The organism is Synechococcus sp. BO 8801, assembly GCF_002252675.1.
In the GTDB taxonomy this organism is placed as follows: Bacteria; Cyanobacteriota; Cyanobacteriia; order PCC-6307; family Cyanobiaceae; genus Cyanobium.
Window position 1 is genome coordinate 1 of sequence record NZ_NQKY01000007.1, and the last position, 51,437, is coordinate 51,437.

General features: G+C 69.0%; 68 protein-coding genes (1 of these 68 running past the window's edge). 29 read left to right on the forward strand and 39 right to left on the reverse strand.

Annotation, left to right across the window (positions count from 1 at the left end; translation table 11 throughout):
• The 3 genes from CJZ86_RS16960 to CJZ86_RS06895 form a co-directional block, all read left to right on the forward strand.
• On the forward strand, positions 1-422 hold a 422-nt coding region (locus tag CJZ86_RS16960), incomplete at its 5' end, for a hypothetical protein (RefSeq protein WP_198960098.1).
• A complete protein-coding gene (locus CJZ86_RS06890) occupies positions 419-928 on the forward strand; it encodes a hypothetical protein (RefSeq protein WP_094585215.1) in 510 nt (169 codons plus the stop codon). The genes CJZ86_RS16960 and CJZ86_RS06890, both read left to right, overlap by 4 nt.
• Positions 929-993: 65 nt before the next feature.
• The gene (locus CJZ86_RS06895; RefSeq protein ID WP_094585216.1) at positions 994-2,370 is read left to right on the forward strand and encodes a hypothetical protein; all 1,377 of its coding nucleotides are present in this window, start codon (positions 994-996) and stop codon (positions 2,368-2,370) included.
• A 16-nt stretch (positions 2,371-2,386) separates the two neighbouring features.
• Here CJZ86_RS06895 and CJZ86_RS06900 read toward each other — a convergent pair whose 3' ends face one another.
• Positions 2,387-3,046, reverse strand: coding sequence for a 2OG-Fe(II) oxygenase family protein (locus CJZ86_RS06900; protein WP_094585217.1), 660 nt, complete (start codon positions 3,044-3,046; stop codon positions 2,387-2,389).
• Positions 3,047-3,179: 133 nt separating this feature from the next.
• Between CJZ86_RS06900 and CJZ86_RS06905 the strand changes: the two genes are divergently transcribed.
• Positions 3,180-4,505: a ScyD/ScyE family protein gene (locus CJZ86_RS06905; protein WP_094585218.1), complete on the forward strand. Its 1,326-nt coding sequence runs from the start codon at positions 3,180-3,182 to the stop codon at positions 4,503-4,505.
• Here the strand turns inward: CJZ86_RS06905 and CJZ86_RS06910 are convergent.
• Entirely contained in the window at positions 4,420-4,899 is a 480-nt protein-coding gene (locus CJZ86_RS06910; protein WP_094585219.1) for a protein phosphatase, read from the reverse strand. The genes CJZ86_RS06905 and CJZ86_RS06910 overlap by 86 nt on opposite strands.
• A gap of 62 nt (positions 4,900-4,961) precedes the next feature.
• Here CJZ86_RS06910 and CJZ86_RS06915 point away from each other — a divergent pair, with 62 nt between their 5' ends.
• The 8 genes from CJZ86_RS06915 (at position 4,962) to CJZ86_RS06945 (ending at position 10,607) form a co-directional block, all read left to right on the forward strand.
• A complete protein-coding gene (locus CJZ86_RS06915; protein ID WP_094585220.1) occupies positions 4,962-5,216 on the forward strand; it encodes a hypothetical protein in 255 nt (84 codons plus the stop codon).
• A 14-nt stretch (positions 5,217-5,230) separates the two neighbouring features.
• Entirely contained in the window at positions 5,231-6,100 is an 870-nt protein-coding gene (locus CJZ86_RS06920; RefSeq protein WP_094585221.1) for a methyltransferase domain-containing protein, read from the forward strand.
• A gap of 9 nt (positions 6,101-6,109) precedes the next feature.
• Positions 6,110-7,417: an extracellular solute-binding protein gene (locus tag CJZ86_RS06925; protein ID WP_094585222.1), complete on the forward strand. Its 1,308-nt coding sequence runs from the start codon at positions 6,110-6,112 to the stop codon at positions 7,415-7,417.
• Positions 7,414-8,646: a mechanosensitive ion channel family protein gene (locus tag CJZ86_RS06930; protein WP_094585223.1), complete on the forward strand. Its 1,233-nt coding sequence runs from the start codon at positions 7,414-7,416 to the stop codon at positions 8,644-8,646. Before CJZ86_RS06925 ends, CJZ86_RS06930 begins: the two co-directional genes overlap by 4 nt.
• Before the next feature lie 68 nt (positions 8,647-8,714).
• Complete coding sequence (locus CJZ86_RS06935; RefSeq protein WP_015110192.1) at positions 8,715-9,083, forward strand: AbrB family transcriptional regulator; 369 nt, start codon at positions 8,715-8,717, stop codon at positions 9,081-9,083.
• A gap of 236 nt (positions 9,084-9,319) precedes the next feature.
• Positions 9,320-9,532, forward strand: a complete 213-nt coding sequence (locus CJZ86_RS06940) for a DUF8657 domain-containing function (protein WP_094585224.1) — start codon at positions 9,320-9,322, stop codon at positions 9,530-9,532.
• A 34-nt stretch (positions 9,533-9,566) separates the two neighbouring features.
• Entirely contained in the window at positions 9,567-9,695 is a 129-nt protein-coding gene (locus CJZ86_RS17505; RefSeq protein WP_286145702.1) for a hypothetical protein, read from the forward strand.
• A 75-nt stretch (positions 9,696-9,770) separates the two neighbouring features.
• Positions 9,771-10,607 (forward strand): metal ABC transporter permease, encoded by an 837-nt coding sequence (locus CJZ86_RS06945; RefSeq protein ID WP_094585374.1) that lies wholly within the window; start codon positions 9,771-9,773, stop codon positions 10,605-10,607.
• A 7-nt stretch (positions 10,608-10,614) separates the two neighbouring features.
• On the opposite strand, the gene CJZ86_RS06950 is transcribed toward CJZ86_RS06945, so the two are convergent.
• Genes CJZ86_RS06950 through CJZ86_RS06965 form a run of 4 tightly spaced genes read right to left on the reverse strand, consistent with a single transcriptional unit; the run spans position 10,615 to position 13,608 of the window.
• Positions 10,615-11,313 carry a cupin domain-containing protein gene (locus CJZ86_RS06950; protein WP_094585225.1) on the reverse strand — a complete coding sequence of 233 codons (699 nt, stop codon included), beginning with the start codon at positions 11,311-11,313 and terminating at the stop codon, positions 10,615-10,617.
• 3 nt (positions 11,314-11,316) lie between these two features.
• Entirely contained in the window at positions 11,317-12,018 is a 702-nt protein-coding gene (locus CJZ86_RS06955) for an anti-sigma factor (RefSeq protein ID WP_094585226.1), read from the reverse strand.
• The gene (locus CJZ86_RS06960; protein ID WP_094585227.1) at positions 12,015-12,596 is read right to left on the reverse strand and encodes a sigma-70 family RNA polymerase sigma factor; all 582 of its coding nucleotides are present in this window, start codon (positions 12,594-12,596) and stop codon (positions 12,015-12,017) included. The genes CJZ86_RS06955 and CJZ86_RS06960 overlap by 4 nt, the downstream gene beginning before the upstream one ends.
• 13 nt (positions 12,597-12,609) lie before the next feature.
• Positions 12,610-13,608: a DMT family transporter gene (locus CJZ86_RS06965; protein WP_094585228.1), complete on the reverse strand. Its 999-nt coding sequence runs from the start codon at positions 13,606-13,608 to the stop codon at positions 12,610-12,612.
• Between the two features lie 103 nt (positions 13,609-13,711).
• On the opposite strand from CJZ86_RS06965, the gene CJZ86_RS06970 reads away from it, so the two are divergent.
• A complete protein-coding gene (locus tag CJZ86_RS06970) occupies positions 13,712-14,587 on the forward strand; it encodes a hypothetical protein (RefSeq protein ID WP_094585229.1) in 876 nt (291 codons plus the stop codon).
• Between the two features lie 110 nt (positions 14,588-14,697).
• Positions 14,698-15,201, forward strand: coding sequence for a DM13 domain-containing protein (locus CJZ86_RS06975; protein WP_094585230.1), 504 nt, complete (start codon positions 14,698-14,700; stop codon positions 15,199-15,201).
• Positions 15,202-15,224: 23 nt separating this feature from the next.
• Here the strand turns inward: CJZ86_RS06975 and CJZ86_RS06980 are convergent, their stop codons facing one another.
• Together CJZ86_RS06980 and CJZ86_RS06985 are read right to left on the reverse strand one after the other, a co-directional pair.
• The gene (locus CJZ86_RS06980; protein ID WP_094585231.1) at positions 15,225-15,926 is read right to left on the reverse strand and encodes a molybdopterin-dependent oxidoreductase; all 702 of its coding nucleotides are present in this window, start codon (positions 15,924-15,926) and stop codon (positions 15,225-15,227) included.
• Complete coding sequence (locus CJZ86_RS06985) at positions 15,926-16,546, reverse strand: cytochrome b/b6 domain-containing protein (protein ID WP_233133896.1); 621 nt, start codon at positions 16,544-16,546, stop codon at positions 15,926-15,928. The genes CJZ86_RS06980 and CJZ86_RS06985 overlap by 1 nt, the downstream gene beginning before the upstream one ends.
• A gap of 202 nt (positions 16,547-16,748) precedes the next feature.
• On the opposite strand from CJZ86_RS06985, the gene CJZ86_RS06990 reads away from it, so the two are divergent.
• Positions 16,749-17,273, forward strand: coding sequence for an HPP family protein (locus CJZ86_RS06990; protein ID WP_502690422.1), 525 nt, complete (start codon positions 16,749-16,751; stop codon positions 17,271-17,273).
• Between the two features lie 8 nt (positions 17,274-17,281).
• Here the strand turns inward: CJZ86_RS06990 and CJZ86_RS06995 are convergent, their stop codons facing one another.
• The gene (locus CJZ86_RS06995) at positions 17,282-17,626 is read right to left on the reverse strand and encodes an ArsR/SmtB family transcription factor (protein ID WP_094585233.1); all 345 of its coding nucleotides are present in this window, start codon (positions 17,624-17,626) and stop codon (positions 17,282-17,284) included.
• A 187-nt stretch (positions 17,627-17,813) separates the two neighbouring features.
• Here CJZ86_RS06995 and CJZ86_RS07000 point away from each other — a divergent pair, with 187 nt between their 5' ends.
• The 3 genes from CJZ86_RS07000 to CJZ86_RS07010 are packed head-to-tail and all read left to right on the forward strand — an operon-like array spanning position 17,814 to position 19,563.
• Positions 17,814-18,647 (forward strand): sulfite exporter TauE/SafE family protein, encoded by an 834-nt coding sequence (locus CJZ86_RS07000; protein WP_353615216.1) that lies wholly within the window; start codon positions 17,814-17,816, stop codon positions 18,645-18,647.
• Positions 18,644-19,081 (forward strand): hypothetical protein, encoded by a 438-nt coding sequence (locus CJZ86_RS07005; RefSeq protein WP_094585234.1) that lies wholly within the window; start codon positions 18,644-18,646, stop codon positions 19,079-19,081. Before CJZ86_RS07000 ends, CJZ86_RS07005 begins: the two co-directional genes overlap by 4 nt.
• Positions 19,078-19,563, forward strand: coding sequence for a GNAT family N-acetyltransferase (locus tag CJZ86_RS07010; protein ID WP_094585235.1), 486 nt, complete (start codon positions 19,078-19,080; stop codon positions 19,561-19,563). The genes CJZ86_RS07005 and CJZ86_RS07010 overlap by 4 nt, the downstream gene beginning before the upstream one ends.
• Before the next feature lie 2 nt (positions 19,564-19,565).
• On the opposite strand, the gene CJZ86_RS07015 is transcribed toward CJZ86_RS07010, so the two are convergent.
• The 10 genes from CJZ86_RS07015 to CJZ86_RS07055 form a co-directional block, all read right to left on the reverse strand.
• Positions 19,566-20,054, reverse strand: a complete 489-nt coding sequence (locus CJZ86_RS07015; protein ID WP_094585236.1) for a DUF3721 domain-containing protein — start codon at positions 20,052-20,054, stop codon at positions 19,566-19,568.
• Entirely contained in the window at positions 20,054-20,308 is a 255-nt protein-coding gene (locus CJZ86_RS07020; RefSeq protein WP_502690423.1) for a DUF3721 domain-containing protein, read from the reverse strand. Before CJZ86_RS07020 ends, CJZ86_RS07015 begins: the two co-directional genes overlap by 1 nt.
• A gap of 231 nt (positions 20,309-20,539) precedes the next feature.
• Positions 20,540-20,821, reverse strand: a complete 282-nt coding sequence (locus tag CJZ86_RS07025; RefSeq protein ID WP_094585238.1) for an antibiotic biosynthesis monooxygenase — start codon at positions 20,819-20,821, stop codon at positions 20,540-20,542.
• A 6-nt stretch (positions 20,822-20,827) separates the two neighbouring features.
• Positions 20,828-21,703 (reverse strand): bile acid:sodium symporter family protein, encoded by an 876-nt coding sequence (locus CJZ86_RS07030; RefSeq protein ID WP_094585239.1) that lies wholly within the window; start codon positions 21,701-21,703, stop codon positions 20,828-20,830.
• A complete protein-coding gene (locus tag CJZ86_RS07035) occupies positions 21,703-22,509 on the reverse strand; it encodes an SDR family NAD(P)-dependent oxidoreductase (RefSeq protein WP_094585240.1) in 807 nt (268 codons plus the stop codon). Before CJZ86_RS07035 ends, CJZ86_RS07030 begins: the two co-directional genes overlap by 1 nt.
• A gap of 31 nt (positions 22,510-22,540) precedes the next feature.
• Positions 22,541-22,915 carry a VOC family protein gene (locus CJZ86_RS07040; protein WP_094585377.1) on the reverse strand — a complete coding sequence of 125 codons (375 nt, stop codon included), beginning with the start codon at positions 22,913-22,915 and terminating at the stop codon, positions 22,541-22,543.
• 39 nt (positions 22,916-22,954) lie between these two features.
• The gene (locus CJZ86_RS16665) at positions 22,955-23,197 is read right to left on the reverse strand and encodes a hypothetical protein (protein WP_143594085.1); all 243 of its coding nucleotides are present in this window, start codon (positions 23,195-23,197) and stop codon (positions 22,955-22,957) included.
• A gap of 228 nt (positions 23,198-23,425) precedes the next feature.
• The gene (locus tag CJZ86_RS07045) at positions 23,426-24,415 is read right to left on the reverse strand and encodes a hypothetical protein (RefSeq protein WP_094585241.1); all 990 of its coding nucleotides are present in this window, start codon (positions 24,413-24,415) and stop codon (positions 23,426-23,428) included.
• Positions 24,416-24,501: 86 nt separating this feature from the next.
• Positions 24,502-24,906: a GFA family protein gene (locus CJZ86_RS07050; protein ID WP_094585242.1), complete on the reverse strand. Its 405-nt coding sequence runs from the start codon at positions 24,904-24,906 to the stop codon at positions 24,502-24,504.
• 131 nt (positions 24,907-25,037) lie between these two features.
• On the reverse strand, positions 25,038-25,475 hold the full coding sequence (locus tag CJZ86_RS07055; protein WP_094585243.1) for a cyclic nucleotide-binding domain-containing protein: 438 nt from the start codon (positions 25,473-25,475) through the stop codon (positions 25,038-25,040).
• Between the two features lie 497 nt (positions 25,476-25,972).
• On the opposite strand from CJZ86_RS07055, the gene CJZ86_RS17610 reads away from it, so the two are divergent.
• The gene (locus tag CJZ86_RS17610; protein ID WP_094585244.1) at positions 25,973-26,350 is read left to right on the forward strand and encodes a DUF3592 domain-containing protein; all 378 of its coding nucleotides are present in this window, start codon (positions 25,973-25,975) and stop codon (positions 26,348-26,350) included.
• Between the two features lie 96 nt (positions 26,351-26,446).
• Here the strand turns inward: CJZ86_RS17610 and CJZ86_RS07065 are convergent, their stop codons facing one another.
• From CJZ86_RS07065 to CJZ86_RS07110, 12 genes are all read right to left on the reverse strand, one after another.
• Complete coding sequence (locus CJZ86_RS07065; protein ID WP_094585245.1) at positions 26,447-26,797, reverse strand: cupin domain-containing protein; 351 nt, start codon at positions 26,795-26,797, stop codon at positions 26,447-26,449.
• Between the two features lie 132 nt (positions 26,798-26,929).
• Entirely contained in the window at positions 26,930-27,430 is a 501-nt protein-coding gene (locus CJZ86_RS07070; protein WP_094585246.1) for a GNAT family N-acetyltransferase, read from the reverse strand.
• Between the two features lie 167 nt (positions 27,431-27,597).
• The gene (locus CJZ86_RS07075) at positions 27,598-27,906 is read right to left on the reverse strand and encodes an addiction module antidote protein (RefSeq protein WP_094585247.1); all 309 of its coding nucleotides are present in this window, start codon (positions 27,904-27,906) and stop codon (positions 27,598-27,600) included.
• Positions 27,906-28,130, reverse strand: coding sequence for a type II toxin-antitoxin system RelE/ParE family toxin (locus CJZ86_RS07080; protein ID WP_353615217.1), 225 nt, complete (start codon positions 28,128-28,130; stop codon positions 27,906-27,908). The genes CJZ86_RS07075 and CJZ86_RS07080 overlap by 1 nt, the downstream gene beginning before the upstream one ends.
• 232 nt (positions 28,131-28,362) lie before the next feature.
• The gene (locus CJZ86_RS07085) at positions 28,363-28,623 is read right to left on the reverse strand and encodes a DUF2442 domain-containing protein (protein WP_094585248.1); all 261 of its coding nucleotides are present in this window, start codon (positions 28,621-28,623) and stop codon (positions 28,363-28,365) included.
• Positions 28,616-28,849, reverse strand: a complete 234-nt coding sequence (locus CJZ86_RS07090) for a DUF4160 domain-containing protein (protein WP_094585249.1) — start codon at positions 28,847-28,849, stop codon at positions 28,616-28,618. Before CJZ86_RS07090 ends, CJZ86_RS07085 begins: the two co-directional genes overlap by 8 nt.
• Positions 28,850-29,002: 153 nt before the next feature.
• Positions 29,003-29,719 carry a GIY-YIG nuclease family protein gene (locus tag CJZ86_RS17615; protein WP_094585250.1) on the reverse strand — a complete coding sequence of 239 codons (717 nt, stop codon included), beginning with the start codon at positions 29,717-29,719 and terminating at the stop codon, positions 29,003-29,005.
• 163 nt (positions 29,720-29,882) lie between these two features.
• Positions 29,883-30,818, reverse strand: a complete 936-nt coding sequence (locus CJZ86_RS16670) for a restriction system modified-DNA reader domain-containing protein (protein WP_143594086.1) — start codon at positions 30,816-30,818, stop codon at positions 29,883-29,885.
• Positions 30,819-30,932: 114 nt separating this feature from the next.
• A complete protein-coding gene (locus tag CJZ86_RS07100; RefSeq protein WP_094585251.1) occupies positions 30,933-31,865 on the reverse strand; it encodes a toll/interleukin-1 receptor domain-containing protein in 933 nt (310 codons plus the stop codon).
• 129 nt (positions 31,866-31,994) lie between these two features.
• A complete protein-coding gene (locus CJZ86_RS16675; RefSeq protein ID WP_143594087.1) occupies positions 31,995-32,543 on the reverse strand; it encodes a hypothetical protein in 549 nt (182 codons plus the stop codon).
• Between the two features lie 189 nt (positions 32,544-32,732).
• Positions 32,733-33,515, reverse strand: a complete 783-nt coding sequence (locus CJZ86_RS07105; protein ID WP_233133898.1) for an integron integrase — start codon at positions 33,513-33,515, stop codon at positions 32,733-32,735.
• Positions 33,516-33,598: 83 nt separating this feature from the next.
• Positions 33,599-34,507 (reverse strand): MBL fold metallo-hydrolase, encoded by a 909-nt coding sequence (locus CJZ86_RS07110; RefSeq protein ID WP_094585253.1) that lies wholly within the window; start codon positions 34,505-34,507, stop codon positions 33,599-33,601.
• Between the two features lie 35 nt (positions 34,508-34,542).
• On the opposite strand from CJZ86_RS07110, the gene CJZ86_RS07115 reads away from it, so the two are divergent.
• Genes CJZ86_RS07115 through CJZ86_RS07125 form a run of 3 tightly spaced genes read left to right on the forward strand, consistent with a single transcriptional unit; the run spans position 34,543 to position 38,429 of the window.
• On the forward strand, positions 34,543-35,847 hold the full coding sequence (locus CJZ86_RS07115) for a diacylglycerol kinase family protein (RefSeq protein ID WP_094585254.1): 1,305 nt from the start codon (positions 34,543-34,545) through the stop codon (positions 35,845-35,847).
• 10 nt (positions 35,848-35,857) lie between these two features.
• A complete protein-coding gene (locus CJZ86_RS07120; RefSeq protein WP_094585255.1) occupies positions 35,858-37,384 on the forward strand; it encodes a metallophosphoesterase family protein in 1,527 nt (508 codons plus the stop codon).
• Positions 37,385-37,409: 25 nt separating this feature from the next.
• Complete coding sequence (locus CJZ86_RS07125) at positions 37,410-38,429, forward strand: methyltransferase (RefSeq protein ID WP_094585256.1); 1,020 nt, start codon at positions 37,410-37,412, stop codon at positions 38,427-38,429.
• 14 nt (positions 38,430-38,443) lie between these two features.
• On the opposite strand, the gene CJZ86_RS07130 is transcribed toward CJZ86_RS07125, so the two are convergent.
• A complete protein-coding gene (locus tag CJZ86_RS07130; protein WP_094585257.1) occupies positions 38,444-38,638 on the reverse strand; it encodes a hypothetical protein in 195 nt (64 codons plus the stop codon).
• 94 nt (positions 38,639-38,732) lie between these two features.
• Between CJZ86_RS07130 and moaB the strand changes: the two genes are divergently transcribed.
• A complete protein-coding gene (moaB, locus tag CJZ86_RS07135; RefSeq protein ID WP_094585258.1) occupies positions 38,733-39,233 on the forward strand; it encodes a molybdenum cofactor biosynthesis protein B in 501 nt (166 codons plus the stop codon).
• Positions 39,233-40,987, forward strand: coding sequence for a mechanosensitive ion channel family protein (locus tag CJZ86_RS07140; protein ID WP_094585259.1), 1,755 nt, complete (start codon positions 39,233-39,235; stop codon positions 40,985-40,987). Before moaB ends, CJZ86_RS07140 begins: the two co-directional genes overlap by 1 nt.
• Before the next feature lie 15 nt (positions 40,988-41,002).
• On the opposite strand, the gene CJZ86_RS07145 is transcribed toward CJZ86_RS07140, so the two are convergent.
• Positions 41,003-41,392, reverse strand: coding sequence for a DUF6970 domain-containing protein (locus tag CJZ86_RS07145; RefSeq protein WP_143594088.1), 390 nt, complete (start codon positions 41,390-41,392; stop codon positions 41,003-41,005).
• A gap of 78 nt (positions 41,393-41,470) precedes the next feature.
• On the opposite strand from CJZ86_RS07145, the gene CJZ86_RS07150 reads away from it, so the two are divergent.
• Positions 41,471-41,962 carry a nucleoside deaminase gene (locus CJZ86_RS07150; protein ID WP_094585261.1) on the forward strand — a complete coding sequence of 164 codons (492 nt, stop codon included), beginning with the start codon at positions 41,471-41,473 and terminating at the stop codon, positions 41,960-41,962.
• A 35-nt stretch (positions 41,963-41,997) separates the two neighbouring features.
• Here the strand turns inward: CJZ86_RS07150 and CJZ86_RS07155 are convergent, their stop codons facing one another.
• From CJZ86_RS07155 to CJZ86_RS07165, 3 genes are all read right to left on the reverse strand, one after another.
• Positions 41,998-42,660: a putative antibiotic biosynthesis monooxygenase gene (locus CJZ86_RS07155; protein WP_094585262.1), complete on the reverse strand. Its 663-nt coding sequence runs from the start codon at positions 42,658-42,660 to the stop codon at positions 41,998-42,000.
• Positions 42,661-42,726: 66 nt separating this feature from the next.
• Positions 42,727-44,271 carry a PhnE/PtxC family ABC transporter permease gene (locus CJZ86_RS07160; RefSeq protein WP_198960099.1) on the reverse strand — a complete coding sequence of 515 codons (1,545 nt, stop codon included), beginning with the start codon at positions 44,269-44,271 and terminating at the stop codon, positions 42,727-42,729.
• Positions 44,268-45,038, reverse strand: a complete 771-nt coding sequence (locus tag CJZ86_RS07165; protein WP_094585264.1) for a phosphonate ABC transporter ATP-binding protein — start codon at positions 45,036-45,038, stop codon at positions 44,268-44,270. Before CJZ86_RS07165 ends, CJZ86_RS07160 begins: the two co-directional genes overlap by 4 nt.
• Before the next feature lie 114 nt (positions 45,039-45,152).
• On the opposite strand from CJZ86_RS07165, the gene CJZ86_RS07170 reads away from it, so the two are divergent.
• The 3 genes from CJZ86_RS07170 (at position 45,153) to CJZ86_RS07180 (ending at position 47,234) form a co-directional block, all read left to right on the forward strand.
• Positions 45,153-45,524 (forward strand): DoxX family protein, encoded by a 372-nt coding sequence (locus tag CJZ86_RS07170; RefSeq protein ID WP_094585265.1) that lies wholly within the window; start codon positions 45,153-45,155, stop codon positions 45,522-45,524.
• Between the two features lie 91 nt (positions 45,525-45,615).
• A complete protein-coding gene (locus CJZ86_RS07175; protein WP_094585266.1) occupies positions 45,616-46,524 on the forward strand; it encodes a cation diffusion facilitator family transporter in 909 nt (302 codons plus the stop codon).
• 44 nt (positions 46,525-46,568) lie between these two features.
• On the forward strand, positions 46,569-47,234 hold the full coding sequence (locus CJZ86_RS07180; RefSeq protein WP_094585267.1) for an SDR family oxidoreductase: 666 nt from the start codon (positions 46,569-46,571) through the stop codon (positions 47,232-47,234).
• Positions 47,235-47,249: 15 nt separating this feature from the next.
• Here CJZ86_RS07180 and CJZ86_RS07185 read toward each other — a convergent pair whose 3' ends face one another.
• Both CJZ86_RS07185 and CJZ86_RS07190 read right to left on the reverse strand, forming a co-directional pair.
• On the reverse strand, positions 47,250-48,344 hold the full coding sequence (locus CJZ86_RS07185; protein WP_094585268.1) for a ChaN family lipoprotein: 1,095 nt from the start codon (positions 48,342-48,344) through the stop codon (positions 47,250-47,252).
• A 116-nt stretch (positions 48,345-48,460) separates the two neighbouring features.
• Complete coding sequence (locus CJZ86_RS07190) at positions 48,461-49,408, reverse strand: putative selenate ABC transporter substrate-binding protein (protein ID WP_094585269.1); 948 nt, start codon at positions 49,406-49,408, stop codon at positions 48,461-48,463.
• A gap of 105 nt (positions 49,409-49,513) precedes the next feature.
• On the opposite strand from CJZ86_RS07190, the gene mnmH reads away from it, so the two are divergent.
• Complete coding sequence (mnmH, locus tag CJZ86_RS07195; protein ID WP_094585270.1) at positions 49,514-50,554, forward strand: tRNA 2-selenouridine(34) synthase MnmH; 1,041 nt, start codon at positions 49,514-49,516, stop codon at positions 50,552-50,554.
• Here mnmH and selD read toward each other — a convergent pair.
• Positions 50,511-51,437, reverse strand: partial view of a selenide, water dikinase SelD gene (gene selD / locus CJZ86_RS07200; protein WP_094585271.1) — the end only. Its footprint extends 1,188 nt past the window's final position; the window shows 927 of its 2,115 coding nt (coding positions 1,189-2,115); its start codon lies off the right edge, out of view; its stop codon occupies positions 50,511-50,513. The two genes, mnmH and selD, sit on opposite strands and share 44 nt — an antisense overlap.

Below are 51,437 nucleotides of genomic sequence, written 5' to 3' on the forward strand. Positions count from 1 at the left end.
CGCTGCCGCTGGCCCTGGTCGGCTGGGCCGTCGCCCTGGGGGCCCCCCTGCTGCTGGGCCTGCGCCTGCGGGGCCGGCGCGCCTGGCCCCTGGCGGTGGCGATCGGCTGGCTGCTGCCGGGAGCCGCGCTGGCCTGGAGCAGCCACCAGGACGCCGGCGTGTTCACCTATCTGTGGTGGGCGGTCGGCGGGTTGCTGCTGGTGGCCTGGGGCGTGATGGAGGGCCGCTCCGAGCGGGTCAACTTCGGCGCCGCCCTGATCGCCATCGACGTGCTGGCCTTCTACGTCTCCCAGGTGATGGACAGCCTGGGACGCTCCGCCAGCCTGATCGGGCTGGGGGTGCTGTTCCTCGGCGGCGGCTGGGGCCTGGAGCTGCTGCGCCGCCGGCTCGTGGCCCGGGCCATCGCCAGGGGGACCCCATGATCCCCGGGCCGTCGCGCGGCCTGCTGGTGGCCCTGCTGCAGGGGGGCCTGCTGCTGAGCCTGGGGGGCCAGCTGCTGCTGGATCGGGCCACCCGGCCCCGGGGCTGGATGCTGAGCGAGCCGGTGGATCCCTACCTGCCGATCCGGGGGCGCTACGTGAACCTGGCCCTGCTGGTGCCGGCCCCCGAGGTGCCGGCCGGCCAGTCCAGAGCCTGGTCGGGGGAGCGGCTGGTGCTGCGCAGCGAGGCCGCCCGGGTGCGGGCCACCCTGGCCACGGACGCCACCCCCCGCTCCAAGAGCCTTGCGGCGACACCGCAGGGCGAAGGCTGGCGCCTGGGGCCCTCGGTGGCCTACTTCATCCCGCCCGGGGTGGCGGATCCCTCCCGCCGTCCGGCCGGCGAGCGGCTCTGGGTGGAGGTGACGCTGCCGGCGCAGGGTCCGCCCCGGCCGATCCGGCTGGGGGTACGGCGGGGCGACGGGCCGATCACCCCCCTCGAACTGCGCTGAGACTGGCCCTGGGCCAAGGGCTGATGGACACAGTCCGCCCCCGGCAGCCCGCCTAACCTCCGCCGATGGCCACCGCCCCGCCCCTGGAATTCCTGCCGCCCCGCCTGGATGGCCGGGTGCTGGCGCTCGGCCGGCTGGTGCTGCCGCTCTGGCTGCGCTGGCGCTGCCGGATTGCGGCGGTGGAGGTGGAGGGCATGGCCACGCTCGTGGAGGCGATGCGCTCCTTCCAGGCCGGGGAGAGCCGGCTGCTGATCGCCTTCCGGCACCCGAGCCTCGACGATCCCCTGAGCATGGCCCGGCTGCTGTGGGTGGAGCTGGCCGAAGCAGGCCGGCGGCAGGGCCTGCGCTTTGATCCGGCGCCCACCGGCCAGTTCCTGTTCGATCGCGGCATCCCCCTCTGGGCCGGGCCGGCGATGGGGTGGATCTTCACCCACCTGGGCGGCGCCTCGATCCAGCGCAGCAAGCTCGATCTGCCCGCCCTGCGCACGGCCCGGAAGCTGCTGCTGGAGGGGCCCCATCCCTTCGCCCTGGCGCCGGAGGGGGCCACCAACGGCCACAACGAACGCCTCAGCCCCCTGGAGCCCGGCACCGCCCAGCTCGCCTTCTGGACGGCGGCCGACCTGGCGGAGGCCGGTCGCCACGAGCGGATGGACCTGCTGCCGATCGGCCTGCAGTACAGCTTCATCGAGCCGGTCTGGGAGGCGATCGAGGCGCTGCTCTGCCGCCTGGAGGAAGGGGCCGGCCTGAGCCCCGATCCCGGCCACGACCTCGACCCGTCCCGGTTGCACGGGCGGCTGGTGCGCCTCGGGGAGCGGATGCTCGAGCAGATGGAGGCCTTCTACCGCGACAAGGTGCACCTGGCCCTGCCCGAGGCGTGCGCGACCGCCGCGGACACCGCAGAGCCGGAGCCCGCCTTCGGGCCCCGGCTGCAGCGGCTGATGGATCTGGCCCTGCGGCGGGTGGAGCAGTCCTTCGGCATGGGGCCCAGCGGCAGCCTCACGGACCGCTGCCGGCGTCTGGAGCAGGCCGGCTGGGACCGGCTCTACCCGGCCCGGCCCCCCGGCGGCGAGCCCCCCAGTCCCCTGGCCCAGGCCCTGGCCGACCGGCTGGCGGAGGAAACGGCGGCCCAGCTGTGGCACATGCGCGTGGTGGAGTCCTTCGTCGCGGTGAGCGGGAGCTACGTGCGGGAGCGGCCGAGCCAGGAGCGCTTCGCCGACACCCTGCTGCTCCTCTGGGACACCCAGTGCCGGATCCAGGGCCACACCGCCAACCAGCGCCCCCGGCTGGGGCGGCGGCGAGTGCGGATCAGCATCGACCGGCCGATCGTGGTGGACGGGCGCCTCGCCGACTACCGCCGGGATCGGCGACAGGCGGTGCAGGCGCTCACCGAGGAACTGGAGCTCCGGCTGGAGCGGCTGATCGTGCCGTCGCCCCTGGACTGACCAAAGGACCGGGGCCTCAGCCGGCGGCGAGCCGCGCCACGTAGGCGTCCAGGGTGCCGGCATTGATCCAGCCGGTGGCGATGGTCTTGCTGTGGGTCTGGCTGACGCGGCCCCGGTGCACATGGGAGAGGCCGGCGGGGAAGATCGCCAGCTTGCCCTTGACGGCCTCCTCGTGGTGGTCCTGCCAGTGGAATTCGGTGCCGGCGTCGGGGACCGTGTTGAGGTAGAGGATCCAGGCCAGCACCCGGCGGATCGGCTCGGTGGCCTCATCGCTGGTGTTCCAGTCGCAGTGCCAGCTGTAGAACCCCTCCCCCGGCGCGTAGCGCTGCAGGTTGAAGATCGGGTTGACGAACAGGGAGCGCTCCGGGCAGCAGGTGAGGAACAGGGGCCGCTCGGCCAGGTAGCGCTTCAGGCCGGCGGAGACGCCGCGCATGATCACGTCCGCCAGGCCCTGGGCCTCGGGGTCGGAGCGGTCGATCCACACCAGGCTGATGTCGGTGGAGATCTTGCCGGGATCCGCCGCCCCCACCGCACCGGGATCGCCGTCGCCCGCCTCGGCGCCGAAGGAGAAGGCGACCCCGCGCCGCTGCAGGTCGGCGCGGCGGTCGAAGAAGGCCATCGCCGCATCGGCCAGGGCCACATAGCCGGGATCCTCGAAGCTGCCGATCAGCCGCATCCGCGCCCAGATCCTCTCGGACATGGAACCTAGAACGCAGGCCCGACGTCCACCGGGGGTGTCCTCGGCGTCTTGACGGGGCCCGCAGGATCGGCAGAGTGCCGCCTGTCGCCTCCCCCGGACCGTCTTGCCGATGACGCCGTCGCCGCTGCACCCCGCCTCCCGCCAACGTCCGCTCCGGCCTGGCCATGGGCTGCTTGGCCTGGCCCTGGGGGCCTGGGCCGTCGCCGGCCTGCTGGCCGCAGGCGCCCCCGCCGACGCCGCTCCGTACCGGGTCCGGACCCTGGCGACGGGGCTGGAGAATCCGCGCGGGCTGACGATCGCGCCGAACGGCAACCTCGTGCTCAGTGAAGCGGGCCGGGGCGGCAGCGGCCCCTGTCTCGTCGCCGGCAGCGGCGCCACCCTCTGCTTCGGCACCACCGGGGCCGTCGGTCTGTTCGACCGCACCACCAACGTCTATTCCCGGGCCCTCTCCAACCTGCCCTCCCTGGCGAACCAGTCCTCCCCACTGTTCCCGGAGGGAACGGGCCTGGCGGACCTCGCCTTCAACGGCTCCGGCCAGCTCTTCGGCGTCTTCGGCTTCGGCGCCAACCCCACCCTGATCCCCGGCGCGGGCAGCTCCCTCTTCGGCCAGACGGTCGCCATCGACCTGACCGCCGGCAGCCTGACGCCCCTGGCCGACATCGCCGGTTTCGAAGCGACCCAGAACCCCGACGGCAAGGATCTCAACAGCAATCCCTTCGCCCTGGTGGTGCGCGGGGACGACACGTACGTCACCGATTCCGGCGGCAACAGCCTGGTGAAGGCCGACGGCGCCAACCAGGTCTCGCTGGTGAACGTGTTCCCGGAGGAGCTCGTCACCACCCCGCCGCTGCCCTTCCCCTTCCCGTTTCCGGAAGTCCCGGCCCAGGCCGTGCCCACCGGCATGACCATCGGCCCCGACGGGGCGCTGTACATCGCCCAGCTCTCCGGCTTTCCCTTCGCCCCCGGGACCGCCGATGTGTTCCGCTACGACTTCACCAATCCAGTGACGAAGTTCGCCGGCGGCTTCAGCAACCTGATCGACATCGCCGCCGGGCCGGATGATGCGCTCTACCTGCTCCAGTACAGCGATGACTTCTGGGGCCCCCCGTCGGGCAGCATCCTGAGGCTGGGCCTCGATGGCAGCGTCCGCACGATCTTCGACGACCTGGTCAGCCCCACGGGCCTGGCCGTCGGCCGCGACGGCACGATCTACGTGGCCAACGATGGCGACGGGGTGAACGGCCAGCTGCTCGCCCTCACCCCGTCGCCGGTGCCCGGCCCCCTGCCCCTGCTCGGCGTCGGCGTCGCCTTCGCCCAGGCCCGGCGCCTGCGGCGCCGCTGCGCCGGCCTCAGCCCTGCCCGTTCCGCCAGGGCGCGGCGACCAGCGCCTCCAGCGACTGCCAGCGCCCTCGATCGGGCGACACCAGCGGGCTGAGGCCCACCGCCTCGAGGGCGGCGGCCACCCGCTCGGGGGCGATGGTCTCCGGGGTGCCGGTCGCGGGCCCGGGCTCCAGGGGCAGCACCAGCACCTGCTGCTCGGCCGGATCGGCCATCACCCGCAGGTTGAGGTCGGGGAGTTCCCGCTCGAAGAACAGCCGCCGCATGCGGGCCGTGAGGGCCGGACCCAGGGCCGCCGCGAAGGCCTCCAGGGCCCGGGTATCGCCGGAACAGCCGCAGCTGAGGGCCAGCCAGATGAGCAGCTTGGCCCAGCTCTCCGCCGTCCACAGGGGCGGGAAGCTCTGCCGATGCTGGCGCACCAGCTCGGCAATGGCGAAGTCGAACAGGGTGCCCTGCAGGGAGGCCACCGATGGCAGGGGTTCCTGATCCATCCAGCCATCCTGACGGCCAAGCGGCAAACTGCAGGGGCAACGACCGTCCGTGGAGACGCCCGATGGCCCTCGATCTGAACGATCCTGAGCTCGAGTTCGCCGATCTCGTCACCGCCTACCAGAGCTGGGTGATGGCCGTGATCAACGACGAGAAGCTGGGGGGCGACAAACTCCTCACCGACGACATCGCCGACGACGCCCTGAACGCGATGCGCTTCCTGCCGGACGTGGTGACCAGCGCCATCGAGACCACCCTGGCCCGTGTCTACGACGTGGACCCCGACGAGCTCGCCGAACTGCTCTACCCCGAGGACTGAGCGGCGCCCGGCCGATGACCCCAGGCGACACCCCAGCGGGCAGCTACGTCCTGGGGACGGAACCGGAGGAGCAGGAGCGGCTGCGGCTGCAGCATGAGCTCTGGCGACCGGCCGCCACTGCGGCCTGGGAGCGGGCCGGCCTGGGGCCAGGCCAGCGGGTGCTCGATCTCGGGGCGGGGCCCGGCTTCTGCGCCCTGGATCTGGCCCGCATCGTCGGCCCCGGCGGCCAGGTTCTGGCCCTCGAGCGCAGTGGGGCCTACGTCGCGGCGGCCCGGGCGGCGGCGGCACAGGCGGGCTTCCACCAGCTGGAGGTGCGGGCCGTCGACCTGGGGGGGCCTGCCGCCCCGGCCCCCCTGGGCAACAGCGCTCCCGGGATCGGCACGGGGGGCTTTGATCTGGCCTGGTGCCGCTGGCTGGCCATGTTCCTGCCCCGGCTCGAGCCGCTGCTGGATCTGGTGGCCACCAGCCTGCGGCCCGGCGGCGTCCTGGTGGCCCATGAATACGTCCACTGGAACACCTTCGGCCTCCATCCCGATGGCGCCGCGATCGCCCGCTTCCGCGACGCCGCCATCGCCAGCTTCCGCGGCGCCGGCGGCGATCCCGATGTCAACCGGCGCCTGCCCAGCCTGCTGGCGGCCCGGGATTTCGGGATCGAGGAACTGCTGCCCCTGCCGGTGCTGGGTCGGGGCGGTGACCCCTGGGCCCGCTGGCTGGAGCGCTTCGTCACCCTCTACGGGAACGAGCTGATCCGCCAGGGGCTCTGGTCGGCCGAGGAGGCCGCCGCTGCGGCCGCGGCCATGGCCAGGGCGCGCCTGGATCCAGGGGCCTACTGGGTCGGCCCCACCGTGCTGGCCCTGCGGGCCCGCCGCGGGCAACACCCCTAACCTCCCCATGTGATCCCCCTCCTCCGCCGCTCCCCCACCCCGCCCGGCCAGGGCCGACGCCAGGCCCGGATCACCCGGCTCGCCGTGGGGCTCGCCATCCCGTTGCTGGCCTCCCTGGGGGGCTGCCAGGGGCAGCGGCTGCAGCCGATCCTGCGCCCCCTCGAGGGCACCCTCTACATCGCGGTTGGGGTCAGTCAGGAGGCCCTGGACACCGAACTGCAGAAGGAAGTCCGTGAACGCACGGCCCTGCTTCAGGCCTCGTTCCGCACCCTGCAGCCGCGGGTCAGGCTCCAGGTGGAAACCTTCACCGAGGAACGGCTGCGCAATGAACTCCTCGTCCGCAACCGGACCGGCCTGAGCCCCGACCTGCTCCTTGTGAACGAGTCCACGGCCCAGGAACTGGCCCGGGAACGGCTCATCAGCACCGTGTCCTTGCCGGCCGCGGTGCTGGATCAGCTGGATGCGGGTTCGGTGGTACGGGTCCGGCGCAGGGACGGCACCCTGACGGGCATCCCCCTGGAGCTGCAGCCCCTTGTGGCCTGCTTCGATCGGCGCCGCGTCAGCCGCAGCCCCGCCACCCTCAGCGAGCTGCTGGCCTTCAGTGCCAAGGGGATGGAGGTGGGGCTGTCTCTCGATGCGGTGAGCCTGGCCTGGACCCTGGGCCCGCTTGGGGCGATCGACGCCGTCAGCGACCTGCTGGCCGGGAAACCGGTGACCCCGGCGATGCGGACCAGCCTGGATGGCTGGCTGCAGTGGTTGCGCGAGGCCGACCTGCAACAGCACGTCACCGTTTACCCCACCGAGACGGAACTGCTGAAGGAGCTGATGGTGGGGACCCTCGACTGGATTCCCTGCCGCAGCATCAACATCACCCGGCTCCGGTCGCGCCTGGGCACGAACCTGGGCGTGTCCCCCCTGCCCTCCGGCCCCTTCGGCACCGCCAGCCCGATCACCCGGGAGCGGGTGCTCGCCTTCGGGGTCAACTCCAGTCCGGGCCAGCGCCAGCTGGCCCTGGCCCTGGCCCGGTTCGCCATCAGTCCGCTGCACCAGCGAGACATGGTCCTTCGCAACCAGTACGTGCTGCCGGTGAACCGGAAGGTGGCTCCGCCGGTGAGCAGTTCCTCCGTGGTGGCCGCCATGGTGGAGGGCCGAAAGCAGTCGATCAAGAGCTCGACGCTCCGCCTGGAGGGGAAGACCAGCAAGAGCCAGAGGGACGCCTGGCAGGCGCTGCTCACCCGTTTCCTCTTTGATGACCTGAGCCAGCAGGACGCCCTCAAGGGCCTGATCGACCTGCTGGGTGGCGAGAGGTCCCGATGAACATGCTGCTGCTGGAGATCCTCGGCTGGTTCGGCTACCTGCAACGCATGGAGGTGCGTGTCCAGCTGATCCTGTTGCTGCTCGTGTTCCTCGGCCAGGGGCTGCTGGGCCCGCGGCTGGCCCCGCGGTTTCCCCCGGCAGGGCGGCCGAAGCTGGTGATCCCCACGCTGCTGGGCCTGCTGTCGCTGGCCCTGGGGCTGGGCGGGCAGCCCTTCGGCCTGGTGCTGCTGGGGCTGCTCCTGTACCTCGGCTGGCTGGGGCTGGGCGGGGTGCGACTGCTCCTGGGCCGCTTCATCCAGCCCCAGCCGATGCAGTTGCTGGAGACGCGCCTGATCCGCCCGGCGTACCTGCTGGTCGCCGCTTTGCTGGTGATCCGGGTGTTCGACAACCCCCAGGATCTGGCCCTGATCCCCATCGGCGAATGGTTCGGCTCAGAAGTGACCGTGGGCAGCTTTTTGCTGGCGGTGGTGATCCTGTACGTGCTGGCCATGGGCACCGGGCCGCCGGCCCAGGGTGTGGCCTGGCTGGTGCAGCGCAGCGTGGGCATCAGCAACGGCAGCCGCCGGGCCCTGGCCCTGATGATCCGCTATGCGGCGGTGGCCGTTGGCATCGTCTGGGCCCTCGATCACGTGGGCTTCAACCGCACCGCGATCCTGGCGGTGGCCGGCGGTCTTTCGGTGGGCCTGGGTTTTGGCATCAAGGAAGTCTTCTCGAACTTCGTCAGCGGCCTCTGGCTGTTGTTCGAGGGGTCGGTGCGGCCTGGGGAGGTGCTGTTCATCGACGGTGATCCCTGTGAAGTGCGCAGCCTCGGCCTGCGGGCCGCCGTGCTCTGGCGCGACCGGGATAACGCCGAACTGGTGATCCCGAATCAGACCTTCTTCACCAGCACCACCGTCACCTACACGGGCACCGACACCCTGCGGCGCAGCCAGGTGCTGGTCAGTGCGGCCTACCACCACGATCCCGACGACGTGATCGCCCTGCTGGAAGCCACGGCCCGCGGCCAGAGCCGGATTCTGGCCACCCCGGCGCCGAAGGGCCTGCTGCTGCGTTATGGCGATTCCTCCATCGACTACGCCCTGCGTTTCTGGATCGCCAACCCGATGGATAACGTCTCCATCTGCAGCGAAGTCCAGGCCGCCATCTGGCGGGTCTTCCGGGACCGGCAGATCGAGATCCCCTTCCCCCAGCAGGTGCAGTACCAGGTGGAGGGTCCACCCAAAAGCTGAACCTGGCTCCCCTGGCGATCGCAGGCCCGAGTTGTAGAATTTCGCCCAATACCAACCGCCATTGCATCATGCTCAAAGGTGCCGATCTGCTCGCCAAGGTGAAAGAGCTGGGCGATGCCTCGAAGTCCGATCTGGTGCGCAGCTGCGGCTACGTGAGCACCAAGAAGGACGGCAACGAGCGCCTGAACTTCACGGCCTTCTACGAAGCGCTTCTCGATGCCAAGGGGATCAACCTCGGCGACGGCGTCGGCAAGGCGGCCACCAAGGCCGGCCGCAAGCTCGGCTATACCGCCAAGGTCCAGTTCAACGGCAACCTGCTGGTGGGCAAGGCCTACACCGCGATGCTGGGCCTCGAGCCGGGCGATGAATTCGAGATCAAGCTCGGTCGCAAGGCGATCCGGCTGGTGCCCGTGGGCGGCTCCGACGACGACGAGTGAAGCTTTGTACGGCGTACCGCTGTCGCCGTCGCTTCCGATCTAAACCAAAGGTGCGGGGCCGGGGAGATTGATCAACTCCCCAACGCCTTCGCAAAGTAGCCCCCCTCGGGTCATGCTCGAGGGGGGCTACGTGTGTTCGGGGTCCGGGCCCTGTGCTTTGGAATGCACACGACGGGGCGAATCGTCAACCAATCCGCAACCTTCTGTTACGTTGAAGGCCGCTGCGTGGTCCATCCATGCCTCACCCCCCATCCCATCCGGCAGCAGCCCTGCACCCCGGCAGCTTCGTGGCGCTGGGCAGCCGCCAGGGCGGCACCTACCAGGTGATCAGCATCGACGAGGAAACCGACAGCTGCTGGGTGCGGCGCTGGCCCCTCACCCGCCACGGATCCCCCGCCTTCTCGGCCGCCCTGCCCGATCTGCGTCCCCTGCACCGCCCCTCCCACTGAGCCCTTTCCCCTTGCCCTGCACCGGAGTACAGCCATGATCCCGATGGGTTTCGTCATCACCTCACGGCTGTTCTGCCGCGCCGGTCGCCTGGCCCTGCTGGCGGCCTCCCTGGCCCTGGTCGCGGAGGCCCTGGACCTGGCGCTGGCCCACACACTCTCCTGAGGTTGCACACGAGCGCCCTGGGTACCCTGAGCCGATGGCAGCGACGGACCGGGGACAGCACCCATGACCGAGGGCATGGCAGGGGCATCGACCCTGGTGGAGCTGCTCCAGCTCCCCTTCATGCAGCGGGCCCTGCTGGGCGGTCTTCTCAGCGGCGCTCTCGGCGGCGTGCTGGGCAGCTTCGCCGTGCTGCGCCAGCTCTCCTTCTTCAGTGACGCCCTGGGCCATTCGGCCCTGCTCGGCATCACCCTGGGCCTGCTGCTGGGCATCGATCCCACCCTGGTGCTGATCCCCTTCGCGGTGCTGTTCGCCCTGATGACGAACCAGCTGGTGCAACGCAGCAAGCTGCCGGCCGATGCCCTGCTGAACATCGTCTATTCCTCTTCGCTCGCCATGGCCGTGGTGGCCCTGAGCCTGCTGCACGTCTACAAGGGCGGCATCCAGCAGCTCCTGTTCGGCGACATCCTGGGGGTCACCTGGCTCGACCTGGCCCTGATCGGGGCCCTGCTCGTCGTCACCACCGGCTACCTCACCCTCACCCGGCGCGACCAGGTGCTGCTCACCCTCGACGAACCCCTCGCCCGCTCCCGAGGGGTGGCCGTCTCCCTGCACCGGTTGCTGTTCCTGGTCCTGCTGGCCGTGGTGGTGGCCATCTCCGTCAAGGCGGTGGGGGTGCTGCTGATCAGCGCCTTCGTGGTCATCCCCGCCTGTGCCTCGCGGCTGGTCAGTCGGCGCTTCGGCACCTATGTGGCCCTCTCCGCCGGACTCGGGGCCGCCGGCGCCGTGCTCGGCCTGCTGCTGTCGGCCGCCTTTGCGCTGCCCTCCGGCCCCTGCGTCGTGATCGCCCAGCTGGTGGCCTTCCTGGTCGCCCTGGCGGTGGCACCGCTGCGGGGCCGGGCGGCGACCTCCTGAACCGCGATCAGCCGGGCGGGGAGGCCGTCCCCGGGTCAAGGTGGCCGGTCTTGACCCAGATCAGGCAACCGCCCCCGCTGAAGGGCGCATGGCGACTGCCGGCCGGATTGCGCAGCCAGGTCCCGGCCGGGTAGGCCCCCTGCTCGTCCTCGAACACCCCCTCGAGCACGAAGATCTCCTCGCCCCCCGGGTGGGCGTGGAGGGGGAAGCGAGTTCCGGGCTCCCAGCGCACCAGGGCCACGTGCTCCAGGCCGAAGCCATGCAGGGGCAGGACGCTCAGGCCGGGCACCAGGCCGGGCACGAAGGTGGAGGAGCCGGTGTCGATCACGACCCGCGTCTGGTCGGCCGGATCCATCTGGCGGAGCTTCACCAGGATGGTGCAGCCGGCCGCACTGAAAGGGGCATGGGCGGAGCCGACCGGGTTACGCACGTAGGTGCCGGGGCCGTAGTCGCCCTGCTCATCCGAGAAGACCCCCTCGAGCACGAGAAACTCCTCGCCGCCGTCGTGCCCATGGGGGGAGAAACGGCTGCCGGGGGCGTAGCGGACAACCGAGGTGGCCCGGGCGACCTCCCCGCCGTCGCGCTCCAGCGGGCGCCGCTCCACCCCGGCCAGGGGTGAGGGATACCAGGGCAGGGAGCCGCTGTCGACGACCACCCGCAGGGCCGGATCGGCATGGAGCTGGGTGGGGAGGGGGGCGGGGGCCATCGTTCAGAGGGAGCTGGTGAGCAGCATCGGGCCCCTGGGCGCCGGGCCGTTGGGGTCGCCTTCAACGCTGACGCTGACGGCGCTGGCTTGGCTGGTGGGGGAGAGGGGGATGGGCATGGCCACCTGGCCGCTGGCGTTGGGCACAAAGTGGACGCAACCGACGGTCTTTCCCCCCACGGTGGCCCAGAGGCGGTAGGTGCGCTGCGGCGGCAGGGGGGGGAGGTGGCTGAGGGTCAGCAGGTTGTGGGTGCGGTTGCCGGTGACCAGCACCTCACCGGCCGCCTTCTGGCCGGGCTGCACGGCCTGCAGCGGCAGCAGGCGGGGATCGGCGAGCGGTGCCGGCGCCAACTGCCGCTGCAGACCCGCCAGCTGCTGGCGGGTCTGGTGCAGCTCGCCGGCCAGCACCAGCAGGCCGGCCGCCAGCAGGGAGGGCACCAGCCAGAGGCGCCAGGGCCCCGGCCGGGAGCTGGGCTGCAGGAGGCGCCGGCGCAGGGCGGGCGGTGGCACCGCCGTGGCCGGCAGTGCCAGGGGCAGCAGTTCCAGGGTGGTGCTGAACTCCTCGAGCCGCTGGCGCAGCTCGGGCCGCTCCCGCAGGAGCAGGGCCAGCTGCTCCCGCTCGGCCTCCTCGAGGTCCCCCAGGGCATGGCCGGCGAGCAGGGCGTCGATGCCGGCGGCATCGGGGGTGGGGATGGCGTCGGGAGTCATGGCTGGGCGGGCGAATCGTGGAGGAGGGCGCGCAGGCGGATCAGGCCCTGGCGGGCGCGGGTCTTGACGGTGCCGAGGGGCAACTCCAGCAGCGCTCCGATCGCCGACTGGCTGAGTCCTTCGTAGTAGGCCATCTCCAGCACCTGGCGCTGGTTGGCGGGGATCGCCGCCAGGGCCCCCCGGACCCTGTCGGCCAGATCCTCGGACTCGGCACGGTCGTGGGGCGTGGGCACGGCCGCAGGGAACAGGTGCTCCGACCAGCGTTGCACCAGCTGCCAGCGGTTGGCGCGCTGGTTGAGGCGGTTGATGGCCATCGAGCGGGTCAACAGCAGCAGGTAGGCCAGCACCGGACCCCGAGCGGGGTCGTAGCGCCCCTGCTGCCAGTAGCGCAGGAAGACGTCATGGGTGAGGTCTTCGGCCTCCTGGCTCGAGCGGCACAGCCGCAGGGCCAGGCGGTACACCGGACCGCTGCAGCTGTCGTAGAGCGCGCCCAGATCGCCGGCCTCGCCAGGGGCCCCCGAAAGGGAGCCCCGCAGCGGCGGCCGTCTGGGGGGGGCTTCGGCGTCGGAGGGGTTCACGACCGGGGGGTGTTCAGCGGGAGTGCCGTTCTTCGGATACCGGCGAAGGCTGCGATCGGATGGGGCCCGGCCGGCGGCTGACGAACACGCCGGCCAGCACCAGGGCCGCACCGGCCAGCACGGGGATGCCCAACGGTTCCCCCAGCAGCAGGGCGGCACTGAGGACCGCCACCACCAGGGCCAGCGAGCTCCAGAGGGAGACGACGGCCACGCTGCAGCGGCGGTAGGCCTGGCGCAGGGCCAGCTCCCGACCCAGGGAGAGGGTGACGGCATAGACGCCGATCACCCCCACCACCCACCAGAGCCGCAGCAGGAGGAAATGCTGCGGTCCGAACAGCACCAGGGCGATGGCGCCGAAGACCAGGGCGCTCAGCAGGGTGGGCACCCCCACACTCACGGCCGCCGGCCAGCGGCGGGCGGCGATGGCGCGACCGCTGACGGCCGAGCCGGCGAAGGCCAGCACCCCCACCAGGGCCCAGGCGATGCCGGCGGCGTCATCCATCCGGCCGCTGCCCATGGCCGTGGCCGCCTGGGGCACGACCAGCCCGGCAGCGATCAGCACCAGGCTGAGCCGGAAGCCGGCGGGGAGCGCCTCCCCGAGCAGCCAGCGCGCCAGCAGGGCGGAGACGGGCAGCACCAGGGCGAACAGCAGGGTCTGGCTGATCACCGACAGGGATTCCAGGGCGAGGTAGTAGGCCACAGGCCCGAGAAACAGGCCCAGGCCCCCGTGCAGGGCGAGCAGGCGCCGATCGGCCGGCCCCAGCTGCGCCAGGTCGTTGCCCAGGCTGCGCCGTCCGGGGATCAGGGCCGCCAGACCTACCGTGAGCTGGGCCAGGAAGAAGACATTGCAGAAGCTGATCGGGTTCTCACCATCCACCGGATGGGCCATCCCGTGGTCCTGCAGGCCCTTGAGCACGGTGGCATCCAGCCCCCGCAGCAGCACGTAGAGCAGCAGCGGCAGCAGGCCCGGGATCGGCCGCGGTCGCCCGTCCGATGGATCTGGGAGCCTCATCGGCTCAGGATGGCGCCCTCCAGGCCACCAGGGAACAGCCGGAGAGCGGCCCGGAGCGCTGGGCCGGGACCCCTACTGTTCCTGCGTCGGGCTCCGGGTCCTCGTGCGCCTCTCCACCGTCCTCAACCAGCTGTCGCGGCCAGCACGCCGCACCCTGGATCACCAGCGCAGCCCCTGGACCAGCCTCTGGCGCCAGCCGGTGTCGATGGCGATGCGGATGCCATGGCCGGTGTTCTTCCTGGCGATGACGCTCATCTACCTGGCGGAGGTGCTGATCTTCGCCCTGGCGTTCCAGCTGGATGCCGGCCATGTGGAGGCGGAGGGGGCGATGGGGCTGCCCGCCAGCGGCATCTTCGCCCTGCAGAACATGTTCAGCGCCAGCTTCCAGTCGGCCAGGGTGAACTCGCCCTACACCCTGGGCCTGGCGGCGGGCCAGCGGATCATCGGCATCCTGACCACCGCCATGGTCACAGGTCTGTTCTTCCTGCGCTTCACCCAGGTGGATTCCCCGCTGCGGTTCAGCCGCCAGCTGTGCCTGAGCTGCTGGCCCGGTGGTCACCTCAGCTGCCGCTTCGTCACCACCGACCCCAGCTACTGGCTGAAGGTGTCGTACACGATGGCCCTGTTCGTGGATGAGGAGATCGAACCGGGGCTGTGGCAACGCCGGGTGCACCCGCTGCCGTTGCTGAACCCGTCCACGCCCCAGCTGCATGTGACGGCGGTGCTGACCCACCCGCTCACCCCGGAGAGTCCCCTGGTCCAGCTGGGTCTCGACGCCATCGCCCGGGCCAGCGGTGCCCTGATGGTGCTGGTGGAGGGTTCCGACGAGGTGACGGGATCGTCCCTGCTCCAGGTCCACCACTACCGCCTCGAGGACATTCTCCAGGGCCGGACCTTTGCCGATCTGGTGTCCGTCGACGGCCGGGGGCGTCGCCAGGTGAATCTCGACGCCCTCCACCACACCGTGCCGATCACCTGAACCGGCACCGGATCGAATCCGGAGCGGCCGCCCATGGGTATCTGCTGGTGAGCGCGGGTTCTGGCGTCGCAACGCCTGGCCTGTCCCTCGCCCCTCACACCCCATTCGCCATGACCCGCTCCCCCCGCACCGTCCTCACCGGCGCCCTCACCCTGGTGGCGGCGGCGGCCTTCTCCGGCACCGTCCTCCCCGCCCGCAGCCTCGGCCTCCCCGCCGTCGAGCCGATCACCCCCGCCCTGGCTTCCCTGGCCCAGGCCATGGCGAAGGCCAGCGGCAGCTTCCGCAAGGCGGAGGCTCCCGTCAGCGGCGGCTTCTCGATCAGCGAGCAGGGCGGCAAGACGGTGCTCACCCTCAGCGGCGACTTCAAGACCAACGCCATGGCCCCGGATCTGTGGGTGGCCTTCAGCCCCTCCGCCACGCCCCTGGCGATGAGCAAGGCCCCCGCCTTCCCCCTCAAGCCCGGCAGCTACACGCTGCTGTCGAAGCTGAAATCCAGCAAGGGGGGCCAGAGCTACGTGATCCCCGCCTCGATCGACCTCAAGGCCCAGAAATCGGTGCTGATCTGGTGCCAGAAGTTCAACGCCACCATGGCCTGGGCGCCCCTCAAGCCCTGAGCGTCAGGCCCCTCAGCGTCCACTCAGAGTCCGGCGAACCACTCGTAGCCCCTGTCCTCCCAGGTGCCGAGACGGTCGCCGAGGCTCGTCATCAGCTCCAGGCCGGTGACCCACTTGCTCTGCTTGTAGCCGAGCTTGATGGGGCTCGCCAGCCGCACGGGGGCGCCGTTGGCCACGGGCAGCGGCGCCCCGTTCATGTGGGTGGCGAGCAGGGTCTGGGGGTGCAGGGCGGAGGCCAGATCCCAGGTCTCGAAGTACTGGTCGGCGGAACGGATCGCCAGATAGGCCCCGAGGGGAGACGGGCCCGCCAGGGCCAGCACATCGGCCAGCCGCGGGCCCGACCAGGCGACGATCGCCGCCCAGCCCTCCACGCAGACGTGGCGGACGACGCACTCCCGCTGGGGCAGGGCGGCCAGGGCGGCCAGATCAAGGCGCAGGGGGCGGCGCACCGCCCCGTTGACCACGAGCCGGTAGCTCTCGGGCGGGAGGTTGGGCGTGCCGTTGAAGCTGTTGACCAGCAGGGCGGCCGGCTCCACCTGGCTGCGCCGGAATTCGGGCAGCGGCCCCTTCCCCTGCAGCAGGGCCTCGATCCGCTCGTTCAGCGGCTGGGTGGCGGCGCCCACCGCGTTGCTCCAGCGGTTGAGGCCACAGCCGCCGAGCAGCAGGGAGGAGCCGCCGGAGACCAGCAGGCCGAGGGCACGGCGGCGGCCGGGGTCGCTGCCCATCACAGGGCCATGCGCCGCAGCAGCCGCAGGCCGCCCACCCGCCAGGAGAGCCCCACGTGGGCCACCAGCAGCAGGGCGATGGCGGGGATGGTGGCCAGGTGACAGACCCGCAGCGTCTGCCAGCTGGAGTGGCCGGCCGGCTCGGCGAAGGCGAACAGGGACACCAGCCACCACAACTGGGCCGGCTTGTACATGGCCAGGCCCGTGATCAGGCTGAAGGCCAGCACGACCAGCATCAGGGTGTAGGTGATCCGGTGGCTGGCCAGGCGGCGCCGGGGGGGACTGGCGCTGCGGCGCAGGGTGCCCAGATCGCCGCCGTCGGCCAGGCGCCGGTGGCGGCGCTGCAGCAGCAGGCCGATCCAGAGCCCCAGGTTGGCGGCATACAGACCCATGACGCCGAAGTGCCAGTCGCGGCCGCCGGCCAGCCAGCCGCCGAGGGTGAGCCACTCGGGCACGGTCGCCCCCGCCCGGCCGCCGAAGACCGGATTGGCGTTGTAGATCTCCAGGCCGCTGCCGGCCATCAGCAGCAGCACCAGCAGGTTGAAACCGTGGAAGGCCCTCGTCCACAGGGGGTGGGCGCCCGGGCGAGCGGAGCCGGAGGCGTCAGAGAGCGTGATCACCGGCTGACGCCAAGGGAACGCCGTCAGTCTGCCGAGCTGTCCTTGTACCCGCTGCCACACGATCCAGCGGCAGAACTCACCACAATGGCCGGTCAACCCCTTGCGGTTGCCTCCCATGACTCTCCGGGCCGGGCCATCGGCTCCTGAACGCCAGCACCCTCGCGTTGCAGGCTCCGGCGCCCGTGGGACGGGCACATGGTGGTTGGGGCGACTCCTGGCTTCCGTTCACACAGAGCGAGAGAGGGGCAGGGCCTACCAGCCGCGTTTCACCCGCGACCACCTGGCCTTCTCCTGGCTCGGGGCTTTGCTGTCCCTGGCCCTGCTCGGTGGTCTCAGCGCCTGGAGCGGCTACCTGCTGATGGCGGCCCCGCTGGGGGCGTCCTCGGTGCTGTTGTTCGGCCACCCCCGCAGCCCCCTGGCCCAGCCCCGCAACATCGTTCTGGGCAACGGACTGGGGGGCCTGATCGCAATTCTGGTGGTGAGCTGCGGCTGGTCCGGTGCCTGGGGTGTGGCCCTGGCGGTCGGGCTCACGATCGTGGTGGGGCAACTGGGTCGCTGCCTCCACCCTCCGGCCGGCGGCGTCGCCTTTCTCGGGGTCTTTCTCAAGGCCGGTCCCGGATTCGTGCTGTTTCCCGTGCTCTCGGGGTCGGTGCTGCTCGTGTTGCTCGCCTGGCTGTTCAGCCGGGGGGTCCGAGGAGCCTCTGCGTACCCGGCGCACTGGCTCTGATCCGGGCCTCAGGCGGAATGGAGCTGGTCGAGCTGCTGCTGCAGGCGCTGCTTCATGCGCGTCTGGACCAGGTGGCAGAGCTCCTCCACCAGCTCGGCGTCGGCGCGGTAGATCAGGCGGACCCCTTCGCGCTCGCAACTCACGAGGCCGGCCCGCTGCAGCTGGGAGAGCTGGCGGCTGATGTGGGACTGGCTGAACCCGGTGGCCTCGATCAGGGAGGCGACATCGCAGGGACCCTGCCGCAGATGGCAGAGGAGCTGGAGCCGGGCCGGCTCGCTCAGCAGCCGGAAGAACTGGCTGAACTCCTCCAGCAGCTCCGGACTGGGAATCGAACCGGGACCGACCACGCCCATGCCAGATCACTATGACGCTAGCGACATTATGCAGCGCCGTTCCCGCCGATGGGGCGCAGACAGCGGCAGCTTTCACTCTTTTGCCGTTGTATGCGTGTATGGTCATAATCACCAGCCCAAGCCCCGCGATGTCCGCCGTCCCCGCATCGCCACGCCATGCCGCCCGGTCCCGGCGGAGGGGTCGGTCTTGAGCATCCCGCTGCTGCTGCTGATGGCCGCCGGCGGTGCCGTGATCGGATTCCTGCTGGCGGTGCTCGGCGCCGGCGGCTCGATCCTGCTGCTGCCCCTGCTGATCAGCGGCGCCGGGCTGCCCACCCGTGAGGCGATGCCCCTGTCGCTCCTGGCCGTCACCCTGCTGGCGGTGGCCAACGCCGGCCCCTACCTGCGGCGGCGCCAGGTGGCGCCCCGGCCCGCCCTGATCCTGGGGGTGCCGGCCCTGGCGGGCAGCTGGATCGGCGGCTCCCTCGTCAAGCAGGGGCTGATCCCCGAGCCGGTGCAGCTGGCGGTGTTCGCCGCGGCCGCCCTGGTGGCCGCCTGGTTGCTCTCACGGCGGCAACGCGGCCCTGGCGGCGACAGGCACGCCACCGGATCCCGGCGGCCCGGAGGGAGCCTGGCCCTGGCGGGGCAGGGGGTGCTGGTGGGCCTGCTCACCGGCATCGCCGGCGTGGGCGGCGGCTTCGCCATCGTGCCCGCCCTGGTGCTGCTGGCCGGTCTGCCGATGCCCCTGGCCAGCGGCACCAGCCTGGTGCTGATCGCCACCAACAGCCTGGTGGCCCTCGGGGCCCTGGGGCACTGGCCGGCGGCCGGCCTGCCCCTGCTGGCGCCCCTGATCGGCGGCGGACTGCTGGGCGCGATCGGCGGCCAGGCCCTGGCCCCCCACCTCTCCGATCGGCACCTGCGCCAGGGCTTCGCCGCCCTGCTGGTCGGCTCGGCCCTGCTCACGGGCGCCGAAGCCCTCCAGCGCCAGCGCAGCCTCGGCGCCGCCAGTCCCCCCACCCACACCGTCCCGCACCAGCGATGAGCCAACTCCTGTTCCAGTTCCAGTTGCAGAGCCGCCACGGCGCCGCCGGCGAGGCCCTCAGCGTCGATTTCCGCAACGGCGAGCAGGAGCCGTGGCAGCCGCTGGAGCCCAGCCTGCAGACCCCCGGCTTCCGGCTCTTCCTGCTGTCGCTGCTGCTCTGCCAGCACCACTACCTGGTGGCCAACGCCCTCGAGCGGCACCTGCCCCTGGCGGCCGTGGACGGGGTGCTCAACGTGACCGCCTCCGCCGACTGGATGGTCGAGGCGGTGGAGGGCACCTTCCAGGTGCGGCTGGAGGCGGCCGATGGGGCGGCGACGCCCGCGCTGGATGGGCCCAGCCGGGCCTTTCTGGAGCGGCGCATGAAGGTCTGTCCGGTGTCGCGGAATCTGCCCGGTACGGTGACCAAATCGATCGTGGTGCAAGCGGCGGGATGATCCGGGCTTACGAGCCGGCCGACTGGCCAGGGGTGTGGGCGGTGCTGGAGCCGGTGTTCCGTGCCGGCGAAACCTTCCCCCACGACCCGGCCATCGACAGCGACGCCGCCCATCAGGCCTGGGTGGGGGCCGTCGCCGCCACCTTCGTGGCCACCGATGCGGACGGCGCCATCCTGGGCACCTACTACCTGCGCCCCAACCAGCCGTACCTGGGCGCCCACGTGGCCAACGCCGGCTATGTGGTGGCCGAGGCCGCCCGGGGCCGGGGCGTGGGCCATGCCCTCTGCCGCCACTCCCAGGAGGAGGCGCGGCGGCGGGGCTTCACGGCGATGCAGTTCAACCTGGTGGTGAGCACCAACAGCGCCGGCGTGGCCGCCTGGAGCCGCAACGGCTTCCGCACCATCGGCCGGCTGCCGGGGGCGTTCCGCCATCCCCGCCTGGGGGAGGTGGATGCGCTGGTGATGTTCAAGACCCTGGCCTGAGTTCAGGGGGTCGGGTGTTCCTCGCAGGGCATCCAGAGCGATCCCATGGCGTGGGCCCCTTCGCAGCCGAGTTCCTTCGCCTTCCTGAGGGCCTCCTCGCGGCTGGGGTAGGCGTAGAGGTTGGGCTGGCCCTGGCCTGAGCTGTGGTTGTGGTGATGGTGCACCTGGCCGCTCGGGCTCCCCAGCCGGTAGGGGCCCATCCCCTCCATCCCCACCCACCAGACGCCCATCACGTTCACACCGGCGATGAGGATGCCCATGCCGACCACAGAGGCGTTGATCACCCCCATCGCCACCGCCCCCAGGCTCAGCACTCCCATCGGCACGACGCCGATGCTGACCACCCCCATGGGCACGATGCCGATCGAGATGATGCCCAGGGGGGCGATGCCGATGGCCAGGATCTTCGGCCGGCCACCGCAGGCCGAGGGGCCGCTGGAGGGAGGGGCGCCGCCGGAGGGTGGATTCTCGGGCGCGGCTGGGTCAGGCATCAGTGGGAGCCGTGGCCGGACGTCCCGCCTTTGGTTTCGCCATGGGTGGCACAGGGCATCCACTGGTTGCCCATCTTGTGCGCCCCGGTGCAGTTGAAGTGCTTGGCGGCGGCTTCGGCTTCCGCCTTGGTGGCGAACACCGCCTTCTGGGCCCCATGGCCGGGCTGCTGGGCCAGGGCGGGGGCGCCGCCCAGCGCGGCCAGGAGGCCGGCGGCGGCGGCCAGGGGAGCAAGGGGCGGCCGAAGGAGAGACACGACGATTCCTGAAACGACAATCATTCTGGCAGTGCTGATCTCAGGCAGTGCTGGCGCTGGGAGTTCAGGGGTTGTCATAGCTGGGCACGATGGGATCGCCGTCCCGGCCGAGGCGCCGGCTCGCCATTTCCCTGGCGCCGGTGGCCGGTTGATGGGTTCCGGCCCGGGCCCTCGATCCGGGCGGCGTAACGGCCGGGGTCGTTGGGGCGCATGGGAGGAAGGGGCCAGCCGTCAGAGCGTGCCCGCCTCCAGCTGATGCAGATAGAGGAACTCCGGGGATTCGACACCGGCCTGCCGACGAATCTCCACCAGCTCGGGGGACTCGAAGAACGCCTTCGCCCTGGCGATCGATTCCCAGCGGGAGAAGTGCACCACCTTGTTGGGGTCGCTCGCATCTCGGAGCACCTGGAACGACCGCTCGCCGGCATCACGGCGCAGGCCGGCCGCCGCGTCGAACACCTGTTTCCAGGCCTCGTAGTCCCGCACGGCGTGGATGATCAGCACATGGTCCATGGGAGTTCACGCCCGGCAGGCCGAGGGGATGAGGCGCCGGCCGCAGAGGACCGCGCCAAAGCCGAACACATACATCAGCAGGCTGTAGACCGCCGCCGGCACCGCCATGTCGGGATTGTTGAGCAGGCCGGCGGTGATGGCGATCGCCAGGGTTCCGTTCTGAATCCCCACTTCGATCGCGATGCACACCTGCTGGGCCAGCGGCAGCCGGAACAGCCGGCCGGCCAGGAAGCCCGCAAGCATGGCCAGCACGTTGAGCAGCGCGATGGCCAGTCCCATCTGGGCCAGAAACCCCGGCAACTTGGGGGCCTCGCGGATGAACAGCAGCAGGATGATCAGCGCCAGCAGGCCCCCGGCCAGGCGGCCCATCTGCTTCTCCAGGCGTCGGGCTGGCCCGGGAAAGCGGTGGCGGATGGCCATGCCGACGGCCGTCGGCAGCAGGGTGATCAGCACGATCTGCAGCATGGTGGTGCCGATCGGCAGGGCGATCGCGGCCCCCTCCCCCAGGAAATACTGGAGGGCCAGGTTGGTGAACAGCGGAATCGTGACCACCGTGACGATGCTGCTCACGGCCGTCAGCGTCACCGACAGGGCCACATCCCCCCGGGCCAGGTAGGTCATCAGGTTGGACGACGGGCCGCCCGGGCAGACGGCCACAACCACCAGTCCCACCGCCATCACCGGTTCCATCGGCACCAACAGGGCGATGAGGGCCCCCAGCAGCGGCAACACCAGGGTCTGGCAGACCGTGCCCACCGCGACCGCCCTGGGGTAGCGGGTGATGCGCTGGAAGTCCTCGGGCACCAGGCTGAGGCCCATGCCCAGCATGACGATGGCCAACGCCAGAGGCAACAGGACCACCGTGAAGACGCTGCTCTGCATCAGTGGATGGCCATGCCCCGCATCACCGTGCCCATGATGCTCACCCGCGCCCAGCGCGGCAGGGGCACCAGCGACCAGCTCAGCAGCTTGGAGAGGGCGCCCGGCAGCACCGTGGTCTGCCGCCCCAGGGCCGCGAGGATCGGCTGGGCGATGGCCTCCGGGTCCATGGCCGCCCCCATCCGCATCCCGGCCCGGGCGGCGAAGCCGCTGTGGGTGGGGCCGGGCGCCGCGGCCAGCACGGCCACGCCGTCGCCCCGGAGTTCCACCTGCAGGGCCTCGGCCAGGCTCTGCACGTAGGCCTTGGTGGCGGCGTAATGGGCCGCGTAGGGCATCCCCTGGAAGGCGGCGATCGAGCTGAGCAGCACCAGGCCGCCCCGACCCCGCTCCCGCAGGCGACGGCCGAAGTGGTGGCAGGCCTGCAGCACCGCCCGGCCGTTGACCATCAGCATCTCGGTTTCGCTGGTGATGTCGGACTCCAGGAAGGGGCCGGAGCTGCCGAAGCCGGCGGAGGCCACCAGCAATCCCACCTCCAGCGGGTCGGTGACCCGGCGGATCGCTTCGAGGTGGTCCTCCCGGGCCAGGTCCACGGCGACGACCTGCACCTGCACGCCGTGGCTGGCCATCAGGTTGGCCGCCAGGGTCTCGAGCCGGGGGCGATCGCGGGCCACGAGCACCAGGTTCAGGCCGGCATCGGCCAGGCGGCAGGCCAGGGCGCGGCCGATGCCGGAGGAGGCTCCGGTGACGACGGCCCAGGGGCCGTATTGATCCAGGAAACGCCGCTGGCGTCGGGTCGGGGCGGATGACATCGCGGCTTCGGTGGATGGGTTGCTCAGGCGCTCAGCAGGGGCTGCAAATGTCGATGAGGCAACCGTTGGGATCGACGGTCAGGAAGCGGCGCTGTCCATAGAACTCATTCCTGGGCTCCTGGTGGATCGAAAGCCCCAGGCCCAGGGCCTTGGCGTACACAGCATCGACGTCAGGAACAACGAAGGTGAGGTAGATCCCGGCAGGCGCCTGCTGAAAGGGCTCGGGAACGAGCTCACTGGATCGCGCGATGATGCCGAGCTCAAGCTGAGGATGGGTGGGGCTGCGCAGCTGGACATACCAGTCACTGTCGTAGTTCACCTCGAACCCGAGAAGCGAAACATAGAAATCGCGGCTCTCGCCCAGACGGTCGGAGCAGAGGTTGGTCAGCAATCGCGTGAAAGCCATGGGAGCCCGCCAGCTCGGCATGGAGCGCAGTCTGAAGCCTCACACGGAGGTGGAATCCAGCGCCCTGGAAAGGGCCTCAAGAAAGCGGCCGCCCCACAGACAGCCCATCACTCCTGAGGTGGTAATCACCAGGGCGGCAGCGACCACCTCAAGGCTGCTGAGCTGGAAAGTGTGACCCGCGGCGAAGGGCAGCGAGGCGATCAGCACACCTATGGCGGCGCCAGCGGCGAAGCGCCGCGCGATGGCGGAACGTGTCGTGCTGGCGGGCGTTTCGGGAGGCATCAGTGTGCTCAGGACATCACTCGCGGGAGTTTAGGCGAGGTAAGTCCTGCGTCAGGCCCATGGCTGAGGCTCCTTCCCATCCATCAGGACGCTCCAACTTGGCTGGGCCTCCAGATCAGCAATTGACTTGAAAGCCCAGGTGCTCACTGCCAGAGCAACGGTGGTCCAGCTCCGCGAAGAGCGGGTGCCCGTGATGGCCATCCTGAGTCTGAAAGGGGGAGCTCATGATCAGAAAGAGCTGACCAAACGTCTGATGTACTGATTCGAAGCGCCATAACTGACGATAGCCACATCAAGATCAGCGTGTCGGTGAAGGTTCAATGCCCGTTCAATGCCCTTCAGAATCCAGTCGGTTTCATTGCCGAAAGCCCCGCCACCGAGCAACGTGAGAAACACTCTGTTGCTCCCATGCTGGACCGTGTTCAGGATGGCGGTGCAGATCGTTGCCTCATAGGAGGCCTCCAGGACGAGCCGTGCGAAGGGGGCCCAGAGGTTCGACGCATGCCGGGAATAGGCAACGGGCAAGGCGGAGCCGTAGACCTGTGAAACGAGGTGCTCGCAATCCTTCAACGTCACCTGCGTTCTCCACTGAATTCCAATTCGCAGCAACCGTCGCAATGCGTCGCATTGATCGTCGTCCGCCGACTTCAGGTGCTCTGAGATCTCCACCAGGCCAGCGCGCGAGGCCAAAGGGTAGCCATTCCTCATCTCCCAGAGGCGGCCCTCTGTGTTTCCCAGGGCGATGCCGAGGTCAGCGAGGCAGTCGATCTGGTGGCGCGCTGATTGACCGGGTTGCCCGTTGACATCCGCGAAGTAGTTGCGATAGATCGTTCCTGCCCCAGCTGCCATGGCACACGCCGGCCCCTGGGTATGGTCATGTTCATAGATTCCCACGCCGTGCTCTGGCGTCACATCTGGAGACACCATCTCAAGCAGGTTGAACTGCGAGGCCACCTGAAAGAGCGCCATCGCGTTCGCCTCGTCTGCATGCAGATGTTGCACATTGGCGACGACTTCTCGCACCCTCAGGGTGCCGGGCGGATAGCCGCTGGCCTGAACACGCTCTCGCAAGTCAGCCAACGTTGGCGTTTCCAACCGGCCACAGGCGAGAACCCTCCCATTCACATGGGACTGCAAGTTCTCGTCTTCAACCGTGATCTTCCCCCGAACTTGATCTGGGGAAAGCTCTGAGAAGCCGGTCAGTTCTTCGAACCACATGATTCAACGACATCCGGGGGGACTGGACGCAGGACGAGCAACAGGCTCCAGCGCACTATCAAGGTGATGCTCGGGGAGCTCAACGGTTAGCTCTGCGGAGGAAAGCGCTGAAACTGGGGAAGTTCGTGGGCGCTCTCCATCCAGGCAATGCGTTCCGCCACCTGGATCTGAATGCGCGCTGGCACGGCCTCCGGTGAATCGTAGGTAGCACTCTGGATATCGACAATTCCAGGAAGCCCTTCGGGGTTGTAGTAGAAGAGCCCAGTACCGCAGTCGCCACAGAAGTGCCGTTGGGCCTGCTGCGACGACGCGTAGATCTTGGGAACACCCCGAGTCACTCGCAGGGCAGTCTCGGCATACATCGTCCAACCCACCACCGGTGCGCCGGCATGGCGGCGACAATCAGAGCAGTGGCAGAGGGCGTGGGTGAGCGGATCACCTTCGACTTCGTAGCGAATGGCGCCGCAGTGACAGCCACCGGCGAGTTTCATGTTCCAGGTCCTCCAGGGATGGGACGAAAGGTGAGGGAGAGTGGGGGATCGATCCATTGCGTCGTAACTGTGTCGATCCTGAATCGCCCCCTCTAGGGAATAGGCGCAGATACAGAGCAAAAGACGCCCATTCAGATGCTGAATCCATAGGGAGCGGTGGTGACACGCAAGCGGCGGGCCAATTCCTTGACGATCCCCTGCACGACCTCGGGGTGTTCGGCCATCAGACTGTGTAAGGTCGACTGCTCGATCTGATAGAGCGTACTCGGGTCGATCGCGCTCACCGAGGCCGAGCGGGGTTCCGGGTCGAGAGCAGCCAGCTCGCCCACGATCTCACCAGCCGAGAGTTCAACGATGGTCTGGCTACCGATGTGGACCCGCACCAGGCCCGTAGCGATCACGTACATCGAGGTACCGTGGTCTCCCTTGGCGAACAGCTGCTGGTTGGGCGCAAGCTGCACTTCTTCCACGGCATCAGCCACAGCAGCCAGAACGTCGTCGGGGGTGGAGGCGAAGATACTGGCTCGCCTGAGCCGCTGAATCTTGTCGTGCGGGGCCGTGCTGGTCATGGCACTTGGAGAAGGAGCGTCTGAGGGCGGTTCAGACCGAGGACAATGACGTCAAATTTAGCGTGCTTGCCAGCTGTAGCAAGCTCGGCGAACAGATCCCATCGCATTCTTCCATTCGACAGTCATCACGATTGACCGAGCTAAACACAAACAGCTTCTCAACGTTGTGCAGGCGACAAATCGCAGCCCTGGCGTCTTGTTGATTCTCTAGAGCATCAATCGAAATCACATCCGGATTGACTCCAATGAAAACAGGTCTGGGCGGACTTGTGGTCACTGTATCTTTGGCATGTGGCCAGGCCAACGTTCAGGCTAGGCTTTCATCCCTAGCGGGTCAGCTTGAGCGACGGGTTAGGCCTCCCGTGCGTGACTCGGCCATACTGAACACAGCATGCGGGAGCTACAGACTGCATTGATTTCAGTCATCCTCGGCTTGATCCTCGCCGCCACTTTGGGAGGCGGAAGTTACTTGTTGTCGCGCAACGTCCCGATGGCCAATGAGGGATGGCGTTCCCAGTATTGGCCAGCCGTGGCGGGGTGCTGTAGGAACATATGTCGTGGTGCTGCACTACGAGTTTTCCCTGATGGGGCGAACGTACTCAGGCACGCGCCAAAGCCTTGACGACGTAGGAATCATCAAGAGCGCCGAGGTTGCTCAGCGTGAGGCTGATGCTTTACCGGCGGGACGCTCTGTACAAATCTTCTACGAACCCAAAGACCCCAGCAAGTCTCTACTGAAACCGGGAGTGCCGGTTTCCGGGGTGCCAGGAAGCCTCCTCGGAGCGCTGCTGGTTGCAGGAGGTCTGGCGCTGGTCGCGATCGGCCTACATTTGCACTCGTACCATGCCAAGAGGCGCAGGAAACGGCAGACCTAATCTCAAGATCAGCGGCGGGCAGGAGCTAAGTGCGCTTACACGGCGTCTCGGCCCCAGCCATTAGATCTTGATGCCAGGCATCTCGCTCATGATGAACTACACCGGCTCGAAGCCCAATGCTGCGGGAGAAACGACGGAAACGAAAACAAGCGGTTCTTGACCGGTGTTCAGAACACCGTGGACTTCTCGGCGATGGGCTACCAGCACATCTCCCTGGGCGATGGCAATCGACTCTCCGTTAGCACTAAGGCGGTACTCGCCGCAACCCGAAAGGATGGTCCATGTATCTTGGCCATCAGGATGCACATGAGCCGAGATCTGCTGGCCAGGCTTGACAGTCCAAGCAACGACCGCTGCGTCAGCCGACTCGGTGATGACTGAGCGAATGGGCTCACCATCTGCGGGTTGGAGAAAGTCTGTGACCTTGAACAAACGCTGGGAGCTCATTATGGACTCGATGGAACAGGGTTTGGCGGGGTTTAGCAACAATGGCGGCCCAGCGGTACTTGGAGGCCGAACGCCTGGCAGATGAACTCTATGCGGAACAACGGTTGAACCGTTCGATCGGCATGTTGGGCATCAGCGAACGGTATCAAGCGTATCCAGATGCTTCGTGAAGATCACGCGATCTTGACTCTCCCCGTCATAGCCCACGGCGATGGGCACCCCGTCAACCTTGTCGTCGGAGTCAAGAAGAGAGAAGCCAAGGCGACGATGGAAGGCAATCGAGTCGCGATTGACCGGAGCGGTCACGCATTGGGCCGTGCGGCAGCCATGCGAGGCAGCCGTGGTAAAGAAATGCTCATAGAGGTGGCGCCCCAAGCCCTCTCCACGTCGTGCGGGATGCACGCCGAGGAAGTGGATATAGGCCTGGTCGGGAAAGGTCTGCGAAACGAAACCGATGAGGAACCCAACGATCTGACCATCATCGACGGCGGTGAAGCTGGTAGAGCGGAAGTGGACGAAGAAGAGCTTGGGGAGCATGGCGGCCATAGGCCGACCACCCCACCATTCGTCAACAACCGAGATGATCGAATGATAGTCGTCCGGCTCCAGATGTCTGATGACAACCTCGGTCATAGCCTCCTATTCAGCAGACAGCATGCTTAACGTTGCCACTGGGTGGCAGGCAAGAAGCTATCGCTATCGAAGCGGACTCGACGGCGGCCTGTCCACTCCAGGAGCCTTTTCGAAGGTGTCGCATCTCCCCAGGCAGCCTGTGCGGACCTACACCGCCTAAACAGAGCTCAAGTCACCTCCGCTTCACTTCTCACACTGGCGCTCAACTTCAGTCCAAGGGCCGAGACGACCTTCAGGATGGTGTCAAAGCTCGGGCTGCGCTCTCCAGATAAGGCCTTGTAGAGGCTTTCCCTGGAAAGTCCTGAATCTCTGGCCACCTGGGTCATTCCCTGGGCCCGTGCGATGTCGCCCAGGGCCTTGGCAATGAAGGCAGCATCACCATCCGCCTCCTCGATGCAGGCTTCCAGGTAGGCCGCCATCTCCTCCGGTGTGCGTAGATGCTCGGCAACGTCGTATGAGGTCGTCGTGGTTTTCATCAGGTCTCCTCCGCCAGGTTGTCTGCCATCAGAAGGGCCTCATCAATGTCCTTGGCTTTTGAGCTCTTGTCTCCGCCAGCCAAAAGGATGATCAAGGCGGTTCCCCTCTGCAGGTAGTAGACCCTGTATCCAGGGCCGTAGTTGATCCGCAGCTCCGATACGCCAGCCCCAACGGGCTTGACGTCACCAGGATTGCCGCCGATGAGACGCTCGATCCTGGCCAGAACCTTCGCCCGGTCTCAGATCACGGGGACCAGCGAACCATCGGACGCCCCACTATGTCTGGCGGACTTCAACCATGCACCAACTGTAGCCCCCTGGCTACGATCGCGCAACGCTGCCTTGCTGGCTCCCATCAAGGACGATACATCCTTCGAACGCTCGCCATCACCTGGCCGCAAGGAGACAGTGGGGTTTGCAGGGCTCACTTGGAGGCGGCTCAGGTGAATGGCGGTGTTAGCTGACCAGTGCCTTTGCCTGGGGGGCTGGCGCACCACGAAGTAGGCCTTCCACACTTAAATCCTCATCGACAGCTGGCCAGTGAATTCCGTAGCCAGCCCCAGCAATCTCCCAGTTGTCACGCTCCTGAGATGTTGCATGCAGAAGCCTTGGGAACCAGGCCAATGGCACCGAGATAGAACGACCATCAGCCAGGTCGACGATCAGCCTGTCTTCTGTCAACGCAACGTCAGTGACCTGCTCACCAGGGTTAGCCATGAAACTCCTCCCATGCTTTCAGAAGGATAGCTCTGTTCAAGCTGACCAGCCGTTCAATTTCGCGCAGATCTCTGGCGCTGAAACCAAGGCTCGAGGACAATGCAACAGAAACAAGCCAGACCTTGCAAGAAGCCTTATCTCTGTCGACATGAACATGGGGAGGCTCGTTTGGCTCGTGACTGTAGAAGTAGACCCTATAAGGACCGCTTCTGAGGATTGTCGGCATCCGAAAGCGCCACCATCACATCAACGATACCGACCTCGGCCTTCCTGTGCAGCTAACGCTGCCCCTGAGTGGCAGGCAAGAAGCCATCACAACATGAGAAGACATCTGGGTGGTCTGCCCACTCCAGGGGCTTGTTAGATGTTCGAGATCGCATTAGGTCTGCTCCAGAGTCTCATAAAGCATGCACTCAGCCAGAACGGATTCCAACTCTGCCTCATTCATGCAGAAAATCTCTGTATCGGGTCTGCGGAGAGAGGAGAATTTAGAATGCAGTTCTGCCTCTACTCTGAGGCTGTCCTGCTCTGTACTCAATTGTATGGACTTAATAAGTCGACAAGGGCCAAACTGCTTGATTCTTCTTGGAATTGACTTGGCCTTTCCTATCTTGTAGTAGTGCTGCCCAGCTGCCGTTTTTTGAAAAGTCAGTAGCTGAACTAGATACACGTGGCTGTGCGTCACATCTTGAAGATCATGCAAAGTGAAAGCAGGACCGCCCTCTTGCCTTAACCTCATTGGCGGGGTCGCCCACCTTGAGACAATATGGGCCATTAGCCGCTTGGTGGCCATAGGGCTCGCCAAATACATGTACTCCTCAGTATCAGAATAAATTGCATACCACTTCCTGCCTCGCGCTTTTGTAAGGCTTGGCCGGTGGCCGGTCTGCCTCCATGGAATCTCTTCATCCTGTCTTATCCCTCCTGCTTCTTTGAGCTCTCTAGAATGATATAGCCAAACGGTCCCCTTTGCTCTGTCCTCAGGATCTTTCCAAAAGACAGAATAGACTTCAATCTTGTTAGGCTTTCTTGGTGGCGCTGGTTTCGGTGGACCACCTCGGGGATCGCCTGAATACCTGCGTCTCTTGATAGGCATTGAAGTCTGTTGTGACTTAGGCCGAGAAGTATACGTTCAATTCAAGACAGTTGCGATCATGAGCAGCACGCTCGATGACATCTAACGCTTGCCATCACCTGGCCGCAAGGAATACCGGGATCGAGACAAGTGATCAAGGTGGCGGCTCAGGTGAATGGCAGTGTTAGATAGTTCCTGATGAATCAGAGGCCAAGAACTGGCTTCGGATGTCTGCGAGAGTTCGACCATCTGCAACCAACCAGCTTGTCCAGCCGTTTACAGTCTTTCTATCGCTGCCAGCGTCATTAATTCCGCGGAGAGCAGCATAGCTTGGACTTGAATAGGTCTGACCCATAAAGTCAATGGATCCATCTTCGCACAATATGGAATTATATGTTCGTTGCTCACCGCCACGAGGCTTGTAACGCATCACCAGCTCTTGTCCTGCATTCATCAAGCCGGCACCAATCAAATCGGCCAGAGTTGCCTCGTAGACCGCATATTTATTCTTGTCCTCGCCTTCGGGTGCTGTGTCAACGCTCGGGGTAAATTCGTCTGGAATCTCATAGGCTATTTGCGTTGGGTTATCAAAGTCCACAAGCTTACGAATTTCCCAAAGGCGAACCTCGGCTCTCTGTTGCTCAGCCCACAATCGCAAGTCGCGGCTGATCGAATCAATAGGTATAGCAACAACCGGCGGACAAGACAGGATATCGTTGACTACGGAGCGAACGTCTATTTGCTGGATGCCGTGTTCATCAAACTTGACTCGAACAGAATCATCACGCAAGTAAAGATCCACGAGCACCTGCTCTAAAACTGACTTAGTGGCTGGCTGAATAGAAGCCGCAATCTGCTTGGCGACTTGAGGCGCTATGTGTGCCCATACTCCGTGCCCCAATAACTCAGCTTCGACTAGATACCATTTGCGCTGTTGCAAATCAAGTGCGAACGCATCAGGAATGGTCCCAGCGCCATTTGGGCTGCGAATCAGCTTTTTAGGCAGCAGGACAGAGTCAGGGCCAAATATGTACTCATAATTCTCCAGCAAAACAGTCTCAAGCTCACTCTCACTGGTGAACGGAGATTGAATGAAACGCCGGCTATCAAGAAGCAGCATTGGATACCTTGGCTCGATGGTGGAGTCTATCTAACGCTCAAGATCAGAAGCGGGCAGAGGCTTCAGCATTGGCAGGACCATGCGCACCCGTCTTCTGCATCTTGATGTTAGGCCTCACTCGGCGAAAGATGAGGATTTTGTGGGAGCGATCCTGTACTCCAGGCGGACTTCGTCAAGGGCATTTCCAGGACCACGAACCTGAATAGAGAGAACCTTGGTGGCGAGGAAGTAACCTGCCGTGTTCTGCCAGATAAGGATTTCACCCAGGTAGGGCGTACGCACCCGCGAAGACGGATCGTACTGGGTTGCGTCTTGTATCTCAGATATCTCTTGGGCACCAACTGCAATTGCCACGCTGCGGATACTCGGCGGATCGGTGTATGCGTGAATCGAGTTGCCTCCAGCTCGCGACCAGGCGGTCTCGAATGCCATGTCACCAGCGCCGAATGTGAAGCGCCCGTTGTTGTTTGAATAGTCAAAGGCGACCACGCCTCTAATGGCTGGAGACAGATAGCGTTCGGCGCCGAAGGAGACGACTGGTGCGATCGCAGGTGTTGTGACCGTGAAGGGATTCGCGCCAAGTGGTGGTCGCGGTTTCACTTCTTGACCATGGATATCACGTATCAGTTCAGCATACTTGGCTTCAAAGGCCAAGTCGTCTCTGAAGTCGATGTGAACTCGCGAAGACAAGAAGGTAGGAACAGGTGGAGTCAGAGTGTTTGCCCGAACAACAGGAATGATTCGCTCAGACGTGACGTCCTGCATCAGCTGTGCAGTCAAGATCATCTTTTCGTACCCAACGCCACCGCGGCCAGCATTTGCCTTCTGCACGTATGGCTCCGTACAGACAGAAAGAACTCGCTCTGCAGAAGAGAGGCCCTGCTCCATGAACCTTGGGAGGTCGCTCCCAAGAGAGAGATCCCATTGATCAAGGATTACGTCCACTCCGTTCGCAACCAGACGCGTTGCCAGTGCGAGCACCCAATCCTTGTGCGGCTCGCTGTCGTGCGAGTAGGAGAGGAAGACCTTGGGCGCAGTGGTTGCCATGGGGGTGGTTTGTAGGACCTAACGCTCAAGATCAGCGGCGGGCAGAAGCTCTGTGCGCACTTCAAGCATGATTTCCCCCGCCCGCTGAATCTTGATGTTAGATTGATGAGATGAGATGAGAGAGCTTGTCTATCGCAGCTCTCTCAGCTGGACATCTTTTATTTTATTCTTTATTACTTTATCCCTTGGGTCATTGGCTGGTAAGCGTTCGTCGATGATGCCTAGGTAGTAAGCCGCTTTGGCATAATCCTTCCGCGCCTCTGCTGACTCAGATAGCATCCTAAGCTCGCGTATTGACACTGAATCAAGTGACTTGGTTGTGTCCTGATTCGAGAAAAGTAAACGAGGTCCAACAAGTAACGCAAAGATAATCACAAGATACCTCATCAACTCTGAGTACCAAGCCTGCCGATCCCGCTGGTCAGACATTGCTGCAGCCAAGAGAAGAAGGAAAAATGCAGAGATGAACAAGCCTACAACTACTGTGCTCCAAGTTATGGCAAGTCCTAGACTTATTCTGGAAGGCTCAAATGCTCTAATCAGGCTGCCAAGGAATATCCCAAGCGAAATCAAAGCGAACTCCTTCCGGTGCTTACCAAGCTTCGGAAAGACGTCAAACATCTGGATTCCGAAACCAATCAGCGACGCAATCCCGGTAACAATGGTAAACGACTCCATGGTTTTTAGGGTAATCTAACAGTATTTCGGCGAGTCCGGTATTCATCCCGCTCGGGGGGCTCCGGCGGCATAAGAAACCTGCGAGACCATGATCAAGCCTTGGAGCTCGCTCCAGCGTAAGGCTTTTCTCTGGCGGTGCTCTTGGGTAACGGAGACATGGGCGGGTCCGGGAACCAGATGCTCGCTTGGTTACAGAAGGTCCACCGGGCTCATCACCCCACAGGGGCCACGATTCAGCACATGCGTATAGATCATCGTGGTCTTCACGTCGCTGTGCCCCAGCAATTCCTGGATGGTGCGGATGTCCTGGCCACGCTCCAGCAGGTGAGTCGCAAACGAGTGGCGAAAGGTGTGGCAGCTGGCAGGCTTGCTGATTCCGGCCCGCAGGATTGCCCGCTTCACCGCCTTCTGAATCACGGACGGGTCAATGTGGTGCCGGCCTTCCGTTCGAGTCCCTGCGTCACGCCAACGGTGCGATTGTGGGAAGACCCACTGCCAGCCCCATTCCGAGGCAGCGTTCGGGTACTTCCTTCCCAATGCCATCGGCAGCACCACCAGCAGATGATTCTGCAAGGGCTCCATAAGGCTGGCGGGGAACACGGTGACCCGGTCCTTGTCGCCTTTGCCACTGCGGACGGTCACTTGCCGGGCTTCGAGATCCACATCCTGCACCCGGAGCCTCAGCGCTTCCATCAGCCGCAGTCCGCAGCCATAGAGCATCTGCGCCACGAGGTGTTCGGTTCCCTTGAGCTGCTGCAGCACGGCCCTCACCTCCGCCACCGTGAACACCACCGGCAACCGCTTGGGCTGCCGGGCGCGCACCACCCCTTCCAGGTTGCCCACATCTCCCCCAAGCACGTGCCTGTAGAGAAAGAGCAGGGCGGATAACGCCTGGTTCTGCGTGGAGGCACTCACTTGCCCCACCGTGGCCAGGGGATGCCGCATCCCGTGAAAGCGCAGAAAGCGATTCACCCACTGGGCATGAGTTCCTCACGGTAACGATCCATCAGCCTCGGGCCGGGAGTCGGAGCCATGGGAACAGGGCGGACCCGCCTTCAGGGTTCCCCGCCCCGGTCCCCCCGCACCCGCTCCAGCGTCGCCTCCAGCTCCTGCCGCCATTCGCCGGGGGCGAAGTGGTGCCAGCGGCCGTGGCCGGGCAGGAGCCAGCGCACGTCCAGATCCAGGAGCCGCTCCACCGAGCGCACCTGCTCCTGCCAGTCCCACCAGCAGTAGCGGCGGGAGACCACCACCCCGGGGGGATCCACGCCCCACCAGAGGTGGTCGCCGCTGAACAGCACCTGGCCGGCGAAGAGCACCGCCACCGACCCGGGGGTGTGGCCCGGCACCGGCAGCACCAGCAGGTCGTCGTCGAGGGTGATGGGTTCGCTTCCCTTGAAGCGGTGCTCCGCCTCCGGGGCGGCGTCGGCATCGGCGGTGTGGATCCAGCGTTCGGCGCCGAAGTGTCGGGCCCAGGCGTCGTGGTCGGCCACGTCGTCGCGGTGGCTGAGCAGGATCCGGCCCACGCCTCCAAGGGCCCCGATCCGGCGGGCCAGGGCGCCGCTCCAGCGCGGTGAATCGATCAGCACGTTGTTGGGCCGGCCATCGGCGTGGCGTCGGGTGATCAGCCAGCTGCTGGCCCCGAAGCTCTTGCGCGAGGCACAGCCGCAATAGTGCGCCTCCCCCGCCAGCAGGCTGCACACCAGCGACGGGAAGCCATCGGCCGGGCTCCGGGCCAGCAGCTCCCTGCTGGTGCCGATCGCCGCCACCGGGCAGGCCTGCAGGGCCAGCAAGGCCGCGCGGATCTCCCCTTCGCCCTGGGGCTGGGCCCACACGTGCGACGTGCGGCCGGTGGGGGCGAAGTGGGCCGGATCGAACTGCCAGCAGGTGCCGCAGTCGATGCAGGCCCTGTCCACATAGAACGGCCCCTCCGCATTGGCGGCCAGGCGCTGCTGGGGACGGGCCATGGGAGGGTGGCGGCAACGCCCCTAGCCTGATCCCCATGGCCCATGCCCTGGCGCTGCTGGCAAGTGCGTCGCGTCGTGAGGCGCTGCTGGACTGGCTCGACCGGCAGTCGCTGGCGGTGGCCGGCTTCCCCCTGCTGGCCAGCGCCGAACTGGCGGAACGGCTCCGCAGCGACCCGCGCACCGCCCAGCTGCGGGTCACGCCGCTGGCGGCCCTCGCCGAGGGGGGTGACATCCAGTTGGCCGCCGAGGTGCTGGCCGGTGCGGTGGACCTGGTGGTGGCCTTCCTCGATCCGGCCGCGCCGGCGGGCACGTCGCCCGACGCCGGGCTGCTGATCCGCGCCTGCGATCTGGCCGCCGTGCCCCTGGCCCTCAATGCCGCCACCGCCGAGCTGGCCCTGCGCGGCCTGTCCCACGGCCGCTCGGCCTACCTGCTGTTCAATCCCGTCGCCGGCCAGGGGGATGCCAACGCCGATCTGGCCCTGATCCGCTCGATCCTCGAACCCCAGCTGCTGGTGACGGTGCTGCTCACCCGGGCCGGCACCGACCCGGCCGACCAGTGCCGGGAACTGGTCGAGCTGCTCCAGGCCCGGCCGGCCGACGAGGCGGGCAACGCCATGATCGTGGCCTGCGGCGGCGACGGCACCGTCTCGGCGGTGGCGGGGGCGGTGGCGGGCACCGGCATTCCCCTCGGCGTCATCCCCCGCGGCACCGCCAACGCCTTCGCCTCGGCCCTGTTCATCCCCACCGACCTGGTGGCCGCCTGCGAAACGATCCTGGCCGGCCACACCCACGTGGTGGACGCCGCCCGCTGCAACGACGTACCGATGACCCTGCTGGCCGGGGTCGGCTTCGAGGCCGGGATGGTGGATCGCGCCACCCGCGAGCTCAAGACGATGCTCGGCCCGCTCGCCTACGTGCTCGCCGGCGCCCAGCAGCTGGCGTCCCAGCAGCCGTTCCGGGCCCGGGTCGAGATCGACGGCACCGTCACCGATGTGCAGGCCGCCGCCATCACCGTGGCCAACGTGGCCCCGGCCACCTCGGTGCTGGCCCAGGGCTTCGGGCGGGTGATCCCCGACGACGGTCTGCTGGAGGTCACCATCGCCTCCCCCGCCACCCGCCTGCAGGGCCTCAACGCCCTCGCCTCCCTGCTCACCTCCGCCGTGGTGCAGTCGCCCGCCAACCACCCCGATCTCCTGTGTCTACGAGCCAGCCGCATCACGATCACCACCGACCCGCCCCAGCGGCTGGTGATCGACGGCGAGATGCTCGAGGCCGACCCGGTCACCTTCACCTGCCTGCCCGGCGCCCTGACGGTGTTCGCGCCGCTGCCGCCACCGTGACCGCGCCCCCATGAACCTGGCCACCGAGGCGGGCGTCGCCACCAAGATCCGCCGCATGGCCGACCGGGTGCGCTGGGGCCATCCCGCCCTCGCCCGCCACGGCATCGACCCCTGCCGCCTGGCGATCGACGGCGATCCGGGCAGCCCCGAGGCCTTCTCCTTCCTCGTGCTCGGCGACAGCGGCACCGGGCTGCATCGCCGCGACACCCCCCAGCGGCGGGTGGCGGAGCAGCTGCTCGCCCATGGCGCCGATGCCCGCTTCCTGCTCCACACCGGCGACGTCGTCTACCCGGTGGGCTCCAGCGAGCAGTATCCCGACAACTTCATCCGTCCTTACCGGGAGTGGATTGTGGGCGGCGAGGACTGGGAGCAACTGCGCTACGACCGGCTCGTCTTCCGGGTGCCGTTCCTGCCGGTGCTCGGCAACCACGACTACTACGACCTGCCGCTGCCGCTGGGGCTGCTCGCCGGCGTCACGGCACCGCCGCGGCGGCTGCTGCGCTCCTGGATCCAGCTGGATGTGGGCTGGCACGGCTCCTTCGTGGGCCAGGCCTGGGCCCGCGCCTTCCTCGATGGGCTGGGCGCCGTGCCCGAGGCCGAGCTGGAGGAGCACCTCGTCCGCACCCGCACCGCCAGCGTCGACGGGGCCCGCTGCCTGCTCTACCGCCCCGGCGCCTTCACCCGCCTGCCCCACCGCCACTACAGCGTCCGCTGGGCCGGGGTCGATGTGTTCGCCCTCGACTCCAACACCTTCAACCAGCCCCTGCCGGCCGGCGCCGACGACGGCCAGCTGCGCCGGCGCCGCCAGCGGCTCGACGCCGAACGGGCCACCCTGCTGCTTTCCCTGGGCCCCCTCGGCGGCGACGAGGACGCCCGCGACGACCGGGCCGCCAAGGCCGAGCAACTCGACGAGCAGATCCGGGACATCGACAAGCAGCTCGAAGGCGGTCCGCCGGCGGTCGACCAGGAGCAGCTCGACTGGTTCGCCGACGCCCTGATCGCCTCCTGGCGCAACCCGGACGTGCGGGGCCGGCTGCTGGTGCTGCACCATCCCCCCTACGTCACCGAAACCAGCAAGTGGGACCAGGGCCAGACCCTGGCGGTGCGGGCCCGGCTGCGCGGCGTGCTGGATCGCGTCGCCGCCGCCCTCGGGCCACTGCCAGCCGGGCGGCCCCTGATCGATCTGGCCTTCAGCGGCCATGCCCACTGCATGGAGTTTCTCCAGACCGCCGACACCGGCCACGGCGACGCCCACATTCCCTGGCTGATCTGCGGCGGCAGCGGCTACAGCCTGCGCCGCCAGCGGCGCGAGGGGCCGGACCTGCTGGAGGGTCCGGCAGGCAGCGAGCGGGTCGTGGCCCGCTCCCGCCTCTTCCTCGGCCGCAGCGGCCGGGGCTCCAGCCTGCGCCGCTCCTACTCCGCCCTGCGGGTCGACGTGGCGGCCGGCACCCCCCTCAAGCTCACACTCACCCCCCTGGTGGCCGAGAAGGCGGAGGGCCGCTGGCGGCCCTACCGCGGAGCCGGCATCGCGGTGTAGACCGGCAACGCACCGCCCCGCTTCGATGGACCCCAGCCCGGATCTCTCCGGCCTTTTCCTCCAGCTGGCCTGCGGCAACTGGGTGACCCAGATGCTGCATGTGGCCGCCGAACTGGCGATCGCCGACCATCTGGCCGCCGCCGGGCCGGAGGGTCTGGCGGCCGAGGAGCTCGCCGGCCGCTGCGGCGCCGACGGGGAGTCCCTGTTCCGGCTGCTGCGGGGTCTGGCCAGCCTGGGCGTGTTCGCCGAGAGCGGGAGCCAGCCGCGCCGCTTCGTGCTCACCCCCCTGGCGGAGCTGCTGCGCAGCGACCACCCCGGCTCCCTGCGCCAGTTCGTGCGCATGCTCGGCGGCGAGCACTACGACGCCTGGACCGACCTGCTCCACAGCGTCCGCAGCGGCGAGAGCGCCTTCCGCCACCACTTCGGCGAACCCGTATTCGACTGGTACGGCCACAACCCCGAGCGCGGCGCCATCTTCGACGGCGCCATGACCGACTTCTCCCGCGTCGAGACCGAGGGGCTGCTGGCCACCTGGGACTTCAGCGCCTCCCGCCACCTGATCGACGTGGGCGGCGGCCGCGGTGGACTGCTGCAGGCGGTGCTGCGCCACCACGGCCACCTGCGCGGCACCCTCTTCGACCAGCCGGCGGTGGTGGCGCCGGTGACGGTGCCGCCGGAGATGGAGGGGCGCTTCAGCGTCGTCGGCGGCGACTTCTTCACCAGCGCGCCGGCCGGCGGCGACACCTACCTGCTCAAGCACATCCTCCACGACTGGGGCGATGACGCCTGCCTGACGATCCTCGGCCACATCCGCGCCGGCCTGGCCCCGGGCGGGCGGCTGCTGATCCTCGAGCAGGTGATCCCCCCGGGCAACGCTCCGGCCCCGGGCAAGCTGCTCGATCTCAACATGCTGGTGATGACCGAGGGCGGCCGGGAGCGCACCCCCACGGAGTACGGCCAGCTGCTGGAACGCGCCGGCCTGCGCCTGGCGGGGATCCACCCGACCCCGTCACCGGTCGCGGTGGTGGAGGCGGTAGCGGCCTGAGCGCGGGCCCCGCGTCACACCAGCAGACCGACCACCAGGGCGATGGCCCCGCCGATGGGGCCGAAGAAGAAGAAGCTGCCCATCGCCGCGGCCAGCTCGCGGTCATGGCGGGTGTAGAGCTGCAGCACCAGCACATAGCTGATGCCGGTGCTGAGCAGGAAGCCCGCCAGGCCGAACAGCAGCCCCCGTCCCAGCCGTTTCCAGCTCATCCCCGGGCTCTCCGCTTGGCCTGCGTTCCTCGACAGTCAGTGTGCCAGAGGCGCTCCGCGACCTAGCGTCGGAGCCAGCCCAGCCCCAGGATCCGTGAGCCTTGCCATCGCCCTGCTCACGGTTTCCGACACCCGCACCCTCGCCGACGATCCCTCGGGCGATGCCCTGCAGCAGCGGCTCGAGGCGGCCGGCCACCGGCTGCTGGAGCGCAGCCTGGTGCCCGACGACCGCTACCGCATCCGCGCCGAGCTGAGCCGCTGGATCGCCGACCCCGCCGTCCAGGTGGTGATCAGTTCCGGCGGCACCGGCCTCACCGGCCGCGACGGCACCCCCGAGGCCGTGGCGCCCCTGCTCGACAAGACGATCGAGGGCTTCGGCGAACTGTTCCGGGTGCTCTCCTTCGAGACGATCGGCACCAGCACCCTGCAGAGCCGCGCCCTGGCCGGGGTGGCCAACGGCACGGTGGTGTTCGTGCTGCCGGGCTCCCTCGATGCGGTGTCCACCGCCTGGGACCGGCTGATCCGCGCCCAGCTCGACGCCACCACCCGCCCCTGCAACCTGGTGCAGCTGCTGCCGCGGCTCACGGAAACCTGATGCGGCCCCGTGTCCTGCGGCGGCGGACCCGGCCCTGGTGGCTGGGGGCCCTCGCCCTGCTGCTCGCCGTCGGGCTCTGGTGGCTGCCGCCGGCCGGGGCGATGGCCGCCGCCACGGCCGATGGCAGCGGGGCCCGTGGGCCCGGGACAGGCCCGGCCGACCCCGGCGGCGTGGTGGCCGCCGGCAGTTTCGAGCTGGCCAAGGTGCGGATCCTCGGCGTTCCCGCCCTCACCGTGGCCTCTCCGGTGGTGGGCCATCAGGACAATGCGCCCGACGCCCGGCGCCGCGCCGAGGTGATCGAAGGCAACCTGCGCCTCCTCTACGACCCCGAGCACCTCTGCAGCGAGAGCGAACAGATCGCCGAGTGGATCCTGGTGCGGGTGCTGGGGGGAAGTGATGGGGCCTGTGAGCCGTCGCCGCTCCAGCGGGTGAGCGGCAGCGCCCCCGAGAAGCTGGTGGTGGAACGCCGGCAGCTGCCGGGGGGCGATGTGGTGCTCGAAGCCAGGGTGCCGGAACGCTCCGAACCCCTGCCGCTGCTCACGGTCACCCGGGCCGACGCCAGCCTCAACGGCGTCAGCGCGTTGGCCCTCGGGGAACGCTGGCAGCAGCGGCTGCAGCGCCGCCTGCGCCATGCCCGCAAAGTGATGCAGCCGGCCGATCTGCGCCGCCGCTGGCAGTTCACCCTCACGGTGCAGCTGGCTCTGGCCCTGCTCACCGCCGCCACCCTCTGGCTGTGGCGCTGGAACCGGGTGCGCTGCGCCGCACTCATCAGCCGCCGCAGCCCCACCCCTGATCGGGCCCTGGAGCAACGCCTGCAGCTCCACCAGGTCTTCGGGCTGGTGCTGCTGCTGCTGGTGCTGCTGCAGCTGATGGTCATGCTGGCCCTGGGGGTGATGGCCGTCCCAGGCAAGGTGCCCCTGGGGCTGCAGTTGCTGCTCCAGCCGGTTCATTCCCTGCTCAAGGTGCTGATGGTGGGGCTGGCCGCCCTGCTGGCGCGCTCCCTGGCCACCTTCCTGCTACACCAGTGGGCCGACGGCTCCAGGGTGCCGGTGGAGGAGCAGGCCCGCCGGGAGCAGCGGCACCGCAGCCTGCTGCGGGTGAGCCATCGCCTCATCGATCTGGTCTGCATCCTGCTGGCGGCCGGCTGGATCCTGATCGACATTCCCGGGATCCGGGCCGCCTCCTCCTCCCTGCTGCTGGCCGGCGGCGCCCTGCTCGGCGGCCTGGCCCTGGTGTTCCAGGGGCTGCTACGGGACTTCGTCGCCGGCCTCGCCGTGCTGATCGAAGACCGCTACGCCATCGGCGACTGGGTGGAGATCAATGGCCTCGAGGGGGACGTGGTGGATGTGGGTGTGCTGAGCACCCAGCTGCACTGCTTCGACCACCGGGTGGCCGTGGTCCAGAACAGTGCGTTCGACCGGGTGGTGAACCACACCAAGCTGCGCTCCGGGGAGGAGGTGAAACTGCTCATCTCCCACCGCTGCACCTCCATCGGCCAGGCCCTGTCGGTGGTGGCCGAGGAGCTCGCCGCCTTCCACACCGACCCCACCTGGGGACCCCGCCTGCTGACGCCCCCCCTGCTGCGGGGCGTCAGTGCCACGGGCCCGCTGGGCATCACCGTGAGCGTCCTGCTCACCACGGTGACCGGCGAGCAGTGGGCCTGCGCCCGTGAGCTGCAGGGGCGTCTGGTGGCCCGCTTCCAGCGGGAGGGGATCCCCCTGGCCGATGGCCTGGAGCTGGTCGGGCGGGGCTGATCAGGGTGGGCCCGTTCACCGCGGATCGCGCCAGAGCAGCAGGCCCTCGCGGCGCCGCTCATGGAAATCGCCGGCCCGACCATCGCCCCCGCCGGTGAGGCCTCCGTCCGGGGCAGCGATCACCCGGCCCTCGGCATCGAAGAGCGTGCTGGTCTGGTCGCAGCACTGGGGCGGCAGGTAGTACACCACCTGGCCCCGGTAGCGATAGCGCCACACGGTCTGGGGCGGATTGCCGCGCGGCTGGGCCTTCATCTGCCCGATCAGCCGCTGCAGCCACGGCGGGGCGGCCGGGGAAGCCAGGGCCGTGGGGGCAAGGGCGCCCAACGCCAGGGAGCTCACCATCAGCGTGGCAGCGGCCAGGCCCGCCCCCCGCAACGGCCCGCAGCGGGCGGCACTCCCTGCCATCGGCGGCCCCTGGCGTGATCTCGAAAGGGAGGCTGCCACGGCCGGCGCGGCTACGGTGGGGCGTGCGCAGGAAGGTTCATGGCTGCAGCGACGCCGGACCACGAGACCTTCATCCGCCAGGCCATCGCACTGTCCCGCAAAGCAGCCCTGGAATACGGCACCGGAGGGGCCTTCGGGGCGGTGATCGTCAGGGATGGCGTGGTCATCTCCCAGGGGATGAACCGCGTCGTGGCCAGCCACGATCCCACCTGGCACGGCGAGATGGAGGCGATCCGGCTGGCCTGCATCACCCTGCAGAGCTTCAAGCTGCCCGGCTGCATCCTCTACACATCCGCCGAGCCCTGTCCGATGTGCATGGCCACCTGCTACTGGGCCGGCATCGAGGCGGTGTATTACGCCGCCACCGTGGAGGACGCCCTCCAATACGGCGACTTCGACGATCGACCGATCTACGAGCAGCTGGCCCTGCCGAAGGAGCAGCGCTCCATTCGCCTGACGCAGATCCTGCGGGAGGAGGCGGTGGAGGTCTGGAAGGAGTACCAGGCCAAGCCTGACCGGGTTCGTTACTGAGACCCCCGCGGCTCCGAGGGGAAGGGGGAGGGCGCTCAGGTGCTGGTGGCCGGCAGGACCCGGAACAGCAGCAGCAACAGCCCCAGGCTCGCCAGGATCGCCGTCAGAGTGAGCCGCTGGCCACGCCGGCTGCCGGTGCCCTCCAGCCACGGCCGGCACAGCCGGCTCACCCAGGGCACCAGCCACCAGCCGGTGAGGGCCACGCTGCAGACATTGGCCAGCAGCAGGCCGCTGGGACCATCCAGCGGCAAGGGCCGGAGCAGCACCCGCAGCACCTCCACGGTGGGGTAGAGCACCAGCAGCACCAGCAGGTTCACCTTCCAGACGGGCACCCGGCGGCGCACCGCTTCCCCCAGCCAGCGGGCATAGCCGTCCCAGTCGCCGTCCCCCGCGTAGCGGTAGCCGCCGCGCTCGGCCGGGTTGAGCAGGGTCCGCCGCTCCGGGCTGTCCATCCAGCCCAGAAAATCGGCCAGGCTGGCGAAGGTCAGCGACGATTCGTAGAGCAGCTCCCCGTTGTCGGCCTGGCCCAGGGGGTTGGGCAGGCTCTCCTCCACGAAGCCGGGGTAGCCGCGGGCCGCGGTCCGCAGCCGTTCCTCCAGCTCCAGGAAGCCGGTTCGGGCCGTCGGCGCGACGCGGTGCAGGAACCGGTAGTGGAAGGGTGGGCCAGGGGTGTCGGGACTGGATCGCGTCGGGGGCATCGCAGCGGCACCGGGGCCGGCTCACCTTGGGTCATCCTCCCGGGGAGTGCCACGCGGGGGGCACCCTCAGGCCGCCCGCAACCAGCGGTGCCGGGCCCGGTCGCTGAGGTCCTCGCCGGCCAGGGTGAGCAGGGCGTAGACCGCCACCAGCGCCAGCAGCTGGTCCCAGGCGAAGGAGCTGAGGCTTTCCAGCAGCTGGCTGCCCAGCCCGGTCGCCCCCACCAGACCCACCACCACCGATTCCCGCAGGATCACATCGGCCCGGTAGGCGCCGTAGGCCAGGTAGGGCCGGGCCAGGGCGCTGAAGCGGCCGTAGAGCAGGGCCAGCCGCGGCCCGCTGCCGCCGCAGGCCATGGCCTCCTCAGCGGCCGGGTCGGTGGCGTCGACACTCTCCAGCAGCAGCCGGCCCAGCACCCCCAGGTTGTGGAAGCCCAGGGCCAGGGCGGCGGTGATCACCCCCGGCTGCAGCACGAACAGCAGCAGCAGGGCCGTCAGCGGCGGTGGCCACAGGCGGCCGAGGGCCCAGAGCAGCCGCAGCCCCTGCCGCGCCCAGCCCACCGGCGCCACCACGAGCAGCAACAGCGGCGCCAGCCCCACCGCCAGGCAGGCCGCCAGGGCGGTGAGCAGCAGGGTGCCGCCCACCAGCCGCGGCCAGGGGAGGGCCCAGGTGGCGGCCCAGTCGCCGCCGCCCAGGCCCGGCAGCGGCTGCCAGTTGAGCAGGGCCGCCGGATCCACCCCCAGGGCCCGGCCCACCAGGACGCACAGGGGCACCAGGGCCGCCAGGGCCAGCAGCATCTCGCGGCTGCGCTCGCCCACCCCCCGCCGGGCCAGCACGAACCGGCCGGGCACCAGCCAGCGCCGCCGCAGCAGGCTGATGCCCGCCTCCAGGGCCAGCATCACCGCCAGCAGCAGCCACAGGCCGCTCCAGAGTTCATGGAACTCCAGCGACTGCAGCGTGAGTTTGAGGTCGGTGCCGAGGCCCCCGAGGCCGAACACCCCCAGCAGGGTGGCGCTGCGCAGGGCGCACTCCAGCCGGTAGCCGCCGTAGCTGAGCACCCCGGGCAGCAGGGCCGGACCCAGGGCCGTGAGCAGGGCGGCCGGCGCCGGGGCGCCCGCCGCCCGCAGGGCCTCCAGGCCGGTCGTGGGCAGGGCATCGAGCAGGTCGGACAGCACCCGGGCCACCAGGGCGCCGAAGGGCAGGGCGATCGCCAGCACCGCCACCGCCGGCTGCAGCCCCACCAGCTGGAGCAGCAGCAGCCCCCAGATCAGCTCATGGATCGCCCGGGGCAGGGCCAGCAGGCGGCGGATCAGCTCCGCCGGCAGGGCGCTGCCCGTCAGGGTTCGCCAGACGGTGCGGGAGCTGCACGCCCCCAGCAGCAGGCCGAGCACCAGGCTGCCGGCCCAGCCCAGCAGGGCCATGCCGACCGTCACCCCCAGCCCCTTCAGCAGCGACGCGAGCACCACCGGATCCAGCGACGGGGTCACCGCCGCCAGCGCGAAGCTGCCGATCAGCTCCCAGCCGCCCCCGTGCACCAACGGCGGCAGCAGGACGGCCAGGGGCACCAGCACCAGGGCCGGCAGCAGCATCAGCAGCGGCGGCGCCGGTTTCAAGGGGCCGCGCCGGGGGGGGTGCCCCCATAGAGGTCCGCCAGCAGGTCGGGGTTCACCTGGCCCACCGGCCCGTCGAACAGCACCCGGCCGTCCTTGAGGCCCACGGCCCGATCGAAGCCGTCGAGCAGGTCGGGGCGGTGCAGGCTCAGCAGCAGGGCCCGGGGGGCCGCCGCCTGGGCCAGCAGCAGGGCCAGCAGCTCGCCGGCCAGGCGCGGATCGAGGCTGGCCAGGGGCTCATCGGCCAGCAGCAGGGTGGGCTCCTGGCGCAGCAGGCGGGCCATCGCCACCCGCTGGCGCTGGCCGCCGGAGAGGGCCGTCACCGGTTGCTCCAGCAGGGCCGGATCCAGATCCATCGCCCGCAGGGCCGCCGCGCAGGCCTCGGTGTCGAGCGGCAGCAGCAGGTTGAGCACGGCCCGGGGCCAGCCCCAGCGGGCCAGGCGGGCGGCGTTGAGGTTCTGCTGGACGGTCAGCTCCTCGATCAGGCGCAGGTCCTGCCAGAGGGTGCCGATGCGGGCCTGCTGGAGCCGCCGGCCGCGGCGGGAGCGGGCGGGGGGCTGGCCCTCCCAGAGCACCGTGCCCGCCGCCGGCGCCAGCAGGCCGTTGGCCACCGCCAGCAGGGTGCTCTTGCCGGCGCCACTGGCCCCCAGCAGCGCCACCCGCTCGCCGGGGGCCAGGCTCAGGTCGACGTCCTCCAGCCGCGGCCGCCCGCGGCCGGCCACACGAACACCCCGCAGCGCGAGCACGGCGGTGGCGGGGCCGGCGGCCATGGGGAGCAGGAAGCACGTAGGTCCGATCCAGATTGCCAGCCGTCAGGCCGGGGCCCCCAGGCGCGTCAGGCCCAGGGGAGCCCCAGCAGAATTCCCCCATCCGCACGGCAAGCGATGACCTCCTCCACCGGGTCCCGACCCTCCCTCCTCGATGGCATCGCCCGGGTGCTGCTGTGCCTGGTGTTCCTCCACGCGGTGATCGGCAAGCTGACGGGCTTCGCCGGGGTGGCTGGGATGATCGCCGGCCGGGGCATCCCCCTGGCGCCGGTGCTGCTGGCGGCGGCCGTGGCCCTGATGGTCGTGGGGTCGGTGCTGGTGATCAGCGGCATCCGGGCCCGGCTCGGGGCGATCCTGCTGCTGCTGTTCCTGGTGCCCACCACCCTGCTGTTCCACAACGATGTGGCCGACCCCCAGGAGCGGATCGCGCTGCTGAAGAACCTCTCGATCATGGGGGGCCTGCTGCTGGTGGCCGAACGGCGCCCCTGAACGGGCCAAACCGCGACCCCACGGGGCGCCGGGGCCAGGCTGGGCGAGCATGGACGGGCGGCATCCTCCCCCTGGCGACCGGTCCGATCCCATGGTCTTCGCGTCTCCCCGCTCCTACATCCTTCTTTCGGTGGCGGCGGCGGTGGCCACCATCGTGCTCAAGACGGCCGCCTGGCGATACACCGGCTCGGTGGGCCTGCTCTCGGATGCGATGGAATCCGGGGTGAACCTGGTGGCGGCCCTGGGGGCCTTCTGGGCCCTCAGCCTGGCGGCCAAGCCGGCCGACCGCACCCATCACTACGGCCACTTCAAGGCCGAGTACTTCTCCAGCGGCCTGGAGAGCGTGCTGATCGTGCTGGCGGCCCTGGCGATCATCCACGCCGCCGTGGGGCGGCTGCAGGCTCCTGAGCCCCTGGAGCAGCTGGGGCTGGGCATGGCCCTCTCCCTGGTGGCCACCCTGCTCAACGGCGTGGTGGCCTGGGTGCTGCTGCGGGCCTCCCGCCACTTCCACTCGATCACCCTGCGGGCCGACGCCCACCACCTGTTCACCGACGTCTGGACCTCCGCCGGGGTGCTGCTGGGCATCGGCCTGGTGAAGCTCACCGGCCTGACGATCCTCGACCCGCTGATCGCCATCGCCGTGGCGCTCAACATCACCCTGACGGGGTGGAATCTGCTGCGGGAGACGGCCACCGGCCTGCTCGACCGCTCGCTGCCCATCGACGAACAGGAGAAGCTGGAGGCGCTGCTGGCCTCCCATGAATCGGAGGAGATCCGCTTCCATGCCCTGCGCACCCGGGTGGCCGGATCGCGCCGCTTCGTCGCCCTGCACGTGCTGGTGCCCGGCCGCTGGACCGTGCAGGCCGGCCACGACCTCTGCGAGCGGCTGGAAGAGGAGATCGCCGTCGCCCTGCCCCGCAGCGATGTGCTGACCCACCTCGAGCCGATCGAGGACCCGAAAGCCTGGGACGACCAAGGGTTCCGCTGGGAGGAGGGCTGAGCCCCATACGATCCAGCCAGCCGTCGCACCGCCGCCCCGTCCCCATGGCCACCGTTCTGATCACCGGCACCAACCGCGGCATCGGTCTGGAGTACTGCCGCCAGCTCCAGGCCAGGGGCGACACGGTGGTGGCGGTCTGCCGCACCCCGTCGCCGGAACTGGAGAGCCTGGGGATCCGCATCGAGGCGGGGATCGACCTCACCGATGGGACCGCCATCGACGCCCTGGTGGAACGGCTCGACGGCCTCCGCCTCGATGCCCTGATCCTGAACGCCGGGATCCTGGAATCCACCAGCCTGGGGGGCCTCGATGCGGAGAGCCTGCGGCGCCAGTTCGAGGTGAACGCCATCGCCCCCCTGCGGCTCACGCGGGCCCTGCTGGGCCATCTGGGCGAGGGCGCCAAGGTGATCCTGATGACGAGCCGCATGGGCTCGATCGACGACAACGGCTCCGGCGGCTCCTACGGCTACCGGATGTCGAAGGTGGCGCTCAACATGGCCGGCAAGTCCCTGGCCATCGACCTGCGCCCCCGCGGCATCGCCGTGGCCCTGCTTCATCCCGGCCTGGTGAGCACCCGCATGACGGGCTTCAGTTCCCAGGGCATCAGCCCCGAGGAGTCCGTGCGCGGCCTGCTGGCCCGCATCGACGCCCTCAGCCTGGAAACGAGCGGCACGTTCTGGCACGCCAACGGCCAGGTGCTGCCCTGGTAGGGCCGGAGCGAGCTCTCAGGGGCCTGGCGCCAGGGGCAGGGCCAGCTGCAGCGGCAGGAGCCGGCCATCCCGCCGCAGGGTGAGGCCGAGGGGCCGGCCCACGGGGTGCGCGGCCACCCGCTCGATCACCTGGCGGGCGCTGCTCACGGACTGGTCATCGACCGCCGTGATCCCATCGCCGACCCGTAGGCCGGAACGCTCCGCCAGCGAGCCGGGGGCCACCTGGCGGATCTCCACCCGGCCGGCGTGGGTTTCCAGGTAGACCCCCAGCCGCAGGCCCACCGGCGGTGGCGTCACCACCCCGTACACCGCCGTCGCCAGAGCCGGCTGCAGCGCCGCGCAGTCGAGGTTGTCCTCCCAGGGCAGCAACCAGGCGGCCTCCGCCAGGCCCAGGGCCCGCAGCTGGTGGGGCACGCCGTGGCCCCCGGCCAGGTGGCCGTTGCCGATCAGGGCCACCACCGGGGCCCCGGGGCGCCGGCGGCGCTGCTCGGCGATGGCCTCGGCCATGGCCCGGTCCCACAGCAGCTGGCTCTCCACGAAGCGGCCGAAGGAGGGGTCCTCCAGCCCCGGCAGCCCCTGGCCGCTGCTGGGCACGAAGGGATGGTGCCGCCAGAGCCGGTGCAGCTGGGCCCGGTAGGCGGCGCTGGCCGGCGCCGGTTGCCCCACCCCCTCCCGCTCACTGGCGGGCACCGCCGCAAACCCCTCGGCCCGCACCCGCCGCACCAGCCGGCGCTCCACGTTCAGCGCCAGCAGCGGCACGCGCCGGTCGCGGGCGAAGCGCAGGATCGGCAGGTAGAGGTCGGCGTCGTAGCCCCAGATGGCCGGCCAGTCGAGGGCGTCGAGGAAGGCGCGCTCCTCCAGGGCCCCGGCCACCCAGCGGTCGAGCACCGGCTGCAGCCGGCGCGGCACCATCTCCAGGCCGAGGCTCAGGCCGGGGCTGCGCTCCTGCAGCGCCTGGAGCGTGGCCAGCTGCCAGCGGTGGTGGGCGGCGCTGTCGTGGCGCTCCCCCAGCAGCACCACCGGACGCCGGGCCAGGCGATCCAGCAGCTCGCCCGCCGCCACGGTGCGGGGACCGGCGGCGCTGGGCTCCACCCAGGCGCCCGCGGGCACACAGGCGCTGGCGGCCGCGGGCCCCGGCGCCCCCAGCAGGGCGGCCAGGCCCAGGGCCAGCCCGGCGGCCCTCGGCCCGCGGCGGTGCCAGCGACCGTGGCAGCGGAAAAGCGGGATCAGCGGATCTTGCCGATCTGGCGGCCCACCTTCTCGATGGGGCTGTAGGCCGCCGCATTGGCGGGGATGAACCGCTGGGCGCCGAACAACGCCAGCACCTCCTTCTGCCTGGGATTGGTGGTGCGCCAGCTGAGGATCGCCGTCCTCATCCTGGTGGTGAAGCCCTTGCCGAAGCGCTTGTCGAGATCGGGCTGGGCAATCCAGTGGTAGTTGGGATAGCCGGGGGTCTTCCAGATCGGAATCACCTTGGCGCGGTTGACCTTGCCCTCGCTGAGGCTGCTGCGCCAGACCTCTTCGCTGACGGCGCCGGCCTGGTAGGCGCCGCTCTGCACCAGGGCGATCGTGGCGTCATGGCTGCTGCTGAAACCGGGTGCACCGCCGGCGAAGTCGCTCAGCTTGACCCCGGCCTGACTCAGATAGAACTGGGGCATCAGGCGGCCGGAGGTGGAGCTCTCCGAGCCGAAGGTGAAGCGCTTGCCCTTCAGCTCCGCCAGCCCCTTGACGTTGCTGATCGGCTTGAGGCCGCTGCTGGTGTTGGCGATGAAGACGCTCTGGAACGACGCGTCGATGTCGCGCTGGGCGATCACCAGGGCGCCGGGCTTCTGCAGGCGTGCCTGCACCCCTGTGAGACTGCCGAACCAGACCAGATCCAGGCCACCGGTGCGGAAGGCACTGACGGCGGCGGCGTAGTCGACCACCGGCACGTAGACCACCTTGACCCCCAGCTGACGGCTGAGTTCATTGGCCACCAGGGGGTAGAGCCGGTTGAGCGTCTCGGGCTTCTGGTCGGGGATGGCGCCGATGCGCAGCACCTTCTGGCTCTGCTGGGCCGCCGCCGGAGCCAGCAGGCCGGGAAGGGGGGCGGCGGCGGGGGCCACCAGGGGCAGCAGCGCCAGCGACACCCCCATCAGGGCGGCGCTGGCGGTGGCGCGGATCCGGAGAAGCATCGGGCTCGGGCAGGGGGTAGACCGTTGCTCCACTATGGCCATCAGGTGGGTGCCGGCCCGCGGCCTTCGTCCTCGCCAGGCGCCCCCGTCCCAGCCGCGAGCCCCATGGCGCCCTGCCTTCCCATCGATGCGTTCCTGGCGGGGGGTGGCGCCGTGCTCGACGTGCGCACCCCGGCCGAATTCCGCCAGGGCCACATCCCCGGGGCCGCCAATCTGCCCCTGTTCAGCGATGCCGAACGGGCCGAGGTGGGCACCCTCTACAAGCAGCAGGGCCGCCAGGCCGCCGTGCAACGGGGTCTGGCCCTGGTGGGGCCGCGGATGGAGGCCCTGGCCGCCGAACTGGTGGCCTGGAGCGAACGCTCGGCCGGGGCGCCCCTGCGGCTGCACTGCTGGCGCGGCGGCATGCGTTCGGGCAGCGTCGCCTGGCTGGCCCAGCAGCTGGAGCTGCCGGTGCTGCTGCTGGAGGGGGGCTACAAGAGCTACCGGCGCTGGGTGCTGGAGCTGTTCGAGCGGCCCTGGCCCGTGCGGCTGCTGGGGGGCCGCACCGGCAGCGGCAAGACCGAGCTGCTGCTGGCCCTGCAGGGGCTGGGGGCGGCGGTGGTGGATCTGGAGGGGCTGGCGCACCACCGCGGCAGCAGCTTCGGCGGGCTGGGCCTGCCGGAGCAGCCCAGCAGCGAGCACTACGAGAACCGACTGGCCGCCGCCCTGGCCCCCCTGGCCGGGGCGGAGCAGATCTGGCTGGAGGCCGAGAGTGCCATGGTGGGCCGCTGCCGCATCCCCGCCGGCCTGTGGCGCCAGATGAAGGCCGCGCCGGTGCTGGCGGTGGAGCGGCCCCTGCAGGAGCGGGTGGACCACCTGGTGGAGATCTACGGCGCCCAGGATCCCGTCGCCCTGGCGGAGGCCACCCGGCGCATCGCCAAGCGGCTGGGGCCCCAGCGCACCGCCCTGGCCCTGGAGGCGATCGAGCAGGGCGACTGGGCCACCGCCTGCCGGCAGATGCTCGATTACTACGACCGCTGCTACGACCACGACCTCGACGGCCATGCCTGCTCGGCGGTGGATCTGGGCGGTCTGGCGGCACCGGAGGCCGCCCACGAGCTGATCAGCCGGGGGCTGGTGACGCTGCGGCAGCCGCCCGCCGGCTGACCACCCGCCCGATCACCGCCGCCGCCCCGAAGCCTTCTGCGCGCAGGGCCGCCAGGGCGGCGGGTGCCTCGGCCGCCGGCAACGCCGCCAGCAGCGGCCCGCAGGTCTGGGGATCGATCAGCAGCCCCGCCAGCCCACCGGCCGCCGCCCCCACCAGCCGCACGGGCCCCTCCAGCCGGGCCAGGGCGGCGGCGTTGGCGGGGGCCAGGGTGCTGGCGAAGCCCCGCTCAAGCAGCTCCAGGGCGCCGGGATAGGCGGAAATGGAGGCGGCGTCGAGCTCCACCGCCACCCCCGCGCCGCTGGCGTCCAGCATCTCGCCGAGGTGGCCCAGCAGGCCGAAGCCGGTGATGTCGGTGCAGGCGCGGCAGCCGTGGGCGGCCAGCAGCGGCACCAGGGGCGCCTGGCTGTGCTGCATCCCCTCCAGCAGGGCTTCCATCCAGGCGGGCGCGGCGGCGCCGGCCATGGCGGCGGCGAACAGCACGCCGCTGCCCAGGGGCCGGCTGAGCAGCAGGACCTCGCCGGGCCGCAGAGGCCCCTTGCCCCAGTGGGCCGCCGGCGCCACCCGGCCGTTGACGGTGAGAGCCAGGGCCAGCCCCGCCCCGTCGCGGCCCTCCAGGGTGTGGCCACCAACCAGGGCAGCGCCGAGGGGCTCCAGCACCGAGCACACCCCGGCCAGGGTCTGCAGCAGCAGCTCCTCCTGCACGGTCGCCGCAGCCTCCGGCACCGTCACCAGGGCCTGCACGCTGTCCACGGCGGCGCCGCTGGCCCAGAGGTCGCTGCAGGCATGGAGGGTGGTGAGCCGCCCGTTCAGCCAGGGGTCGTCCACCAAGGCGGGGAAGCCGTCGACGCTCTGCAGCAACAGGCCGCCGTCGGCACCGCTGCC

What these genes read in the sequence shown, in the direction of transcription:
- CJZ86_RS07180 (WP_094585267.1), top strand. Translation starts at nt 46,569, where the DNA reads ATGGCCACCGTTCTGATCACCGGCACCAACCGCGGCATCGGTCTGGAG.
- CJZ86_RS07085 (WP_094585248.1), bottom strand. Translation starts at nt 28,623, where the DNA reads ATGGCTAACCCTGGTGAGCAGGTCACTGACGTTGCGTTGACAGAAGAC.
- CJZ86_RS07035 (WP_094585240.1), bottom strand. Translation starts at nt 22,509, where the DNA reads ATGTCATCCGCCCCGACCCGACGCCAGCGGCGTTTCCTGGATCAATAC.
- CJZ86_RS07100 (WP_094585251.1), bottom strand. Translation starts at nt 31,865, where the DNA reads ATGGCAACCACTGCGCCCAAGGTCTTCCTCTCCTACTCGCACGACAGC.
- mnmH (WP_094585270.1), top strand. Translation starts at nt 49,514, where the DNA reads ATGGCGCCCTGCCTTCCCATCGATGCGTTCCTGGCGGGGGGTGGCGCC.
- CJZ86_RS07055 (WP_094585243.1), bottom strand. Translation starts at nt 25,475, where the DNA reads ATGACCAGCACGGCCCCGCACGACAAGATTCAGCGGCTCAGGCGAGCC.
- CJZ86_RS07140 (WP_094585259.1), top strand. Translation starts at nt 39,233, where the DNA reads ATGCGGCCCCGTGTCCTGCGGCGGCGGACCCGGCCCTGGTGGCTGGGG.
- CJZ86_RS06915 (WP_094585220.1), top strand. Translation starts at nt 4,962, where the DNA reads ATGGCCCTCGATCTGAACGATCCTGAGCTCGAGTTCGCCGATCTCGTC.
- CJZ86_RS17505 (WP_286145702.1), top strand. Translation starts at nt 9,567, where the DNA reads ATGATCCCGATGGGTTTCGTCATCACCTCACGGCTGTTCTGCCGCGCC.
- CJZ86_RS17615 (WP_094585250.1), bottom strand. Translation starts at nt 29,719, where the DNA reads ATGCCTATCAAGAGACGCAGGTATTCAGGCGATCCCCGAGGTGGTCCA.
- CJZ86_RS06965 (WP_094585228.1), bottom strand. Translation starts at nt 13,608, where the DNA reads ATGAGGCTCCCAGATCCATCGGACGGGCGACCGCGGCCGATCCCGGGC.
- CJZ86_RS06945 (WP_094585374.1), top strand. Translation starts at nt 9,771, where the DNA reads ATGGCAGGGGCATCGACCCTGGTGGAGCTGCTCCAGCTCCCCTTCATG.
- CJZ86_RS07155 (WP_094585262.1), bottom strand. Translation starts at nt 42,660, where the DNA reads ATGCCCCCGACGCGATCCAGTCCCGACACCCCTGGCCCACCCTTCCAC.
- CJZ86_RS06895 (WP_094585216.1), top strand. Translation starts at nt 994, where the DNA reads ATGGCCACCGCCCCGCCCCTGGAATTCCTGCCGCCCCGCCTGGATGGC.
- CJZ86_RS07045 (WP_094585241.1), bottom strand. Translation starts at nt 24,415, where the DNA reads ATGTGGTTCGAAGAACTGACCGGCTTCTCAGAGCTTTCCCCAGATCAA.
- CJZ86_RS16665 (WP_143594085.1), bottom strand. Translation starts at nt 23,197, where the DNA reads ATGCCTCCCGAAACGCCCGCCAGCACGACACGTTCCGCCATCGCGCGG.
- CJZ86_RS07030 (WP_094585239.1), bottom strand. Translation starts at nt 21,703, where the DNA reads ATGCAGAGCAGCGTCTTCACGGTGGTCCTGTTGCCTCTGGCGTTGGCC.
- CJZ86_RS06930 (WP_094585223.1), top strand. Translation starts at nt 7,414, where the DNA reads ATGAACATGCTGCTGCTGGAGATCCTCGGCTGGTTCGGCTACCTGCAA.
- CJZ86_RS06890 (WP_094585215.1), top strand. Translation starts at nt 419, where the DNA reads ATGATCCCCGGGCCGTCGCGCGGCCTGCTGGTGGCCCTGCTGCAGGGG.
- CJZ86_RS07070 (WP_094585246.1), bottom strand. Translation starts at nt 27,430, where the DNA reads ATGACCGAGGTTGTCATCAGACATCTGGAGCCGGACGACTATCATTCG.
- CJZ86_RS06935 (WP_015110192.1), top strand. Translation starts at nt 8,715, where the DNA reads ATGCTCAAAGGTGCCGATCTGCTCGCCAAGGTGAAAGAGCTGGGCGAT.
- CJZ86_RS07170 (WP_094585265.1), top strand. Translation starts at nt 45,153, where the DNA reads ATGACCTCCTCCACCGGGTCCCGACCCTCCCTCCTCGATGGCATCGCC.
- CJZ86_RS06950 (WP_094585225.1), bottom strand. Translation starts at nt 11,313, where the DNA reads ATGGCCCCCGCCCCCCTCCCCACCCAGCTCCATGCCGATCCGGCCCTG.
- CJZ86_RS07005 (WP_094585234.1), top strand. Translation starts at nt 18,644, where the DNA reads ATGAGCCAACTCCTGTTCCAGTTCCAGTTGCAGAGCCGCCACGGCGCC.
- CJZ86_RS07110 (WP_094585253.1), bottom strand. Translation starts at nt 34,507, where the DNA reads ATGGCCCGTCCCCAGCAGCGCCTGGCCGCCAATGCGGAGGGGCCGTTC.
- CJZ86_RS07125 (WP_094585256.1), top strand. Translation starts at nt 37,410, where the DNA reads ATGGACCCCAGCCCGGATCTCTCCGGCCTTTTCCTCCAGCTGGCCTGC.
- CJZ86_RS07145 (WP_143594088.1), bottom strand. Translation starts at nt 41,392, where the DNA reads ATGGCAGGGAGTGCCGCCCGCTGCGGGCCGTTGCGGGGGGCGGGCCTG.
- CJZ86_RS06940 (WP_094585224.1), top strand. Translation starts at nt 9,320, where the DNA reads ATGCCTCACCCCCCATCCCATCCGGCAGCAGCCCTGCACCCCGGCAGC.
- CJZ86_RS06955 (WP_094585226.1), bottom strand. Translation starts at nt 12,018, where the DNA reads ATGACTCCCGACGCCATCCCCACCCCCGATGCCGCCGGCATCGACGCC.
- CJZ86_RS07050 (WP_094585242.1), bottom strand. Translation starts at nt 24,906, where the DNA reads ATGAAACTCGCCGGTGGCTGTCACTGCGGCGCCATTCGCTACGAAGTC.
- CJZ86_RS07010 (WP_094585235.1), top strand. Translation starts at nt 19,078, where the DNA reads ATGATCCGGGCTTACGAGCCGGCCGACTGGCCAGGGGTGTGGGCGGTG.
- CJZ86_RS07025 (WP_094585238.1), bottom strand. Translation starts at nt 20,821, where the DNA reads ATGGACCATGTGCTGATCATCCACGCCGTGCGGGACTACGAGGCCTGG.
- CJZ86_RS07065 (WP_094585245.1), bottom strand. Translation starts at nt 26,797, where the DNA reads ATGAGCTCCCAGCGTTTGTTCAAGGTCACAGACTTTCTCCAACCCGCA.
- CJZ86_RS16670 (WP_143594086.1), bottom strand. Translation starts at nt 30,818, where the DNA reads ATGCTGCTTCTTGATAGCCGGCGTTTCATTCAATCTCCGTTCACCAGT.
- CJZ86_RS07015 (WP_094585236.1), bottom strand. Translation starts at nt 20,054, where the DNA reads ATGCCTGACCCAGCCGCGCCCGAGAATCCACCCTCCGGCGGCGCCCCT.
- CJZ86_RS07075 (WP_094585247.1), bottom strand. Translation starts at nt 27,906, where the DNA reads ATGAAAACCACGACGACCTCATACGACGTTGCCGAGCATCTACGCACA.
- CJZ86_RS07040 (WP_094585377.1), bottom strand. Translation starts at nt 22,915, where the DNA reads ATGGCTTTCACGCGATTGCTGACCAACCTCTGCTCCGACCGTCTGGGC.
- CJZ86_RS06920 (WP_094585221.1), top strand. Translation starts at nt 5,231, where the DNA reads ATGACCCCAGGCGACACCCCAGCGGGCAGCTACGTCCTGGGGACGGAA.
- CJZ86_RS06910 (WP_094585219.1), bottom strand. Translation starts at nt 4,899, where the DNA reads ATGGATCAGGAACCCCTGCCATCGGTGGCCTCCCTGCAGGGCACCCTG.
- CJZ86_RS07165 (WP_094585264.1), bottom strand. Translation starts at nt 45,038, where the DNA reads ATGGCCGCCGGCCCCGCCACCGCCGTGCTCGCGCTGCGGGGTGTTCGT.
- CJZ86_RS07150 (WP_094585261.1), top strand. Translation starts at nt 41,471, where the DNA reads ATGGCTGCAGCGACGCCGGACCACGAGACCTTCATCCGCCAGGCCATC.
- CJZ86_RS06995 (WP_094585233.1), bottom strand. Translation starts at nt 17,626, where the DNA reads ATGGGCGTGGTCGGTCCCGGTTCGATTCCCAGTCCGGAGCTGCTGGAG.
- CJZ86_RS07090 (WP_094585249.1), bottom strand. Translation starts at nt 28,849, where the DNA reads ATGCCGACAATCCTCAGAAGCGGTCCTTATAGGGTCTACTTCTACAGT.
- CJZ86_RS07190 (WP_094585269.1), bottom strand. Translation starts at nt 49,408, where the DNA reads ATGCTTCTCCGGATCCGCGCCACCGCCAGCGCCGCCCTGATGGGGGTG.
- CJZ86_RS06905 (WP_094585218.1), top strand. Translation starts at nt 3,180, where the DNA reads ATGACGCCGTCGCCGCTGCACCCCGCCTCCCGCCAACGTCCGCTCCGG.
- CJZ86_RS17610 (WP_094585244.1), top strand. Translation starts at nt 25,973, where the DNA reads ATGAGGGATGGCGTTCCCAGTATTGGCCAGCCGTGGCGGGGTGCTGTA.
- CJZ86_RS06900 (WP_094585217.1), bottom strand. Translation starts at nt 3,046, where the DNA reads ATGCGGCTGATCGGCAGCTTCGAGGATCCCGGCTATGTGGCCCTGGCC.
- CJZ86_RS07115 (WP_094585254.1), top strand. Translation starts at nt 34,543, where the DNA reads ATGGCCCATGCCCTGGCGCTGCTGGCAAGTGCGTCGCGTCGTGAGGCG.
- CJZ86_RS16675 (WP_143594087.1), bottom strand. Translation starts at nt 32,543, where the DNA reads ATGGAGTCGTTTACCATTGTTACCGGGATTGCGTCGCTGATTGGTTTC.
- CJZ86_RS07175 (WP_094585266.1), top strand. Translation starts at nt 45,616, where the DNA reads ATGGTCTTCGCGTCTCCCCGCTCCTACATCCTTCTTTCGGTGGCGGCG.
- CJZ86_RS06980 (WP_094585231.1), bottom strand. Translation starts at nt 15,926, where the DNA reads ATGGGCAGCGACCCCGGCCGCCGCCGTGCCCTCGGCCTGCTGGTCTCC.
- CJZ86_RS07130 (WP_094585257.1), bottom strand. Translation starts at nt 38,638, where the DNA reads ATGAGCTGGAAACGGCTGGGACGGGGGCTGCTGTTCGGCCTGGCGGGC.
- CJZ86_RS07120 (WP_094585255.1), top strand. Translation starts at nt 35,858, where the DNA reads ATGAACCTGGCCACCGAGGCGGGCGTCGCCACCAAGATCCGCCGCATG.
- CJZ86_RS06975 (WP_094585230.1), top strand. Translation starts at nt 14,698, where the DNA reads ATGACCCGCTCCCCCCGCACCGTCCTCACCGGCGCCCTCACCCTGGTG.